At 33.9% G+C, this 57,171-nt stretch carries 62 protein-coding genes and 2 tRNA genes (1 of these 64 only partly in view); 29 read left to right on the forward strand and 35 right to left on the reverse strand.

Features of this window, described 5'->3' with window-relative positions; translation table 11 throughout:
- Positions 1-240 precede the first annotated feature (240 nt).
- The 3 genes from AB671_RS04990 to AB671_RS05000 all read right to left on the reverse strand — a co-directional run bounded on the left by AB671_RS04990 (position 241) and on the right by AB671_RS05000 (position 1,707).
- A tRNA-Val gene (locus tag AB671_RS04990) sits at positions 241-315 on the reverse strand.
- 30 nt (positions 316-345) lie between these two features.
- Positions 346-420 (reverse strand) — tRNA-Val (locus AB671_RS04995).
- A 42-nt stretch (positions 421-462) separates the two neighbouring features.
- Complete coding sequence (locus AB671_RS05000) at positions 463-1,707, reverse strand: bifunctional folylpolyglutamate synthase/dihydrofolate synthase (protein WP_066677178.1); 1,245 nt, start codon at positions 1,705-1,707, stop codon at positions 463-465.
- A gap of 182 nt (positions 1,708-1,889) precedes the next feature.
- Between AB671_RS05000 and AB671_RS05005 the strand changes: the two genes are divergently transcribed.
- Genes AB671_RS05005 through AB671_RS05025 form a run of 5 tightly spaced genes read left to right on the forward strand, consistent with a single transcriptional unit; the run spans position 1,890 to position 6,108 of the window.
- Positions 1,890-3,230, forward strand: coding sequence for a TolC family protein (locus AB671_RS05005; RefSeq protein ID WP_082987235.1), 1,341 nt, complete (start codon positions 1,890-1,892; stop codon positions 3,228-3,230).
- Position 3,231: 1 nt separating this feature from the next.
- Positions 3,232-3,822: a SprT-like domain-containing protein gene (locus AB671_RS05010; protein WP_066677173.1), complete on the forward strand. Its 591-nt coding sequence runs from the start codon at positions 3,232-3,234 to the stop codon at positions 3,820-3,822.
- 2 nt (positions 3,823-3,824) lie between these two features.
- Positions 3,825-4,904 (forward strand): mannose-1-phosphate guanylyltransferase, encoded by a 1,080-nt coding sequence (locus tag AB671_RS05015; RefSeq protein ID WP_228390909.1) that lies wholly within the window; start codon positions 3,825-3,827, stop codon positions 4,902-4,904.
- Positions 4,905-4,937: 33 nt separating this feature from the next.
- The gene (locus tag AB671_RS05020) at positions 4,938-5,606 is read left to right on the forward strand and encodes a hypothetical protein (RefSeq protein WP_066677170.1); all 669 of its coding nucleotides are present in this window, start codon (positions 4,938-4,940) and stop codon (positions 5,604-5,606) included.
- Positions 5,569-6,108 (forward strand): GNAT family N-acetyltransferase, encoded by a 540-nt coding sequence (locus AB671_RS05025; RefSeq protein WP_066677168.1) that lies wholly within the window; start codon positions 5,569-5,571, stop codon positions 6,106-6,108. The genes AB671_RS05020 and AB671_RS05025 overlap by 38 nt, the downstream gene beginning before the upstream one ends.
- Before the next feature lie 80 nt (positions 6,109-6,188).
- Here AB671_RS05025 and bcp read toward each other — a convergent pair whose 3' ends face one another.
- Positions 6,189-6,638: a thioredoxin-dependent thiol peroxidase gene (gene bcp / locus AB671_RS05030; RefSeq protein WP_066677166.1), complete on the reverse strand. Its 450-nt coding sequence runs from the start codon at positions 6,636-6,638 to the stop codon at positions 6,189-6,191.
- A 33-nt stretch (positions 6,639-6,671) separates the two neighbouring features.
- On the opposite strand from bcp, the gene AB671_RS05035 reads away from it, so the two are divergent.
- On the forward strand, positions 6,672-7,301 hold the full coding sequence (locus tag AB671_RS05035) for an endonuclease III domain-containing protein (protein WP_066677165.1): 630 nt from the start codon (positions 6,672-6,674) through the stop codon (positions 7,299-7,301).
- A gap of 91 nt (positions 7,302-7,392) precedes the next feature.
- On the opposite strand, the gene AB671_RS05040 is transcribed toward AB671_RS05035, so the two are convergent.
- From AB671_RS05040 to AB671_RS05050, 3 genes are all read right to left on the reverse strand, one after another.
- Positions 7,393-7,839: a DinB family protein gene (locus tag AB671_RS05040; RefSeq protein WP_066677163.1), complete on the reverse strand. Its 447-nt coding sequence runs from the start codon at positions 7,837-7,839 to the stop codon at positions 7,393-7,395.
- A 51-nt stretch (positions 7,840-7,890) separates the two neighbouring features.
- On the reverse strand, positions 7,891-8,442 hold the full coding sequence (locus AB671_RS05045; protein WP_066677161.1) for a hypothetical protein: 552 nt from the start codon (positions 8,440-8,442) through the stop codon (positions 7,891-7,893).
- 88 nt (positions 8,443-8,530) lie between these two features.
- On the reverse strand, positions 8,531-10,327 hold the full coding sequence (locus tag AB671_RS05050; protein ID WP_066677156.1) for a DUF885 domain-containing protein: 1,797 nt from the start codon (positions 10,325-10,327) through the stop codon (positions 8,531-8,533).
- 236 nt (positions 10,328-10,563) lie between these two features.
- On the opposite strand from AB671_RS05050, the gene AB671_RS05055 reads away from it, so the two are divergent.
- The 4 genes from AB671_RS05055 to AB671_RS05070 all read left to right on the forward strand — a co-directional run bounded on the left by AB671_RS05055 (position 10,564) and on the right by AB671_RS05070 (position 13,272).
- Entirely contained in the window at positions 10,564-11,025 is a 462-nt protein-coding gene (locus AB671_RS05055; RefSeq protein ID WP_066677154.1) for a hypothetical protein, read from the forward strand.
- A 172-nt stretch (positions 11,026-11,197) separates the two neighbouring features.
- Positions 11,198-11,902, forward strand: coding sequence for a MotA/TolQ/ExbB proton channel family protein (locus tag AB671_RS05060; protein ID WP_066677153.1), 705 nt, complete (start codon positions 11,198-11,200; stop codon positions 11,900-11,902).
- 10 nt (positions 11,903-11,912) lie between these two features.
- Positions 11,913-12,308 carry an ExbD/TolR family protein gene (locus tag AB671_RS05065; protein WP_066677152.1) on the forward strand — a complete coding sequence of 132 codons (396 nt, stop codon included), beginning with the start codon at positions 11,913-11,915 and terminating at the stop codon, positions 12,306-12,308.
- A gap of 85 nt (positions 12,309-12,393) precedes the next feature.
- On the forward strand, positions 12,394-13,272 hold the full coding sequence (locus AB671_RS05070) for a ferric siderophore ABC transporter substrate-binding protein (protein WP_066677148.1): 879 nt from the start codon (positions 12,394-12,396) through the stop codon (positions 13,270-13,272).
- Between the two features lie 15 nt (positions 13,273-13,287).
- On the opposite strand, the gene AB671_RS05075 is transcribed toward AB671_RS05070, so the two are convergent.
- From AB671_RS05075 to AB671_RS05120, 11 genes are all read right to left on the reverse strand, one after another.
- On the reverse strand, positions 13,288-13,680 hold the full coding sequence (locus AB671_RS05075) for a hypothetical protein (RefSeq protein WP_066677147.1): 393 nt from the start codon (positions 13,678-13,680) through the stop codon (positions 13,288-13,290).
- A 41-nt stretch (positions 13,681-13,721) separates the two neighbouring features.
- Positions 13,722-14,207, reverse strand: a complete 486-nt coding sequence (locus AB671_RS05080) for a type II toxin-antitoxin system death-on-curing family toxin (protein WP_066677146.1) — start codon at positions 14,205-14,207, stop codon at positions 13,722-13,724.
- Positions 14,207-15,229 carry a DNA-binding protein gene (locus tag AB671_RS22665; RefSeq protein ID WP_194294458.1) on the reverse strand — a complete coding sequence of 341 codons (1,023 nt, stop codon included), beginning with the start codon at positions 15,227-15,229 and terminating at the stop codon, positions 14,207-14,209. Before AB671_RS22665 ends, AB671_RS05080 begins: the two co-directional genes overlap by 1 nt.
- A 126-nt stretch (positions 15,230-15,355) precedes the next feature.
- Positions 15,356-16,759: a nucleoside recognition domain-containing protein gene (locus AB671_RS05085; protein WP_066677145.1), complete on the reverse strand. Its 1,404-nt coding sequence runs from the start codon at positions 16,757-16,759 to the stop codon at positions 15,356-15,358.
- A gap of 178 nt (positions 16,760-16,937) precedes the next feature.
- Positions 16,938-17,450, reverse strand: a complete 513-nt coding sequence (locus tag AB671_RS05090; protein WP_066677143.1) for a DUF6973 domain-containing protein — start codon at positions 17,448-17,450, stop codon at positions 16,938-16,940.
- A gap of 140 nt (positions 17,451-17,590) precedes the next feature.
- Positions 17,591-18,445, reverse strand: coding sequence for an acetyl-CoA carboxylase, carboxyltransferase subunit beta (gene accD / locus AB671_RS05095; protein ID WP_066677141.1), 855 nt, complete (start codon positions 18,443-18,445; stop codon positions 17,591-17,593).
- A gap of 86 nt (positions 18,446-18,531) precedes the next feature.
- On the reverse strand, positions 18,532-19,602 hold the full coding sequence (gene fbaA / locus AB671_RS05100) for a class II fructose-bisphosphate aldolase (protein WP_066677139.1): 1,071 nt from the start codon (positions 19,600-19,602) through the stop codon (positions 18,532-18,534).
- A 69-nt stretch (positions 19,603-19,671) separates the two neighbouring features.
- Entirely contained in the window at positions 19,672-20,538 is an 867-nt protein-coding gene (locus tag AB671_RS05105; RefSeq protein ID WP_066677137.1) for an NAD kinase, read from the reverse strand.
- Between the two features lies 1 nt (position 20,539).
- A complete protein-coding gene (locus AB671_RS05110) occupies positions 20,540-21,190 on the reverse strand; it encodes a CBS domain-containing protein (RefSeq protein WP_066677135.1) in 651 nt (216 codons plus the stop codon).
- 184 nt (positions 21,191-21,374) lie between these two features.
- Positions 21,375-21,905 (reverse strand): RNA methyltransferase, encoded by a 531-nt coding sequence (locus AB671_RS05115; protein ID WP_066677132.1) that lies wholly within the window; start codon positions 21,903-21,905, stop codon positions 21,375-21,377.
- Positions 21,906-21,977: 72 nt separating this feature from the next.
- The gene (locus AB671_RS05120) at positions 21,978-22,859 is read right to left on the reverse strand and encodes a bestrophin family protein (RefSeq protein WP_066677130.1); all 882 of its coding nucleotides are present in this window, start codon (positions 22,857-22,859) and stop codon (positions 21,978-21,980) included.
- 370 nt (positions 22,860-23,229) lie between these two features.
- On the opposite strand from AB671_RS05120, the gene AB671_RS05125 reads away from it, so the two are divergent.
- Positions 23,230-24,111: a cupin-like domain-containing protein gene (locus tag AB671_RS05125; protein WP_066677128.1), complete on the forward strand. Its 882-nt coding sequence runs from the start codon at positions 23,230-23,232 to the stop codon at positions 24,109-24,111.
- 243 nt (positions 24,112-24,354) lie between these two features.
- Positions 24,355-26,943: a DNA mismatch repair protein MutS gene (mutS, locus tag AB671_RS05130; protein WP_066677126.1), complete on the forward strand. Its 2,589-nt coding sequence runs from the start codon at positions 24,355-24,357 to the stop codon at positions 26,941-26,943.
- Positions 26,944-26,965: 22 nt separating this feature from the next.
- Here the strand turns inward: mutS and AB671_RS05135 are convergent, their stop codons facing one another.
- The 3 genes from AB671_RS05135 to AB671_RS05145 all read right to left on the reverse strand — a co-directional run bounded on the left by AB671_RS05135 (position 26,966) and on the right by AB671_RS05145 (position 28,428).
- Positions 26,966-27,406 carry an energy transducer TonB gene (locus AB671_RS05135; RefSeq protein WP_066677121.1) on the reverse strand — a complete coding sequence of 147 codons (441 nt, stop codon included), beginning with the start codon at positions 27,404-27,406 and terminating at the stop codon, positions 26,966-26,968.
- Positions 27,407-27,483: 77 nt separating this feature from the next.
- A complete protein-coding gene (locus tag AB671_RS05140; protein ID WP_066677119.1) occupies positions 27,484-27,945 on the reverse strand; it encodes an energy transducer TonB in 462 nt (153 codons plus the stop codon).
- Positions 27,946-28,008: 63 nt separating this feature from the next.
- Positions 28,009-28,428, reverse strand: a complete 420-nt coding sequence (locus tag AB671_RS05145) for an energy transducer TonB (RefSeq protein WP_066677117.1) — start codon at positions 28,426-28,428, stop codon at positions 28,009-28,011.
- A 106-nt stretch (positions 28,429-28,534) separates the two neighbouring features.
- Here AB671_RS05145 and AB671_RS05150 point away from each other — a divergent pair, with 106 nt between their 5' ends.
- From AB671_RS05150 to AB671_RS05160, 3 genes are all read left to right on the forward strand, one after another.
- Positions 28,535-29,032 (forward strand): TlpA family protein disulfide reductase, encoded by a 498-nt coding sequence (locus AB671_RS05150; protein ID WP_082987236.1) that lies wholly within the window; start codon positions 28,535-28,537, stop codon positions 29,030-29,032.
- Positions 29,033-29,034: 2 nt separating this feature from the next.
- Positions 29,035-29,688: a thioredoxin family protein gene (locus AB671_RS05155; protein WP_066677116.1), complete on the forward strand. Its 654-nt coding sequence runs from the start codon at positions 29,035-29,037 to the stop codon at positions 29,686-29,688.
- 84 nt (positions 29,689-29,772) lie between these two features.
- The gene (locus AB671_RS05160; protein WP_157444132.1) at positions 29,773-30,159 is read left to right on the forward strand and encodes a DUF2809 domain-containing protein; all 387 of its coding nucleotides are present in this window, start codon (positions 29,773-29,775) and stop codon (positions 30,157-30,159) included.
- On the opposite strand, the gene AB671_RS05165 is transcribed toward AB671_RS05160, so the two are convergent.
- From AB671_RS05165 to AB671_RS05185, 5 genes are read right to left on the reverse strand one after another with little or no spacing between them, the layout of a single operon-like run.
- Positions 30,156-30,575: an energy transducer TonB gene (locus tag AB671_RS05165; RefSeq protein ID WP_066677112.1), complete on the reverse strand. Its 420-nt coding sequence runs from the start codon at positions 30,573-30,575 to the stop codon at positions 30,156-30,158. The genes AB671_RS05160 and AB671_RS05165 overlap by 4 nt on opposite strands.
- Positions 30,576-30,581: 6 nt before the next feature.
- Positions 30,582-31,502: a YARHG domain-containing protein gene (locus AB671_RS05170; RefSeq protein ID WP_082987237.1), complete on the reverse strand. Its 921-nt coding sequence runs from the start codon at positions 31,500-31,502 to the stop codon at positions 30,582-30,584.
- Between the two features lie 5 nt (positions 31,503-31,507).
- Positions 31,508-32,143 carry a DUF2306 domain-containing protein gene (locus AB671_RS05175; RefSeq protein ID WP_066677110.1) on the reverse strand — a complete coding sequence of 212 codons (636 nt, stop codon included), beginning with the start codon at positions 32,141-32,143 and terminating at the stop codon, positions 31,508-31,510.
- Positions 32,144-32,145: 2 nt separating this feature from the next.
- Positions 32,146-32,565, reverse strand: a complete 420-nt coding sequence (locus AB671_RS05180; protein ID WP_066677108.1) for a hypothetical protein — start codon at positions 32,563-32,565, stop codon at positions 32,146-32,148.
- A 14-nt stretch (positions 32,566-32,579) separates the two neighbouring features.
- The gene (locus AB671_RS05185; protein WP_066677107.1) at positions 32,580-33,782 is read right to left on the reverse strand and encodes an NAD(P)/FAD-dependent oxidoreductase; all 1,203 of its coding nucleotides are present in this window, start codon (positions 33,780-33,782) and stop codon (positions 32,580-32,582) included.
- A gap of 394 nt (positions 33,783-34,176) precedes the next feature.
- Between AB671_RS05185 and AB671_RS05190 the strand changes: the two genes are divergently transcribed.
- Both AB671_RS05190 and thiL read left to right on the forward strand, forming a co-directional pair.
- The gene (locus AB671_RS05190; protein WP_066677105.1) at positions 34,177-34,668 is read left to right on the forward strand and encodes an acyl-CoA thioesterase; all 492 of its coding nucleotides are present in this window, start codon (positions 34,177-34,179) and stop codon (positions 34,666-34,668) included.
- An 88-nt stretch (positions 34,669-34,756) separates the two neighbouring features.
- Positions 34,757-35,821, forward strand: a complete 1,065-nt coding sequence (thiL, locus tag AB671_RS05195; protein WP_066677103.1) for a thiamine-phosphate kinase — start codon at positions 34,757-34,759, stop codon at positions 35,819-35,821.
- Between the two features lie 79 nt (positions 35,822-35,900).
- Here the strand turns inward: thiL and AB671_RS23040 are convergent, their stop codons facing one another.
- The 3 genes from AB671_RS23040 to pepT all read right to left on the reverse strand — a co-directional run bounded on the left by AB671_RS23040 (position 35,901) and on the right by pepT (position 39,104).
- Positions 35,901-36,389 carry an SGNH hydrolase domain-containing protein gene (locus tag AB671_RS23040; RefSeq protein ID WP_410492653.1) on the reverse strand — a complete coding sequence of 163 codons (489 nt, stop codon included), beginning with the start codon at positions 36,387-36,389 and terminating at the stop codon, positions 35,901-35,903.
- 9 nt (positions 36,390-36,398) lie between these two features.
- Complete coding sequence (locus AB671_RS05205) at positions 36,399-37,718, reverse strand: acyltransferase family protein (protein WP_066677099.1); 1,320 nt, start codon at positions 37,716-37,718, stop codon at positions 36,399-36,401.
- Between the two features lie 138 nt (positions 37,719-37,856).
- Entirely contained in the window at positions 37,857-39,104 is a 1,248-nt protein-coding gene (pepT, locus tag AB671_RS05210; protein WP_066677097.1) for a peptidase T, read from the reverse strand.
- Between the two features lie 186 nt (positions 39,105-39,290).
- On the opposite strand from pepT, the gene AB671_RS05215 reads away from it, so the two are divergent.
- The 3 genes from AB671_RS05215 (at position 39,291) to AB671_RS05225 (ending at position 41,776) form a co-directional block, all read left to right on the forward strand.
- Positions 39,291-40,139, forward strand: coding sequence for a hydroxymethylglutaryl-CoA lyase (locus AB671_RS05215; protein ID WP_066677095.1), 849 nt, complete (start codon positions 39,291-39,293; stop codon positions 40,137-40,139).
- Positions 40,140-40,171: 32 nt separating this feature from the next.
- Positions 40,172-40,573, forward strand: a complete 402-nt coding sequence (locus AB671_RS05220; protein WP_066677094.1) for an OsmC family protein — start codon at positions 40,172-40,174, stop codon at positions 40,571-40,573.
- A gap of 369 nt (positions 40,574-40,942) precedes the next feature.
- The gene (locus AB671_RS05225) at positions 40,943-41,776 is read left to right on the forward strand and encodes a sulfurtransferase (RefSeq protein ID WP_066677093.1); all 834 of its coding nucleotides are present in this window, start codon (positions 40,943-40,945) and stop codon (positions 41,774-41,776) included.
- Between the two features lie 163 nt (positions 41,777-41,939).
- Here the strand turns inward: AB671_RS05225 and AB671_RS05230 are convergent, their stop codons facing one another.
- The 4 genes from AB671_RS05230 to AB671_RS05245 form a co-directional block, all read right to left on the reverse strand.
- The gene (locus AB671_RS05230; RefSeq protein ID WP_066677091.1) at positions 41,940-42,266 is read right to left on the reverse strand and encodes an SUF system Fe-S cluster assembly protein; all 327 of its coding nucleotides are present in this window, start codon (positions 42,264-42,266) and stop codon (positions 41,940-41,942) included.
- 36 nt (positions 42,267-42,302) lie between these two features.
- Positions 42,303-43,004 (reverse strand): 3'-5' exonuclease, encoded by a 702-nt coding sequence (locus AB671_RS05235; protein ID WP_066677089.1) that lies wholly within the window; start codon positions 43,002-43,004, stop codon positions 42,303-42,305.
- Positions 43,005-43,104: 100 nt separating this feature from the next.
- Positions 43,105-43,452, reverse strand: a complete 348-nt coding sequence (locus tag AB671_RS05240) for a tRNA-binding protein (RefSeq protein ID WP_066677087.1) — start codon at positions 43,450-43,452, stop codon at positions 43,105-43,107.
- Between the two features lie 56 nt (positions 43,453-43,508).
- On the reverse strand, positions 43,509-44,288 hold the full coding sequence (locus AB671_RS05245; protein ID WP_066677085.1) for a hypothetical protein: 780 nt from the start codon (positions 44,286-44,288) through the stop codon (positions 43,509-43,511).
- Positions 44,289-44,636: 348 nt separating this feature from the next.
- Between AB671_RS05245 and AB671_RS05250 the strand changes: the two genes are divergently transcribed.
- The 6 genes from AB671_RS05250 (at position 44,637) to AB671_RS05275 (ending at position 51,170) form a co-directional block, all read left to right on the forward strand.
- On the forward strand, positions 44,637-44,954 hold the full coding sequence (locus AB671_RS05250; protein WP_123921017.1) for a hypothetical protein: 318 nt from the start codon (positions 44,637-44,639) through the stop codon (positions 44,952-44,954).
- Between the two features lie 115 nt (positions 44,955-45,069).
- Positions 45,070-45,948: a DUF3347 domain-containing protein gene (locus AB671_RS05255; RefSeq protein WP_066677082.1), complete on the forward strand. Its 879-nt coding sequence runs from the start codon at positions 45,070-45,072 to the stop codon at positions 45,946-45,948.
- 26 nt (positions 45,949-45,974) lie between these two features.
- Entirely contained in the window at positions 45,975-46,616 is a 642-nt protein-coding gene (locus AB671_RS05260) for a DUF3347 domain-containing protein (RefSeq protein ID WP_066677081.1), read from the forward strand.
- Between the two features lies 1 nt (position 46,617).
- Complete coding sequence (locus AB671_RS05265; protein WP_066677079.1) at positions 46,618-47,079, forward strand: heme-binding domain-containing protein; 462 nt, start codon at positions 46,618-46,620, stop codon at positions 47,077-47,079.
- Between the two features lie 109 nt (positions 47,080-47,188).
- On the forward strand, positions 47,189-49,483 hold the full coding sequence (locus AB671_RS05270) for a multicopper oxidase domain-containing protein (protein WP_082987239.1): 2,295 nt from the start codon (positions 47,189-47,191) through the stop codon (positions 49,481-49,483).
- 151 nt (positions 49,484-49,634) lie between these two features.
- Positions 49,635-51,170 carry a YifB family Mg chelatase-like AAA ATPase gene (locus AB671_RS05275; protein ID WP_066677077.1) on the forward strand — a complete coding sequence of 512 codons (1,536 nt, stop codon included), beginning with the start codon at positions 49,635-49,637 and terminating at the stop codon, positions 51,168-51,170.
- Positions 51,171-51,268: 98 nt separating this feature from the next.
- Here AB671_RS05275 and AB671_RS05280 read toward each other — a convergent pair whose 3' ends face one another.
- Entirely contained in the window at positions 51,269-52,489 is a 1,221-nt protein-coding gene (locus AB671_RS05280; RefSeq protein WP_185114080.1) for a spondin domain-containing protein, read from the reverse strand.
- A 242-nt stretch (positions 52,490-52,731) separates the two neighbouring features.
- A complete protein-coding gene (locus AB671_RS05285) occupies positions 52,732-54,930 on the reverse strand; it encodes a S46 family peptidase (protein ID WP_066677075.1) in 2,199 nt (732 codons plus the stop codon).
- A gap of 86 nt (positions 54,931-55,016) precedes the next feature.
- Between AB671_RS05285 and AB671_RS05290 the strand changes: the two genes are divergently transcribed.
- From AB671_RS05290 to AB671_RS05300, 3 genes are all read left to right on the forward strand, one after another.
- A complete protein-coding gene (locus tag AB671_RS05290) occupies positions 55,017-55,451 on the forward strand; it encodes an META domain-containing protein (protein WP_066677073.1) in 435 nt (144 codons plus the stop codon).
- Between the two features lie 131 nt (positions 55,452-55,582).
- Positions 55,583-56,815 carry a GTPase HflX gene (gene hflX, locus AB671_RS05295; RefSeq protein ID WP_066677071.1) on the forward strand — a complete coding sequence of 411 codons (1,233 nt, stop codon included), beginning with the start codon at positions 55,583-55,585 and terminating at the stop codon, positions 56,813-56,815.
- Positions 56,815-57,171 carry the 5' portion of a DUF4919 domain-containing protein gene (locus AB671_RS05300; RefSeq protein WP_066677069.1) on the forward strand. 279 nt of this gene lie beyond the right edge of the window, so 357 of the gene's 636 nt are visible here — the first part of the coding sequence; its start codon is at positions 56,815-56,817; its stop codon lies off the right edge, out of view. Before hflX ends, AB671_RS05300 begins: the two co-directional genes overlap by 1 nt.

Raw genomic sequence — 57,171 nt, forward strand, 5'->3', positions numbered from 1 at the left:
TGCGAAAATAAAAAACTTCAGATTACAACTTAGAGGCGTACGAGATAAGTCTTTTTTTCTATTCAGATTATCCAAACTTTTTGCTTAGCCCCCAGGTTTTGTTGTTGATCCACTTTATCCTTAAAGTCCCATTTTTGAGATTGATTAATTAGCTGAAATTTTTGCCTAGCCCCAACTTTTGAGCATAATCTGCATGAGTCCATAAAATAAAAAACTCTCAGAAAAATCTGAGAGTTTTTGTGGGCCCTGAGGGATTCGAACCCCCGACCCTCTGGGTGTAAACCAGATGCTCTGAACCAACTGAGCTAAGAGCCCTAAATTTTTTAAAAGTTTTAGGAACTTTTGTGGGCGATGAGGGATTCGAACCCCCGACCCTCTGGGTGTAAACCAGATGCTCTGAACCAACTGAGCTAATCGCCCCTTGCAACGTTACCGTTGTTTAGAGTGGTGCAAATATACGACTTATTCACAAATTTCCAAATTTTTTTCTAAAAAATCTCCAACTACAAAGTTGCTTCCGCCAATAAAAATCATTTCTTCATTTGTACATTCTTGTTTTGCAGAAAGATACGCTTCTTGTACAGAATCGAAAATTTTATAAAAAATTTTCGATTCAATCAACAAATCTTCATAATCTTGAGGGTGTCTTCCTCTGTTGATGGATGGTTTTGCAAAATAAAACTTAGAATTTTCAGGAAGTAAGCCCATTACATCATCTATTTTTTTGTCATTTACAAAACCTAAAACAATATGTTTGTGCTTTTCAATAGAATTTAACTGTTCAAAAACCGATTCCAAACCAGCCTGATTGTGCCCTGTATCACAAATAGTCAAAGGATCTTGGGAAAATTCAAACCAACGGCCAATAAATCCTGTATTTTGATGAACGGTTAAAAGTCCGGATTCAATATTTTTATCTGAGATAGGGTAGTTTAGTTTTCTCAATTCTTCAACTAAACCTAAAACAACTTTAATGTTTTTGTTTTGATAGTTTCCCTTCAAATCTGATTTTAGCTCGGTTTTTAATAAAGTGGCATCGATAAATGGAGCGTTTTCTTTAGCTGCTTTGTCTTTAATAATGTTTTTTACCGTTTCATTATCATCTCCGAAAATGATCGGGGTGTTACTTTTTATAATTCCTGCTTTTTCGTAGGCAATTTCTTCGATGGTATCTCCTAAGATATTTTGATGGTCGAGCTGTACATTAGTAATGGCTGTAACCAAAGGTTTGATAATATTGGTTGAATCTAATCTTCCGCCCAAACCAACCTCAATAATCGCAAAGTCTACCTTTTGCTGAGCAAAATATTCAAATGCCATAATTGTCGTAAATTCAAAAAAAGAGGGGAGGATATCTTCAGGGAGTTTTTTTAGTTTTAAAATGAAATTATAGACAAACTCTTTATCGCAATTTTTACCGTTAACTTTAATCCGTTCTGTAAAATCAATAAGATGTGGAGAATTATATAACCCCGTTTTGTAACCCGCTTCCTGAAGAACCGACGAAAGCATGTTGCTGGTGGAACCTTTTCCGTTGGTTCCTCCAATGTGAATGCATTTTATTTTATCTTGCGGGTTGTCAAAAAAAGCGCAGAGTCTTGTGATATTTCCAAGTCCCGGTTTGTATGCTTTTTGTCCATCTAACTGATAGTTTGGCGCCTGAACGAAAAGCCATTCTACAGCTTCCTGATATTGTGCGTTTGTCATGATGCAAAATTCTCAAAACTTTCATTAAAATGAAACAATAATTTTCTAAATCTGTAACTTTTTTACAATCTTTACGTCTAATTTGAATAAAGCCAATTTGAAATCGTTATTTATAAGCTTTTTCACAGAAAAAATCAATTGAAAATAACGACACCATTTGAAAAAAAATTAAATATTTCCTTATGAAAAAAGTTTTGACGGTTGTTTTGGGATTAGCCTTTGCAGGATTAAACGCTCAGCAAAAATGGTCTTTGCGTGAATGTGTAGACTACGCAGTAAAACATAATCTTCAGGTTATTCAGAATGAATATTCAAAACAGATTCAGGATTCTAATCTTAAAATTGCCCAGAAAAATTACCTTCCTTCTGTAAATGCAAGCGTAGGAAATAATGTAAGTTTTGGGCAGGCTTCTTTAGGAACAGGAAGTATTAGAAACGACAGATTCAGCAATTCTGCTAATTTGGGCGCAGATATTTTGGTTTACAACAACGGAAGACTTGAAAAAACAATCAGAAAATCTCAATTTGATGTAGAGGCAAGTCAGTATGATATTGAAACTATTAAAAATGATATTTCACTTCAGATTGCTCAACAATATTTAACGACTTTACTGAACAAGGAAATCGTAAAAATTTCTCAAAGTGCAACAGAAAATGCAAAAAAACAATTTGATAGAGCAAAAATAACTACAGAAGTAGGAACAACAGCTCAAACAATTGTAGCAGAAGCAGAAGCAGCTTGGGCAAGAGAAAAACAAAATTTAAAGACAGCCGAAATCAATGTTGGTAGAAGTTTGTTTGCTTTAGCACAATTACTTCAGTTAAAAGAGTACAAAGATTTTGATGTAGAAGATGTGGAAGTTGAGGATAAATTGACTCCTCAATTGTTTTCTGTAGATGATGTTTTGAATTTGGCTTACGGAAATCAACCGCAAATAAAAGCAGCAGAAAGCAGAATAAAATCTGCAGAAACTCAGACAGAAATTACAAAAACGTCTTTCTGGCCAACTCTTACTGCGAGTGTGGGAATAGGAAGTTTTTATAATAATTTATTGAATACCAATAATGTAGGGAGCCCCACTTTTTATATAAAAGAAGGAAGCTTTTTTCAACAGTACAAAGATAACTTTGGGCAGCAAGGTGGGCTGAGTTTAAATATTCCTATTTTCAATAAAGGAATTACCAAACTTCAGGTAGAGCAATCAAAAATCAACGAAAATATCGCTAAAACAACTTTAGAACAGCAAAAACAGACGGTAAGACAAAGTGTACAGCAAGCTCAGTTTGATGCAGATGCCAATTACGAAATATATCTTTCTGCTGTAGAAGCTGCAAAAAGCACAAAATTGGCAATGGAATTTGCAGATAAAAGTTATACGGCAGGTCGTACAACAATTTATGATTTAAACATTGCCCGAAACAATTATGCGAACTCTCAAGGCTCGGTTGAGCAGGCGAAATTTAATTATCTTTTCAGTCTTAAATTATTGAATTTCTATTCAGGGATTCCGCTAACTTTGTAAGATGTCTATTCAGTCTTTAGAAAAATATTTGCCTCAAAATACACTTTTGTATTTAAGGAAGTGGTTTTCAGATTATTCTATTCACATAAAAGTTACTAGAAACCGAAATTCAAAACTTGGAGATTATCGTAAATTGAGAGACAATTCGCATGAAATTACTATCAATTCTACATTAGCTCCGCAGCTTTTCTTTTTCGTATTAACCCATGAATTGGCACATCTTATTGCTTTCGAAAAATTCGGAAGAAGAATTGCTCCACACGGTAACGAATGGAAACATACTTTCAGGGAAATGCTTTTGGAAAGTGTAGATGTTTACGACGAAGATTTAAAACCAATTATTATTAAATTTTCGCAATCTCCAAAAGCCAATTTTATGGCAAGCCCAGATCTGGTAAAATATTTTCATATTGAAAATCAAGATGATGATGAGGTTTATATAGAAAAGCTTTATAAAGGTGAAAATTTCATCTATCGAAGCGAAAAGTATTTGTTGGAAGGTCTTATTAAAAAAAACTATCTTTGTGTGAATCTGGTTACAGGACGAAAGTATTCTTTCAAACCTTTGGCTAGAGTGAAAAAATGCAGTTAAATATGTTAAAATCAGATAAATACTGTGTGATTATGGCAGGAGGAATCGGTAGTCGATTCTGGCCTCTGAGCACACAGAAATTTCCCAAACAATTTCAGGATATTTTAGGAACTGGCCGCACCATGATTCAGCAGACGTATGACAGAATCAGCAAAGCTATTCCTAAAGAAAATATATTTGTAATCACCAATAAAGAGTATGTAGCGCTTTCTCATCAGCAGTTACCAGAAATACCTGAGGAGAATGTGGTAGGAGAGCCTTTGATGAAAAATACCGCAGCTTGTAATCTTTATATGGCCAATAAAATTGCCGAAATTAATCCAGATGCTACAATGATTGTGCTTCCTGCGGATCATTTAATCTTAAAAGAAGATGTCTTTTTAGAGAAGGTAGAATTGGCATTTAATATTGCGTCGACTCATGATTATTTAGTGACTTTAGGAATTACGCCGACAAGACCAGATACGGGTTACGGATATATTCAGTTTGTTGATAAAAAAGATTCAGACTATTATAAAGTTAAAACATTCACCGAAAAACCGATTCTTGAGATTGCTAAAAGCTTCCTTGAAAGCGGTGATTTCCTTTGGAATGCCGGCATCTTTATCTGGAATGTAAAATCTATTCATAAAGCTTTTGAGACATTCTTGCCGGATATGACTCAACAGTTTACGGCTTGTGAATACAATGCGGAAGCTGAGTTAAGCTGTATAGAACTGATTTATCCTAAAATTCAGAAAATATCGATTGATAACGGGATTTTAGAAAAAGCTAAAAATGTACATGTAATTCCTGCAGATCTAGGCTGGAGCGATCTTGGAACCTGGACTTCAGTTTTCGAAAACAGTGAAAGAGATCAAAACGAAAATGCAGTCAATATCAAAACAGCGCTTACCTACAATTCTACAGGGAATATTATTCATGTGAAAAATAATAAGGCGGTTGTAATAGACGGTTTGAAAGATTTTATCGTTGTAGATACAGATAAGGTATTATTAATTTGCCCAAGAGAACACGACCAGCAGATTAAAGAATACGTTTTAGATTTAAAAAGCCTTAAAAAAGGAGAGAAATTTATGTAAATATTGGTATAGTTTCTGTCCGCATTTCAAACTATGAAAAAAATTATAGCTCCTAGTTTTCTTTTTGTTTTTTTGTTTTTGGGGATTTCTGTTTTTTCTCAGGAAAAGAAAAAGTTCTCAAATATTGACTATGTTTTGGGTAAAATAGTTCCCAGTACAAAAGTTGATTTTTGGGTATTGGTCAATAACAAATATGGTAAAAATAGAGAAGTAAAAGTCTCAGGAACTAAGCAGGATTATCTTCCTCAATTTGTGGGATTTAATTTCAGACCGGGTGAAGAAAGTTTTTATTATATTGTTTGTTCGGTAGGAGGGAAAATAAGTTATTTAACAGATCAAAAGGAGTTAAAAGAGTTTATTGGCAAGGTTGATAACGCTGAAGAGGCTGCTTTATTGGCTGTTTTGGATGGTTATTTGATTGATGAGCAATTTGTAGATATTGCAGCGAATTATTACGACGATAAAACGAATTACTATCTTGATCTTGGAAAGGTCACCTCAAAAGAATGTCCTTATCAGAAAACACATTTTACATTAACGGTCAATAAATCGACAGGCATAGTTTCAAATATTAAAGATAACGGAACTTACATCGAAGTTTATACTAAAAACTGTACAAATAACCCGCGTCTTTTAAAAATAGAAAAGAAAGAAGAACCTAAAAATGAACCCCAAAAGCAACCTTCCAATAAAAGAAAATAACTTCTACGAAACAGAAAGGCTTTTAATTCGACCTGTTGATGTAGATGATGCTGATATTATTTTTCAGCTTTATAATATGCCCAATTTTATAAAGTTTATTGGAAATAAAAACATTAATTCTCTTTCTGATGCCGAGAATTATATTAAATCTAAGTTTTTACCGCAAATTGAAAAACGAGGATTCGGAAATTTTATTCTTGTTTTAAAAGAAGGAAATCAGAAAATCGGAAGTGTGGGAATCTTCGAAAGAGAAGGTTTGGATGTTGCAGATATCGGGTTTTCTGTCCTTGAAAAATATGAAGGTAAAGGTTTGATGTTTGAAGCTGCGCAGAAGGTAAAATCTATCGGAATGCAAGATTTTGGTTTACATAAAATTTCTGCCATTACCTCAAAAGACAACTTTTCTTCTCAAAAATTAATTGAAAGATTAGGTTTAAAATTCCAAAAACATGTAACACTTCCTAATGAAGATGAGGAGTTGATGTATTACGAAACGGAATAATGAAACACAAATTGCACGAATGTTTTCACGAATCAGCATAAGATATTTGTGAAAACATTCGTGAAATTTATATTTAAGACTTATCCTTCCAATATCTGAGTTGCCGCCGTTTTAGAAGTCACTTTTTCAATAACTCTGATGCAAATTCCTTTTTCATCGAAAATAAAAGTGGTTCTTACAATTCCCATATAGGTTTTCCCAAAGGTTTTCTTTTCCTTCCAAACTCCAAATTTCTCAATAATATCACGGCTTTCATCAGCAATAAGGTCGTAAGGAAATGCAAATTTGCTGTGAAAATTTTTCTGCTTTTTTACGGCATCTCCACTTATTCCTAAAAGCTGAAATCCTGCCTCTTCCAACTGCGAATAATTATCACTTAAATTACAAGCTTCTACAGTACAAGTCGGCGTACTCGCTTGCGGATAAAAGAAAACTACTAATTTCTTTCCAAGTAAGTTATTAGAATCAATGATTTCTCCATCCTGATTTGTTCCTTCAAATTGTGGTAATTTATCTCCAACTTTCAGCATAATGATTTATTTTTGTTCAAATTTAATGGTTAAATGACAAAAAAGCAAAGAGCCGCACTCGTTCTGGAAGAATTAGAAAAGTTATATCCCGTTGTCCCTATTTTTTTAGACCATACAGACGTTTATACTTTAATGGTTGCTGTTGCACTTTCTGCGCAAACTACCGATAAAAAGGTTAATGAGGTAACTCCCGAACTTTTCGCAGTAGCAGGAACGCCACAAAGAATGGCAAAACTGGAGGATTTTGAAATTAAAGAACTCATCAAAGAAATCGGACTTTCGAATACAAAAGCTAAGAATCTGAAAAAAATGGCAGAGCAGCTTTTGGAAAAGCACAACGGCATTGTACCTCAAACCTACGAAGAGCTTGAAGAATTGGCAGGAGTGGGCCATAAAACGGCTTCTGTAGTGATGAGTCAAGGCTTTGGATTTCCTGCTTTTCCGGTCGATACGCACATTCATAGATTGATGACGCAATGGAAACTCACTTCCGGAAAAAATGTCGTAGAAACCGAGAAAGATGCCAAAAAATTATGGAAAGAAGAGTTTTGGAATAAACTTCATCTTCAGATTATTTTCTATGGCCGAGAATATTCTCCAGCAAGAGGAAAAGGCGAGAAAGACTTTATTACGAAAATGTTGTTCGAAGAAAAAAATAAGTAATGTGACAGCCGCAAAAATTCCCCTCCAATGGAGGGGTGGCGAAAATTCGAAAGAATTTTTGAAGGGTTGTTTTACAACAAAATTTTAAAAATTATTTCACATCCAATAATCTTCTGTGATAGTTGATTTGTCCCAAATGATAACTCAAATGCCCAAACAAATGAATCAGAAAATATTCTGTTGTCATTGGGTAGCCTAAAGCTTCAATCGGATATTCTTTTTTCAAATCTTCCTCTGATAATTGATTGAGTGAAGAATGTACAACCTCAATCGTTTTTTCAATTTTCTCAATCAATTCCGTTCTTGGAACATTTTTTAATGAAAATTCAAGCTCTCTGTTTCTTACATACCCTGAATTTCCCAATATTGATCCGATAAAATGATTGATATTTCCAACCAAATGAAGTGCTAAATTTCCTGCAGAATTGAGAATATTTTTATCAATTTTCCAGATGTTTTCTTCGTTTTGATAGGCTTCTATTTCTTTTTTTAATTGATTTAAATCTCTTGTGAATAATGATCTTATACTTTCTGTCATAACTTTAAGATTGTAATTTTTGCATCAAAATTAAATATTTTTAGATACGCTTTATTTAATGACTGCTTTAAAATATCCTTTGAAGTCTTTTGTAAACTGTTCTACTTTCGTATTGTAATTTATAAAACCATAAACGGTGTCATTTTTCTGAAAACTATTCTTATTAAGAACTAATTTTTGATAAACAGGTTTCGTCTTCATAAGTTTTATTTCGCCATGTAAGGTTTTAGGATCAATATCTTTAATGAAAAAATGATTATCAAATATTTTGATTAAAACACCATTTCCATAAAGGCCATTATTGTTATTGAGTAAAATCTCCAGGGTATCATTTTTTGAAACAGCGTTGCATTTATATTTATCAGTTTGAAATAAAACTGTGGTCTGAATAATATAAGCCGTTCTTGTTTTACTTTCTAATTTTTCCTTTTTATAAAGTTTCAGTTCAGGATATTTTGATAACAATTTAATAGTGTCATTTTGTGGAAGATTTTTATCAATGACAAATTTTTCAAAAGACTGTTCGGCTTTCTTCTCTTTTTTGCAGCTTAAAATGAATAAGCAGAGTATAAAAACGAATAAAAAATATAAAAGTTCTTTCATAATTTAGCTTAAACAAATCTAAACAAAAAAGCCACGAAAAATTAATTCGTGGCTTCTATATTTTATGAGAATTTTCTTTAGGTTAAACTTACTTCTGCTTCGTTGCCCAAAGCTCCATTTTTCTGTTTAAAACATCCAAAGGAAGACAACCCTGACTCAAAACTTCATCATGAAATTTTGCTAGATTAAATTTATTGTCCAATTCTTTTTGATATTTTTCTCTCAATTCTCTGATCCTTAAAGAACCAATTTTGTAACCTAAAGCTTGTCCGGGCATTGCCATATATCGTTCAACTTCTGCCGTTGCACCGGCTTCATCATAAGCGATATTGTTTAGGAAATAAGTAATAGCATCTTCTCTTGTCATTTTTCCGGTGTGAATTCCGGTATCAACTACCAAACGAACGGCACGAAGCATCTGATCGCTTAGGTATCCCATTTTTTGGTAAGGATCTGTATACAAACCGAATTCCGGACCTAACGTTTCGCAATAATGTGCCCAACCTTCACCATACGCTCCAAACCAGCCAAATCTCATGAATTTTGGAAGTTTTGTATTTTCCTGTTGCAGAGAAACCTGATAATGGTGACCCGGAATGGCTTCGTGTAAAAACAGAGATTCCATTCCTGAGGTAACGTTGAATTTTGAAGGGTCGGGAAGTGGCATGTAGAAAATTCCCGGTCTTTTTCCGTCGGGAGTGCCTTGGATGTATTCTGCACTTGCACTTGCTTCTCTGAATTTTTCAGTTTGTCTAATCTCAAACTTGGTTTTTGGCGTTACGCTAAACATTGTTTTTAGCTTCGGCGTTATTTTAGCTAAAATCCCATTGAAACCATCCAAAACTTCTTTTGAGGTTTTGTAAGGCATTGCTTTCGGGTCTGTTTTTACAGAATTGATAAACTCTTCAAGTGTTCCTTTGAAACCAACTTGCTGCTTTACTTTTTCCATTTCTCCACGCAACATCGCAACTTGTTGTAGACCAATTTTATTGATTTCTTCAGGTGTTTTGTTAGTGGTTGTCCAGCTTTTAGCGTAATATTTGTAGATATTATCTCCTTTAGGTAGGCTATTATATCCGTCTGTTTCTCTTGCTTTTGGCAAATATTCTTTCTCTAAAAACTCACCCATTTTTGTATACGCAGGAATGATGTTTTTTGTAATAGCATCCTTGTAGAGGTTGGTCAGTTTTTCTTTTTGTTCTTTGCTGAAGCTTTTTGGAAAGTTTTTTACAGGACCGTAGAAAATATTCTTTTCAAAATCTGGTGTAATGATCTCTTCAGCTCTCATTTGAGGAATCATTTTTACCACCAGCTTTCTTGGAAGAACTACCTTATTGTTTATTCCTTCTCGGAAATTATCTGCAGCAGCATTCATCCACTCCGGAAATTTTTCCATTCTTTTTAACCAGTCTTCATAGTCTTTTTCTGTGTTGAAAGGCTGGCTTCCCTGTCCGCTTCCATACAAAGGAAAGTTGAGCGGCAAACCTGTAAACTGGCTGAAAGGAATGTATTCAGGATGATAAGTATACGCTTCAATTTTATCTTTTAAAGTATAATCTAAAACATCATAAACCACTTTGTCTTCATCTGAAAGACCTTTGTAATCTACATTTTCAAGCTGTTTTTGGATAGAGTTATAAAAAGCAATTTCACCCAAAATAAAATCTTTATCGATATTGATAGGAAGTTGGTCGTTGTACCTCAAATCTCCTTGTGATGTAGCTTCTAAAGGATAAAGTTTTAAATATTGCTCGTAGTAATTAGAGGCAATAGAATCAATGTTGGTAGGGGTAACTTTCGTTAACGGCGAATCTGATTTTTTGCATGATGAAATGCTTACCGCTAAGCCGAGCCCGACAATGGTTTTAAATAAAATATTTTTCATAGATAATCTTTACCTTTTATTTGTAAGGTGAAACGCAATTGTTGTTACAAAATTTTGTTTCAGCATTATATTGAACTGAATAGATAACAAAAATAGCCAATATTGTAATTAAATTTGTTGTTAAATATAGATTTTAATAAAAATAATTTTCAAAATATTTTTCAGATTCGTACAATTTTTTATCTTTGCCTAAAGCATTTAACAATCATAGTATTACAGCTCTTTTTTAAGAAATAATGAAAGGGATTTTAAAAATTTACCATCCAGACGAGACATTAAAATACAATATAAAAAGCACTTATTGCAAGGCTGTTTATAGTAATCAAAAACACTTTCTGGAAGTACAGGTTATTACCGACGACGGGTTAGACCACGTAGACGACGATTCTCTACAGTATAATTTTCCTCAGCTTTCGCTTGAGGTAATTGAATTTCCGATAGATTCTTCTGAAATCGAAGGAAAAACATTCGAAATCAACGATTCTGATGATGAGGTTTATACCGAAGTCAATTTGTTTGATGATGAAGATGCTTTTCTTTATGATAATGAGCTTTGCTTCGAAAAAAATGAAGAAGATGAGCTTCAGGTAGTTTGGAAAGGAACGATTGACGATTTTTATACGGGTTCTGATACTCCGATTTCTTTCAGACTGAAATGCGAATTCAAACAAGATGAAATAGAGGTAGACGAAGACTAATCGTTACCAAAATATAAACTACAAATTTCTTTTCAAATACTTTTTGGAAAGAAATTTGCTTTTTTAAGACATTATTAGCTTTGGAATGTGTTTTTTAAGCTTATTTTAAGATAAGGATTAATAATATTCCATTATTTTTGTCGTTTAAAAACCATTATAAAATAATCAATTAATGCTGCTAACGGAACTTACTCAGATTTTATTTGCACAGGTCGTTATACCTACTGTACCTGTAGAAAAGCTTGAATTTTCTTTTTGGAATATCCTTTTTCATGGTGGTATCTTCGCTAAAATAGTGATGGTGACAGTTTTGTTATTAGGAGTTTTCTCTGTTTATCTATTTTTTGAAAGATTTTTCTTTATTAAAAGAATGACGTCAAAAACAGATTCTAATTTTATGAATAACATCGAAGACTTCATCCGAGATGGAAAGATAGAGGCTGCAGCTGATTATTGTAAAACACAGAACTCTCCAGAATCCAGAATTTTAGAAAAAGGGATTTCAAGATTGGGAAGACCCGTTTCTGATATTGTAAGTGCGATGGAATCTCAAGCTCAAATTGAGGTTGCCAATATGGAAAAAAACCTGAATCTTTTGGCAGTTGTACCAAGTATTGCACCGATGTTGGGGCTTTTGGGTACGGTAATCGGGATGATTATTGCGTTCTTCGACTTGTCTCATGCGGAGGGGGCTTTCTCTCCGAAAACATTATCTGAAGGTATTTATACCGCTCTTGGTCAAACGGCAGTTGGTTTGGCAGTGGCAATTCCGGCGAACTTTTTCTACAATATTTTGTTGACGAGAATTGATAAATTCGTTCTGAGAACTCAGAATGTTTCGGGAGAATTTTTAGACATTATCAATAAACCTTTATAAATTCTAACAGATGAAAATTCAGAGAAGAAATAAAGCGCATCCGGAATTCAGTTTAGCAGCAATGACAGACGTTATCTTGCTAATGTTGATCTTCTTTATGATTACCTCTTCGGCGGCTAATCAGAGTGCAATTGATGTAAAACTTCCACAAACAGGAAGCGTAGATAACAATATTCCGAATCCGATGACGGTAAGTGTAAAACCAGACGGGTCGTATTTTGTAAATGATATACCTGTAAGCAGAGAATTGGTAGAACAAACAATCGTTGCTGATCTTCAGAGCAAATCGGCAAAATCGTTTACCATAAGAGCAGACGAAAGCACAATGCATAAAGACGTAGTTTTTTTAATGAAGATTGCAGAAAAGCATAAGTTTAATATTGCTATTGCAACGGTAAAAGAATAAATATTCTGTATTGCTACGAATACACGAATAAGAAAATGAGTGCATTCTTGGCAAATAAAAATTATAATTTGAGACCAATAAATCAATGAGAGGTTATACGATAAATAGAGCCGAAGAAAATAAAGATAAGATAAAAAGTGCAGTACTTTCTATTCTTATTTGGTCTGCTATTTTGTTATTCGTTTTCATCTATAAAATGAAACCTACGGAGCGAGAAAAAGAACCTGAGGTGATTACCACAATGCTCGTTAACTTTGGAGATAACCGAAATGGAGCGGGAATCGAAGAACCAGCAAACCAAGAAGGAAGTTTGGCTGCAAAAGCTATTGAAACAGCTCCCGAACCAGTTGAAAATGTCGTTTCTGAGCCTAAAACAATAATTACTCCGGATCCAAAACCGGAATCAAAGAAAACTGAGGTTAAGGAAAAAATAATTACCGGAACAAATACCAAAGTTACTGTTCCGAAAAAAGAAGATTCAAAAACCAATAAAAAATCAACGGCAAGTTCGACGACGAAAAGCACAAAAAGTTCTGCAACAACAGCCAATTCTAAAACAGGAAACGGTGATGGGAAAGGAACTGCTGCCATAGGAAATCTATTTAAGGGTCGTGGAACAAAAGCCGGCAGTCAGGGAACAGGAACGGGAATAGGTAACAATGGCGATCCTTTAGGTGGAGACGGAAATGGCGACAGCAAAGTTGGAATTGACCGAAGATTGATAGGTTATATTCCCGGAACAATGGGAAGAGGAGGAGCGCAACCAAGCCACAGTTGCTCAGCAAGCGGATCGATTACCATTGCATATGTTGTAGATAAAGCCGGAAATATTTCTTCAGCAAGAAAATCAGGCGGAGTTTCAGATCCTTGTGTGGTTTCTACTTCAATTGCATGGGTTAAAAAATATGTGAAAGCTGAAAAAGCCAGCGTGTCATCCACCGGAACTTACAACATCACATTCTAAAAGTACAAAAGCACTTTATTCAAGTGCTTTTTTTACTTCGTTAATTCTATTGATAATGGGAAGTGCAAAAATTCCGCTGGTTTGAAGATAAAGCTCGTAGAATGTTTTAGCCTTATCTAAAAAGTCATTATTGTTCAGAACTTTTCCGTTGTAATAGAAAAGATTTCCGAGCATTTCGTAATAATCTTTGTGGTCTCTTTCCTGTCTTTCTTTTACGATTTCAATCACTTCTTCTTTGGGTTTTGCTGAAAGTTCTTTAAAATCAAATTTAAAAATGTCTTTCATTAAAGAATCAAAATCGAGTTCTTTCTGCATTAAACTTTCTTCAGGTTTGTCTAAGATCAGTTTTTCTAATGCTTGAGATAACTGACGGATGAGTCTTAACGTGAATTCTTTATCTGTAATCATAATCTAGTTGCTTGTTTTTATAAAAAGTATAGTGTATTTGGCTAGAATAAAGAATTATCCTCCATTTCATTATTATTAGTTGTCAAATCTTTTGATAATGAAATGGATATAGCTATCCTTAATTTTAAATCTTCATCGTAGTCATCTTCATAAATTATGGAATATATAATTTCGTTTAACATATCTTTATCTATTACATTATCTGCTACACATACAGCTATGTTTTCCATTTCCTGAATAAATTTTGGAACAATATAATCGAATCCATTTCGCTCTAAAAATAATGCACCAACTGCTATAGAGGTTCTTTTGTTCCCATCTTGAAAAGCATGAAATTTATTTACAGAGAATACAAGGTGTGTTAGCTTATGTTCTAGCTCAGGATAATACAAGTCATTTTGTATTTGAGCAATGACACTTTCTAAAATTTCAATATTTTTTGTGCCTTGAAGTCCTCCTGATAATCGTAATACTTCATCGTGAACAGAGATAATTTCTCCAATTTTTCTAATATATATGAGTGTCATTAGCGATTTTTTAGTCTTTTAAACACATCTTTGTTTTGTTCTAATCTCTTTTCTAATGTCATACTCTGCTCTCCTAAAAAATTATTAAAATCATTTAATGATATTTCTGTAATATAATTTTCTAATTTTTCGTGAAGAGCGTCCCTAAATACAAGATCTCTACTTGCCATTTTGCTTCTGGCATCTTCTATTGATGCTTCCATCATATCTTCTGCTCTTACTGCAAAATCATTAAATAAATGATGCGCTTCGGATAATGTTAATTTCCTTTCCTTTTTTTTAGATTCTCTTTCTAATTCTTTGGCAAATGCATTTTCGTAATCAGAGACTACTCTTAGAATTTCGGTGTAAAAAGTAGAGCGTATACTTTCATTCGCTTTTAACTTTAGAATTTTTTTATATTCGTTAGCATCTTCTTTAAATATACTTTTATAAACTTTATCTGTTAATTGAGCATATTTAAAATCATTTTTTTCAATGAAATGATCTATTGCATCTGTAAATTTTTGACGAAAAATAAACTCATCTAAAGCAGCTGGTATATAAGCTTCCTCTCTTTGGTTGATAAACTTAGTGTGTCCTCCTGCTTTATGATTTAACACATCTATTATAATATCTAAAATTTGGGAGCGTACTTGTTTTGCTCTTTCAGATCCTGTAAGTAGCATTCCCACATTTAATAGTGCTTTGAAAGTAAATACGCCTAATGAAGGTACAGTATTAATGTTATTGTAAAGATTGGAATCTTCTTCTTGAATAAGCTTTTTAAAATCTCTCAGTCTTTCTCCTGTCAATACTTCATAACCACTTTTCGAAAATTCATCTTCATGTGCAACTAACAGTCTTTCTATTGTACGAGAATCTATTTCATAGAAATATTCCAGTTGATTTTTTGTAAACCTAAATTTTGACTCAAATTTTAAGCCTTTGTATCCAATAGCTTTATATAATTCAGGCATCGCAATATTATTATTAAGAATATTGCGTCTCTCTACTACGGAATTTGTAAGGTCTTTTTTCATACTTTAAGATTGTATTTAATGAGGTCGCCGACATGAATGTCGGTGACCTCTATCTTTTTATTACAAATATCTGAAAAACAAATTATTAATTGACGACTAGATAAAGGAGAATTTCAACTAAGTATTCTAAGCAAAAAACAAATACGCCAATCCAATTGCTGTAATTACGCCCACCAAATCAGCCAAAAGCATGGCAACTATAGTGTATCTCGTGTTCTTTACAGCTACTGCTCCAAAATAAACTGCAATAACGTAAAACGTCGTATCTGAGCTTCCCTGAAGAACTGCTGCCAACTTCCCTTGAAAACTATCTGCGCCAAAAGTCGCCATCGTGTCAACCATCATTCCTCTTGCTCCTGAACCGGATAAAGGTTTGATTAAAGCCGTTGGAAGACCATCGACAAATCTGGCGTCTAAATTCGCAATATTGGCAACCCATTTCATTCCATCAATAATGACGTCAAAAACTCCTGAAGTTCTTAATAGGGATATCGCAATCAGCATTCCTACTAAATACGGAATAATCTTTACACAGGTCCAAAAACCTTCTTTTGCGCCTTCAATAAAAGCATCGAAAACATTAATTTTTTTATAAACTGCACCGAGAACAATCGCAATAAAAATGAATAAGATCAAGCCATTACTTAAAATTTTGCTGAAATCATCCAGTTCGTTCTTACTCAATTGAACTAAATAGACAACCAAAAGCGCAATTAATGCTGAAATTCCTCCGACATAGGCAAGAACAACCGGTTTTAATAGATTAATTTTTTGATAAGCTGAAACAATAATCATTGCTGCTAAAGTCGCTGCAAATGTTGCAATCATACACGGAAGAAAAATATCAGTCGGTGTTTTTGAACCCATCGAAGCCCTGATCGCAATAATAGAAACAGGAATCAATGTCATTCCGCCTGCGTGAAGGCAGAGAAACATAATTTGTGAATTACTTGCTGTATCTTTATTCGGGTTTAAAGTCTGTAAACTTTCCATCGCTTTTAGACCAAATGGAGTGGCAGCATTATCTAAGCCTAAAAGATTGGCGCTAAAATTCATCAGCATATGACCGAAAGCTGGATGGTTTTTAGGAATTTCAGGAAATAATTTTGAGAAAAACGGCTGTATTAATCGGCTTAAAAGATTGATTCCGCCAGCTTTTTCTGCGATACTCATGAATCCCATGAAGAGGGTCATAATTCCAATCAATCCAATACATATTTTAACGGCGGTTTCCGAAGTTCCAATGACACCGTCTGCTTCCTGAATTCGATAAACCTGAACATTCTGTTTTAAAGAATCTGTTTTATAATGAATTCTGCTGTTTGCAAAATCAGGTTTTTTCATCAGGCTGTCTCTTACGATAGGAGAAAGTGTAGTGATATTTTGGGTAGCAATCTGTACGGTATCGCCGCCTTTTCCTACAACCATATCATTGAAAATGGTTTTGTAGTGGCTTGACGAAATGTATTTTATACTTGCAATAGTAATGGCAATGATGATGAAAGCCGACCAAATTCTGCTGAGAACCATTTAGATTAAATTAATTGTTTAAACTTAGTTAAAAATACTTTAAACTGCAAAAGTCTAAAAAATCAAGATTGGATTAAAATAAAGTTTGTCATTTCGCAGGAATCTAAACAGAGTTTCAATAGCATTACTGAGATTCCTACGGAATGACAAATTCTGATAATAAGGAAAAAAAAGAGAATTATTTTTCATCCAGATACACCAATTCTCCTTCAAAATTATCATCCAGGCTTTTCAAAATCTTGGCATTGGCGGTTTTCTTTTGTAATTCTTTAATAAAAAAGCTTTTCTCAAAAAACTGACGGTGAATTCCGGGAAGAAGTTCCATGAAATAATCCATTCCTATTTTGTTATTGTGAAGATCCATTTTGGTTTCCAAAGGCTCGTTTGGAAATAATTCTTCGTGCAGATCTGTAATTTTTTTGCAGAAGTCTAATGCTTTTTCGGGAGAAGACACTTTGCTGCAATACATCATAATCAGGCAACACCAAAGTGAATGTCTGAAAGCGTTTCCTTCACCGTTTTTGGATGCCGTTTTAGGATAAAGTTTCTGTGCGATAGAAAAGGCTTTTATGGTGGCATAAAAACTTAAAATCGAAAAAAGAGGGTGTGGTAAAACAGCAGATAAGAGTTTAAATATTTTCTTTAAACTCATTGATGTAATGGTAGTTAAAACGACTTTAAATGTCCTCATAATTTGGCTGTTGGCAGTTAGCTTATTGCTTTTGGCTTTGAGATCAAGCAGTATAGCTTTTAAAAATAAATTATTGCCATTATTTAAATAAAAATCTCTCCCAAATTGAGAGAGATGATATGTTTTTTTTAGTTTAAATCTTAAGCTTTTACGGCTAATAAGTTTACTGTTTTAGAAACCACTTCTTTAATTTCAGTTCTTTTTACAATGAAATCTACGAAACCTTTTTCCTGCAAAAATTCTGAAGTCTGAAAGCCTTCTGGTAAATCTCTACCGATGGTTTCACGGATAACTCTAGGTCCTGCAAATCCGATTAAAGCTCTTGGTTCAGCCATGATGATGTCTGCGGTCATTGCAAAAGATGCGGTAATTCCTCCGAAAGTAGGGTCACAAAGATAAGCGATGTATAAAAGTCCAGCTTCTGAAAGCTGAGCCAACTTAGATTGTACTTTAGCCAACTGCATCAAAGAATACGTTGCTTCCTGCATTCTCGCTCCACCAGACTGGCAAATAATCATGTAAGGAAGTCTTTTTTCAATACAGTAATCAATTGCTCTTCTGATTTTTTCACCCATCACAGAACCCAAAGATCCTCCAATGAAAGCAAAATCCATACAAGAAACTACCATTTCAGTTCCGTTTACGGTTCCTACTGCGTTTCTTATGGAATCAGTCAGTTTTGTCTTTGCTTTTACTTCTTTCAGACGGTCGGTGTAAGACTTGGTATCTTTAAAGCTAAGCATGTCTATACTTTCCACATTAGCATCTAGCTCAGTGAATTTTCCTTCGTCAAAAAGGATGTCAAAAAACTCTGCACTTCCTATTCTTACATGAAAATCGTCTTCAGGAGAAACATAATTGTTTTTCTTGAGTTCATCGTGTTCTACCACTTTTCCTGATGGAGTCTGATGCCAAAGACCTTTTGGTACATCTTTTTTATCATCTGTAGAAGTAGTAATATTTTGTGCTTTTCTTTTAAACCAGTCGAATGCCATAACTATATAATTGATGTATGATAAATGATAAAAGAAGAGGAAAGCGTTTTAAAATCACTTATCGCTCATCTTTTATCAATTATAATTTATTTAAGCGTATTTACGTTATTTAAATCTTCAAAAGCTCTAACCAATCTTTTAGAGAAAGTTTCTTCTCCTTTTCTGATCCACCCTCTTGGATCATAGTATTTTTTGTTAGGCTTTTCTTCTCCTTCAGGATTTCCGATTTGAGTTTTTAGATATTCTACATTTTCTACCATATAATCTCTGATTCCTTCTGTGTAAGCAAACTGAAGATCGGTATCAATATTCATCTTAATTACCCCGTAATCAATAGCTTCTCTGATTTCTTCTAAAGAAGAACCTGAACCACCGTGGAATACAAAATTAATTGGCTTCTCTGCAGTTCCGAATTTTTCCTGAACAAATTTCTGAGAGTTATCTAAGATTTTTGGAGTAAGAACTACGTTTCCTGGCTTGTAAACTCCGTGTACATTTCCGAATGCTGCTGCAATGGTAAAGTTATCAGAAACTGCTTTCAATTTTTCGTAAGTGTAAGCGATGTCTTCAGGTTGTGTGTACAATAAAGAATTGTCTACACTAGAATTGTCTACACCGTCTTCTTCACCTCCTGTAACCCCGATCTCAACTTCTAAAGTCATCTTCATTTTTGCCATTCTTTCGAAATATTTAGCAGAGATTTCTAAGTTCTCTTCTAAAGATTCTTCAGAAAGATCAAGCATGTGAGAAGAGTAAAGAGACTTTCCTGTTTGCTTGAAGAATTCTTCGTTAGCATCCATCAAACCGTCAATCCAAGGCAACAATTTTTTTGCGGCGTGATCTGTATGTAAAATTACTGTTGCTCCATAAGCTTCAGCAAGGGTATGAATATGTTTAGCTCCTGCGATACCACCTAAAATAGCTGATCTCTGAGCGTCATTGCTCAATCCTTTTCCAGCGTTGAAAGATGCCCCACCGTTAGAAAACTGAATGATTACAGGTGAGTTTAATTTTGCTGCAGTTTCCATTACTGCGTTTACGTTGCTAGATCCAACCACGTTTACTGCAGGTAATGCAAATTTGTTTTCTTTAGCATATTGAAAAATATCTGTAACTAACTGACCTGTGGCAACTCCTGCCGGGAAAATTCTACTCATGTTTACTTTATTATAATATTAGGATATTTTTTGAAAATTCTTGTAAAGGTAATCAATTTTAAGAAATTACTAATTTCTTTTATCTCGTCCCCAAAGTAGCTTCTGACGGATGGTTTCGTAAAAGCTTAAATTGTTGGGCTGCACCAATAATAACTGGAAACTTGCCTTTTTAATTATGATTTCTTTATCGGTTTCGATATGAATTAATCTTGAATCTAATGAAAGAGAATATTGCGGAACTCTGCTTTCCACTTTAAATTTAATTTCTACTTTATCATTAACAACCAAAGGTCTTACATTTAAATTGTGTGGAGCAATCGGTGTAATGACAAAATTTTCGTTGTTAGGTGAGATGATCGGCCCGCCACAACTTAATGAATAAGCTGTAGAACCTGTCGGTGTAGAAACAATTACGCCATCGCCCCAAAAAACATTCAGAAATTCATCATTAATATAAGAATCTACCGTTACCATTGATGTGGTCTCTTTTCTGGAAACCGTTACATCATTTAAAGCATACGGAAAAAACTCGTCAGATCTGGGTGAAACAACTTCTATCACAGATCTTCGGCTGGTTTTTACATCACCTTTTAAAATAGAATCGAGTTCTTTGAAGGCTTCTTCTTTGGTGAAACTTGCCAAAAATCCGAGTCTTCCGGTGTTCACTCCTACAACAGGGATCTCTAGATCCTCAATAAAGGTTAAAGAGTTTACAATGGTTCCGTCGCCACCAAAAGTGAAAAAAAGATCAACTTGATGATCAATTAAATCCTGTTTGTTGCCAAAAGTTTCAAAAATTTTAGAAAACTGAAGCGCTTCAGCCATTTCGTCAAACAAAACAGATCTTACACCTCTGCTTTCTAGTTCAGAAATAAATTTGCTTAAATATAAAAAAGTATCAAGATCTTTTTTCTGAGAATATATGGCTGCCTTCATATTATATTTCGATAAATTTTTGTAAAAAACCTAAACGGTCTTTGAAAAGATCTGTTTTCTCATCAGAATAATATTTTTCTACAATTCTGTAATCATAACGGTCAAATGTTGCATCAATTGAAGTTAAATTTTCGTTACTGATCTTGATCGTAATGTGAATTACTTCATCCGACATGAAACTGATAAATCCGCCGTAAAATTTAGAGTTGTTGCTCTCGACGATATTTGCAATTTCTGTCATTGAATATTTTCTTGCCGGAGTTTCTATCGTAAGAATAGCACCGGTTTCCGAAAACAGAGGGTATTTTGAAAAGGTTTGAAAAACATCATCACAACAGATGTATCCCAAATATTTTTCGTTTTTGTTGATCACAGGAATCACATTGGCATTGAATGTATAAAACAATCGAATGCTGTCCATGATATTATTGTCTTCCAAAATCGCAAACCGCTCGATTTGATGTTCCAGATTTTTCAAAGTGCCTTCTTCCTCATAAAGGAAGTCTTTGGCAATAGCTCCGAAAAAGTGGTGAGATTTTTTAATGAAAATATGCGAATATCCAAATGCTTCTAAGGTTTCTCTAGCTGATTCGATAGAGTCAGTCAGATGAAAACACGGAAAATCTTTTGAGATATAGTCCTTGATAAACATGGTGCTAATTTATAAAATTTTAAACGAAACCTTTCTCTAAAAGTTAAGTTATTTTTCAAAAAAGTAAAAAAACGGATTCAAAAATTTGTTCGTAAAGAAAAATAAAGTATCTTTGTCGCCTTTCATTTTTACTTTTTATTAGATTTATTTCAAACTGCACTGTCTTTTGACAGACGCAGTTTTTTTATTTTAGGGCTTTTGCAAACTCCCACATCACGATCCCACCACATACACTTACATTTAAAGAATGCTTTGTTCCGAGCTGCGGAATTTCAATAAAAGAATCAATATTCTGCAAAGCTTCATCGCTGATTCCTTCTACTTCATTACCTAAAATTACCGCATACTTTTTAGTATTGTCAATTTTAAAATCAGTAATCATTGTACTGTTTGTCGTTTGCTCGATACCTACAACTTCAAAACCTTGGCTTTTTAAATCATTGATAGTTGCGTTAATGTCACTTTCATAACTCCAGTCTACACTTTCTGTTGCGCCTAAAGCTGCTTTGTGAATTTCACGATGTGGCGGTTGTGGAGTAATTCCACACAGAATAATTTTCTGAACTAAAAAAGCATCTGCCGTTCTAAAAGTTGCGCCCACATTGTGCATGCTTCTTATATTATCTAAAACGACCACCAAAGGAATTTTCTCAACTTTTTTAAAAGTTTCTACATCAATTCTGTTGAGCTCTTCCAGTTTTAATTTATTTACCAAAATAATTTTTATTTCTTATTACAATTTACGAATTCTTCTTAATGAACGGATTTAAAAACGATTCATTATTTTTTATTTTTTTGCACCCATGATTTGATGCACATTTCTCTCAATATTTTGAGCTATTGTTTCCATCGGAATATCATTTTCATCATTATTGAAAGGATCTTCAATTTCCTCAGCAATTAATTCCAGACTCATCAATACATAATACACAAAAACCGTCAATGGAATCATGAAGTATCCAAGATTGATCACATAAGCAATCGGTAACGCCAAAACATATAAAATGATGAATTTTTTTATAAATGAAGAATATGAATAAGGGATCGGTGTGTTTTTAATTCTTTCACAACCTCCACAAACATCAAGAAAACCTGAAATTTGAGTGTCTAAATACAGCATTTCTACATCAGATATTTTTCCTTCTTTTTTTAATTGATGCAATTTGTGAGTCAAAAGAATCACCAAATCCGTAGGTCCGTGATTTCTTAACGATTTTTCAATTTCAGAATAATCTTCATCTAAAGCCAATCTTGTAGATTCCTGAGAAAGATGTTTTGCTAAAAAATGCGGATAGTATTTTAAATATCTTGCAATCTGATTTGCAGAATCTCTGTCGTCTGAAAGAATCGTATTGATCTTTACGGCGAAATTTCTAGTGTCATTTACCAGTTTTCCCCACAGTTTTCTTCCTTCCCACCATCGGTCATAAGCTGTATTTGTTCTGAAAACCAATAATAAAGATAAAACAAATCCTAATAATGAATGAATCAATCCTACATTGCTCACTTTAGATTTTGCGGTTAAATGCAGATACTCAACTTCCAAATACTGGATTCCGTAAGAGTAAACAGCCATCAAAATCATTGTTGGGAAAAGGATTTTCATGGTGTCGCTTTTGTGTAAGCTGACCAATATTTTCAGGAAATGTTTAGTATTGTAAACTCTCATGGGTTGTATGTCTTCTACAAAGATAAAATATTCGGTTTATTCTTTTTTGCGAAAATTTTAATTTAAGTTCAATTAGATGAGCTTAAATGTTTCTCGCTGATCAAGCCGATGTCGCAGATTTTATTAATACGAAAAAAACTTAGTTGAAAGATTATACTTTTTGCTAAGTAGAACTCCTTTGATTATCTTATAAAAATTTTTTTTCAATAAAATCTTTGCCTTCATTGCGTTTTACAATAATGAGCAACAGATTAAAAATAAGTTTATGCTTAAATCTGTGCAAATCTGAGTAATTTGTGGGAATTAAAATCAAAATTTTTATAAATTTCAAAAAAATACTATTTTTATTTCGCATTAAATTCACAAACTCATGATTCTCGAAAACGTAGATGTTGTAAACGATATAACGAAGGAAGATTTTCAGCAAAATTATTTCAAAAAACAGAAACTGCTCCTCATAAAAAATTATGCGAGCCGTTGGGAAGCTTTCGATAAATGGAATTTTGATTTCATTAAAGAAAAAGCTGGTGAACAGGAAGTTCCGTTGTATAATAACAAACCAGCGGATTCTAAGAAAAGTTCTGATGCGCCTGTCACAAAGATGAAAATGAAAGATTATATTAATACAATAAAATCTAAACCATCCGACCTTCGTATTTTCTTTTATATTATTACCGACCGTCTTCCCGAGCTTCTCAAAAACTTCACGTATCCAGATTTAGGAATTAAATTTTTCAAAAGGCTTCCTACGTTATTTTTTGGCGGAAGTGATGCGCATGTTTTAATGCATTATGACGTTGACTTGGGAGATTTTATGCACTTTCATTTTGAAGGAAAGAAGAGAATTCTTTTGTTTGACCAGAAACAGTCGAAGTTTTTATATAAAGTTCCGCTGTCGGTTCACACGGTTTACGATATTGATTATGAAAATCCGGATTATGAAAAATTTCCTGCTTTGAAATATGCAAAAGGCATTGAAATTTTTATGGAACATGGCGATGCACTTTTCATTCCCGGAGCTTTTTGGCATTTTAACAGGTATTTGGAGCCTGGTTTTTCGATGTCGTTAAGAGCTTTACCTAATAAACCTAAAGTTTTTGCTAATATGATATACCATGTTTTTATCATGAGATATACTGATAAACTAATGCGAAAACTTTTTAAAGCAAATTGGGTGAATTTCAAGCAAAAATGGGCGTATGAAAAAGCGACGGAAGCTTTGGAGAAACATTTGAAAAGTATTAAAATTTGATTTTCCCGCGGATTTCACAAATTCGCACAGATTATTACGTCACAAATGCACGAATTTTTTACACATAAAATTGTTTTAAACATCATCTAAGAAAAATAATCATAAACTAATTCGTGCATTCGTGGCAATTTTTCCTCAATCATCCGTGAAAATCTGCGGAATCTGTGGGAGATCTAAAATCAACATTTCCCTCCTTCTTTTTTATTTCATACTTTTACCAACCCAATTTTAAGAACGATCTCAATGGCAAAGGCGACGAAGAAAGAAACCCCGTTAATGACGCAGTACAATACCATCAAGGCGAGATATCCTGATGCACTTTTACTTTTCAGAGTGGGAGATTTCTACGAAACTTTTGGGCAGGATGCCGTTCGAACATCTCAGATTTTGGGTATTGTTCTTACGAAAAGAGCCAACGGAGAAGGTCATATCGAATTGGCTGGCTTTCCGCACCATTCGGTAGATTCTTATTTGCCAAAATTGGTAAGAGCGGGAATTCGTGTGGCGATTTGCGACCAATTGGAAGATCCAAAAACCGTCAAAGGAATTGTAAAACGTGGCGTAACGGAATTGGTGACACCCGGAGTTACGTTCAACGATCAGGTTCTTAGTTCAAAAAAGAATAATTTTCTGCTTTCGCTTCACAAGGAAAAAGAAAAATACGGAATTGCTTTGGTTGATGTTTCCACCGGAGAGTTTTTGGTGAGTGAAGGGAATTTAGATAAAATCTTACACATCATCAATACATTCGATCCGAGTGAAATTATTTATCAGCGAAGTGTACAGATCCCGGATCAGCTGAAAAACAGGAATGTTTTTAAATTGGAAGATTGGGCGTATCAGTATAATTTTGCCTACGAAAAATTAACAAATCAGTTTAAAACCAATTCGTTAAAAGGTTTTGGAGTAGAGGGGCTTCCCCTGTCAATTACTGCAGCAGGAGCTATTTTCGCTTATCTCGTTGAAGATACGCATCATAAATTATTGGCGCACATCACCAAAATTCAGATTATTCCGCAGGAAGATTATCTGATGATGGACCATTTTACGCTGAGAAATCTCGAGATCGTTTATCCAAGCAACCCGAAAGGAAAATCTCTTTTGGATATTATTGATAAAACTTCCACACCAATGGGCGGAAGATTACTGAGAAGAAGAATTATTCTTCCTTTAAAATCTGTCGAAGAAATTGGAAGGCGACTTTCTCTGATTGATTTTTTAAACGAAAACGATCAATTAAAATATGAAATTTCCCAATTATTGCGTGCTATTTCAGATTTAGACCGATTAATGGGAAAACTGGCAGCAGAAAAAATTTCACCTAAAGAATTGGGTTATCTGCGTCAAAGTTTGATCAATATTCAGAAAATTAAAGGATTACTTCATCCTCATGCTGATATTTTAGCTTGGCTGGAACCATTAAATTCATTAGACGAATTGATCGAATTGCTTGAAAATCATTTGAATGAAGAGCTTCCGGTCAATCTTGCGAAAGGAAATGTCATCAAACAAAATATTTCTGAAGAGCTTGATCATTTGAGAGGTCTGCAAAATAAAGGCCGTGGTTTTCTTGATGAAATGTGTCAGCGTGAAGTAGAACGTACTGGCATTACCAGTCTGAAAATTGATTTTAATAATGTTTTCGGGTATTTTATTGAAGTAAGAAATACACATAAAGATAAAGTTCCAGGTGATTGGATCAGAAAACAAACGCTTGTAAATGCGGAAAGATACATTACTGAAGAACTGAAAGAATACGAAAGCCAGATCTTAGGTGCTGAAGAAAAGATCAGCGTTCTTGAAAATCAACTGTACCGAAAAGTCTGTTCAGACACGATGATCTACATCGACAGAATTCAGGAAAACTCAAACATTATTGCACAACTTGATGTTGCAGTAGGTTTCTCTGAACTGGCAGTTTCTGAAAGTTACACAAAACCTGTTTTGAATGATGGTTTTGGTATCGATTTAAAAGAGGCGAGACATCCTATTATCGAAAATGCACTTCCTTTAGGTGAAAAATATATTCCAAACGACATCTTTTTAGATAAAGATTCTCAACAGATCATTATGGTTACCGGACCCAACATGGCAGGTAAATCGGCAATTTTGCGACAGACTGCAATTGTTTGTTTAATGGCACAGATCGGTAGTTTTGTTCCTGCTAAGCATGCAGAGATTGGGCTTTTAGATAAAATTTTTACCAGAGTAGGGGCGAGCGACAATATTTCGGCTGGTGAATCTACTTTTATGGTGGAGATGAATGAAGCAGCGAATATTCTGAATAATATTTCTGAAAGAAGCTTGATCTTATTAGACGAAATCGGTCGTGGTACATCAACGTACGATGGGGTTTCTATCGCTTGGGCGATCGCGGAATATCTTCATCAACATCCGACTCAGGCTAAAACATTGTTTGCAACGCATTATCACGAGCTGAATGAAATGACCGTGAATTTTGAGCGTGTGAAAAACTTCCATGTTTCTATTCAGGAGAATAAAGGGAATATCATTTTCCTGAGAAAATTAGTTCCTGGCGGAAGTGAGCATAGTTTTGGTATTCACGTGGCAAAGTTAGCAGGGATGCCTGCAAAAGTGGTCAACAGAGCCAATGAGATTCTAAAAACTCTGGAAGCAAGCCGTTCTCAAAGCGGTTCTTCTGAAAGTATTAAAAAAGTAACTGATGAGCATATGCAGCTTTCTTTCTTTCAGTTAGATGATCCTGTTTTAGAAAATATCAGAGAAGAACTTACGAAAATTGACATCAATACTTTAACGCCAATTGAAGCTTTAATGAAGCTGAATTCGATTAAAAAGATGATTGGAAAATAATTTTTGCCTTTTTATCAAATAATTATTTGAAATTTATAGTAATAGGAATTTGAAGTTTAGTTCTTACAAAATTTCCATTATGTTTTGCGGGAATCCATTTACCTTTGATGCGTTTTATGGCTTTTTCTACAGAATGATTAAAGCTTTTGTTTGATCCTATAACCTGAGTTTCTGCAATATTTCCATCCCTTTCTACGGTAAAATTCAGGATTGCTTTAAGAATATTTTCATTCTTTTTGATTTTTACTGAGTCTAATATGATAGCATCCTCAATCTTCTTGGTGAAAGCTTCTGTGCCATTAGGAAAATAGGCTTCATGATTGGGATAATCAGGACATACTGTAGCTACATCAACAATCTCTATTGCTTTCGGCATTGATGGCGTTGCGGAAGGGATTGGAATATTCTGTCCAAAAACAATCCCATTAAAGATCATTATGATAACTAAAGTAAGATTTTTCATCGTTAAATTTCTTCAAAAATAAAAAAATCGATGTCAATTTCTGACACCGATTGAAATTAAAAAAAATAAAATTATCTTTAATTAAACTTTTTACTCACCAAAGGAAAAAAGAATATATAGCGTGTCGCTTCACCGTTCAATTTTGCAGGTTTCCAACGGACAAAGATCTTTCTCAATCCTTGTTCTGCAGCTTCTGCATGTTTTTTGTTTTTTGAAACGGCAGTAATGTTTCGTACATATCCGTTTTTTTCAACAATAAAGTAGAGTCTTGTATCTAATTTTTCGTTTTTCTTAAGGTCTAAAGTTTCAATGTTCTCGAAGTATTTTCTTTTAAAAGCATCCATTCCTCCCGGAAATTCAGGGATGGTATCTGCTTTTGTAACGACCTGTTTAAGGTCTAATCTATTTTTAATAACTTCATAATCTGGCAAACCAGAAACATCAGCAATGGTAGTCTGAACAGTTTTTTTTTCTTCTGTATTTTGTGCAAAAACAAGAGAGGAAAAACCAAGAACCATCAAAAAAAACGCTTTTTTCATTTAAATTTAATAATAGTTTTGAGTATTATCGTCAAAGATAAGTATATTAAATGGGTATCAAAATTAATTGAAGTTTAAGGTAAGCGGGACCTTAAAACGGTACCTTACTTTTTGTCCGTTAATTGTAGCGGGAGACCATTTACCTTTAATTTTAGAAACCGCTCGAATAGCTTCGTTATTAAAACTTTCATTAGTTCCACTTGCCGTAATTCCTGTAAGAGTACCATCTCTTTCAATGACAAACATGAGTTCGCATTTTTCAATGCTCTTGCTTATTACATTTTTAACTTTTAATTTCTTAAGTAGCTTTCGTCTGAACGCGTTAATGCCTTCTGAAAATTCAGCAGGTTTTTCAACATCATTAAAAATTTCAGATCTGTTTTTTTTCAAATCTAATTCCTGCAGCTCGGTGGTTCCTGCAATTTCTTGAGCTTGTGTGAAATAGCCAAATAGTAATGCGGATATTATAATTATTTTTCTCATCGTTTAATTTTAGCAAAAATAAGACTCTCAAACTAAATGGTATTTAATTAACAAAATTTAACAAGTCTGATTTATTGGTTTACAAATTCATTCGTTAATTTTGATTATGAAGAAAATTTTGAGTTTAACTGCACTGATTTTCAGTATGTCTTTTTGTTTTTCACAGGAGCAAATTATTGTAAATGACGTTCCGATGATTAAATATGAAGTGCTTGAAAAGAAAATTCAGGAAGAAAAAGAGGTTCTGCTGGTTCTTAATTTCTGGTCTACCACTTGTGCTCCTTGTGTAAAAGAACTTCCGGATTTTATGGAGGTTAATGAGAAATATAAAGACAATCCTAAATTTAAAATGCTTTTGGTGTCTTTAGACCGTCCGAAAGACAAAGACCGTGTTGTTCAATTTATTAAAAACAAGAAACTTACCGCAGAAGTTATTCTCCTTGATGACATTAAACGAATGAATACCTGGATTCCCCGATTTGAAAAAAACTGGGACGGAAATATTCCGGTAACCATTATTTATAAAAACTCAGAAAAAGTACATTTTAATGACGGGGAAATGACAAAAACTGAACTGGAAAACTTAATCACAAAAAATCTATAAACATGAAAAATATTAAAACATTAGTTGCTGCAGCGATAATAGGCCTAAGCTTACTAAACTTTACAACATTCAATAAAAACAATGAAGAACCAAAGCAAAAAGTAAGTTCTTCAAAAGGCTATGAAGTGGGTGATACAGCTGCCGATTTTAAGCTTAAAAATATCGACGGGAAAATGGTGTCGTTGAGCGATTTTAAAATGGCAAAAGGTTTCATCGTAGTTTTTACCTGTAATCATTGTCCGTACGCAAAAAAATATGAAGACAGAATCGTTGCGCTTGATAAAAAATATAAAGAAGCCGGTTATCCCGTGATTGCGATTAACCCAAATGACCCGAATGTGCAGCCGGAAGACGGTTTTCAACAGATGATTACCAGAGCCAAAGAAAAAGGCTTTACGTTTCCGTATTTAGTGGATGAAGGCCAAAAAGTTTATCCTCAATATGGTGCCACAAAAACGCCACATGTTTTTATTCTTCAGAAAGAAGGTGCAAAAAATATCGTAAAATATATTGGAGCCATCGATAATAATTATGATGACCCGAACGACGTTTCAGAACGATATGTAGAAGATGCAATGGATGCTTTATTGAGCGGAAAACCAGTTGCAAACGCCAAAACAGTAGCGATAGGCTGTACAATAAAAGTGAAAAAATAATTTTATTTTTAAAATTAAATTGAGATATTGGGCAGGCTTTTAGTCTGCTCTTTTTTTATAAAGCCTTAGCCCAAATTAATCATGATGAAATTTAAATTTAGCCCGAAATATTTCCTTTTAACCATCCTTATTTTTCTTGTTGAGGTTTTAATTGCAACTATTTTAAAAGATAATTTCTTTATCAGAGCTTACCTGGGAGATGTGATTGTGGTGATGCTGCTGTATACTTTTGTGAAAAGCTTTGTCATCATCAACCAAACAAAATTAATCATCGGGATTTTTCTTTTTTCGTGTCTGGTTGAGTTTGCTCAATTTTTCCATGTAGCAGCCAAATTAGGCTTCCAACCGGGAAGCCTGATGTATATTGTTATCGGAAATTCTTTCTCGTGGATTGATATTTTGTGTTATGGAGTTGGTTGCGTAATTTTATATATTTTCACAAAATTCAAATCAAAAAATGAAGACCATTAGTCTAAATTGAACTGAAGAGGTTGTCGCATACGCATTTTTACTTTCTTGCCATTTTGTTCGCCGGGAACCCACTTTGTTTTTATTTTGTTGAGTGCATTTAGAAACTCTGTTTTTACGGCTTCATGGTCATAAGATTCCATTCTCAAATTAATCATATTTCCTTCTTTATCAATATCAAAAACGGCAATTGCTCTTGCTTTTGCAATGTTCTGCTTTGCTAATCGGGAAGTGTTGAAATTATTGATAATTTGTTTCATAAATGCAGCGTGCCCTCCTGGAAATTCCGGAATTTTGTCTGAAGATATTTTTCCATAATCAGAGCCTGCTTTTACATCAGGATATTGTATCGAATCTTTTTGAGCATCGATAGAGATTATGCAAAATAAAATCAGTAGAAAAGCTAAATATTTTTTCATGATTATTTATCTTCCAAAAGAATCGTACTTATCTTCAGCATACTTGATGAAACGGTTCAGCAAAGCCACATTGTCTTTTTCCATGGGTGAAAGTTCGCTGTCAACGTTATTAGAAACAGGGATGTACCAATCGGTTTGCTCAAAGAAGTTTCTGTACGTTTGTTTTTTAAAGGAATATCCGTGTCTTGCAAAAACTGCATTCTTGATGATTTCCATATCGAGTTTTCTTAGATTTTTCAAGTCTTTTTCTGTCAGTTTTTGTTTAGATGCATTGATTTTAAAAACGGCATCAGAAGCAATCCTGTTTTTTGAAGCTGTGTAAGTTTCTGTTTTTCCGGTTTCTTCGTCAGTGTATTTTTCTTTAAAATCTTTAGGGTTTTCCCAATCAATCAGGTCTGAATTTTCATCCAACATAAAATTCGGATTGTAAACGAACTCTTTTTTGATAAGTTTTAAGTTTTTTAATGGGGCTTTTACGGCAGATTTATTAAAAGCGGTCCATTTTCCGGTGATGCTGTCGTTTTTTAGCTTAATTTCAAATCTTCCGTCGGTTTTATCATTTCCTGGCTCATCCAAAATAAAAGATTGAGAACCTTCATTGAAAACCCCACGAAATGGGCGCTGAGTTCCATTCACAATACTTTGTCCGTACACAGAATCCTGAGTAATTCGGTTGATTTTTAAGGAAAGCCTTTTATAATCTGTTCCTTCGTAATATTCTTTGGTTTCATTATCATAAAGCTCTCCTTTGCCTGCAAATTCTCCGGTATAAATTCCATAGTATTCTTTATGAACTTCTGGGATTACCACAGAATCTTTTTTTGCAGTTAAACTGTCTTTAGGTTTTTCTTCGGTTGTTGCTTCTTTTTTACAGCTCATTAAGCTGATGGTAAAGAGAGTGATTACAGTAAATTTTAAAATTTTCATATAAATTAAATGTGCTTTTTTGTGATTAAATATTCAATTAATAAAATGTTTGGAATCCAGCCCAACCATGCAATGATTTGGTAAACATCCATCGGATTTGGGTGGAATAAATATACAATAATTACCTTCCACATTCTCAAAGTGATGGCAGAAATTGTAAGTGCGAAACTTCGCCACATCCATTGTTTGTGTTCTTTAAATTTTCTCTGTCGGGCTAATTGATAAGCCTTAAACGTAGTAAACCACCAAAGACAACCTAAAATGACAAAAGAAATTTTTGATAAAGATCCACCATTTGCAAAAATTCCCATGTAAATTCCAGAAGGTGCAGCGAATAGTAGAATCAAAAAAATATAAATTTTCCCAGTGTTTCTGTGAAAGTTTTTCAATAGAAAATCTTTTCTTAAAATGGCTAAAAAACCTGTCAATAAAACAAAAATGCTGGTGTAAACGTGAGTGTAGAAAAAGTAAAGATATTCCGGTCTTTCAACTACTTCCGTTTGCTTAATCATCAAAAAGCTCACGTTGGTGTCTAAAGGAATATACTCTAAAGTGATTTTCAGCATCAACCAAAAGAAATACCCAAATCCTATGATGAGAGGAATTTTTAAAAATATGGTGTTTCTTCTGCTTAAAGACATTGTTAATTATGGAAATTCATTGCAATAGGCAATCTAAACAAATATTTTACTGGCTGTCCGTTGAGCAAGGCGGGTTTCCATTTGGTTTTTGACATGGATTTTATACTACGCTCCATTTCCTTATTCATCGATTTATTTTCGCCTATTATTACAATGTCTGTAATTATTCCTTCCTCTGAAATTACAAATCGAGCTTCGGATTTTGCTAAACCATTCGCATTAATTTTACTGCTATTGAAGGTTTTTGAAAAATTATTTCTAAAAGCATTTATTCCTCCCGGATAGACTGGAAGTTCATCAGCATCTTGATATAAACTGTCTTTTTTTTCAAGTTCAAATGTTTTGTTAAGTGCTGAAGTGTGATTTTGAGAAAAGAAGATCCCAAAGCTTAAAAAGAGAGTAATGATTAATGTTTTTTTCATATTGCTTTTTTGTGTTATAAATTATTCAAATCCTCAGCAATCAACCAAGCTTCACTCCAACATGCTTGAAAATTAAATCCACCGGTTACTGCATCAATATTCAGTACTTCTCCAGCGATGTAAAAGTTAGGTAAAATTTTCGAAGACATATTTTTAAAATTAATTTCCTTTAAATCTACACCTCCAGCGGTTACAAACTCATCTTTAAATGTTGATTTTCCTGTAACTTGAAATTTCTTTTTGCATAAATTTTCCAAGATTGTCTGCATTTCTTTTCCTGAAATCTGTGCAACTTGTTTATTTAAATTGATATTTGAAACTTCCAGAATTCTCTGCCAAAAACGGTTGGTTACTTCAAATATTTTCGATTGTCCGATAGATTTCTTCGGATTTGACTGTTTGAAATTCTGAAATAATTCTTCAGCATCATCGATATTTTTAGAAATAAAATTGACCTCAATCTCAAAATTGTATTTCACTTTTGCCAAATTAATCGCTTCCCAAGCCGAAATTTTCAAAATTGCAGGCCCCGAAAGTCCCCAATGGGTAATCATCATCGGTCCGCTTTCTTCCGTTTTCAGTTTCGGAATCGATGTTTCTGCCATCTCAAAACTTGTTCCTAAAAGGTCTTTCAGCAAGTCATCTTTAATATTAAATGTAAATAAAGAAGGAACCAAATCAATGATTTTATGTCCCAGATTTTCAATCATTTTTAAAGATTTTGGCGAACTTCCCGTTGTATAAATGACGAAATCAGCTTCAAAATCTCCCAAACTGGTTTTTACCAAATACTTTTCATCATTTTTTAGAATTTCTTTGACCGAACTTTTGGTTTTCACTTCAATATTTTTCTGTTTCGTTTCGTTTAAAAAGATGTTGATAATGGTCTGAGAAGAATTGCTTTCCGGGAAAATTCTGTTGTCCTTTTCTATTTTCAACGGAATATTTCGTTTTTCAAACCAATCCATGGTGTCTCCTGGCTGAAATTTGGTAAAAACGCTCAGTAATTCCTTGTTTCCACGAGGATAAAACTGAACCAATTCTCTTGGGTCAAAACAAGCATGGCTTACGTTACAACGCCCACCACCCGAAATTTTTACTTTTTGTAAAACATCTGAATTCTGCTCAAGAATGGTAACTTTATATTTCTTTTCGTCAAGATTTGCTGCACAGAAGAAACCTGCTGCACCGCCTCCGATAATGATAATTTGCTTCATAATTTTTTATTAACCACAAAAGGCACAAAAGTTTAATGCTATTTTGAGTTTGTCAAAAGAACAAAAAAGGAATGTGAAATCATTTTTATTATTTGAAAATTCACAAGCTTTTATGCAACGGATTATTTTTACAAAACTACAATTTTTATAAACCATCTTATTTGAGTAATTTTGAGGATTATAATTTTTGAATTTTTTCTAACCACAAAAGTCGCAAAAGCTTTTTAACACATTAGTTATTTTAAGTTTAATTGATTTTGTAAAAAAGAACACATTAGTTTTTTGAAAATCTAAGATTTTCATCTGTTGTGAACTTTATGTAATCGTATTTTAAGCTTTAAGATTACAATTTATCTTTTGTGGTAAAATAAAGTTCAAATTAAACTTTTAAAAAATGACTTTTTACCATACATTCGAAGTTCGCTGGAGCGACTTAGACGCAAATAAACATTTGGCCAATTCATCTTACGTGCAATATTGTGCACAAACAAGAATGGCTTTTATGAAAAAAGAGAAAATGGGTGTTACCCAAATGAGCCGATGGGGAATTGGCCCTGTGATTATGCATGAGCGTTTTTCTTTTTTCAAGGAAATTTTTGCTGATCAAAAGGTAATTGTAAGCCTTGAAATCGATGGATGTGCAGAAGATGCTGCGATTTATCGTTTTGTTCACAAGTTTTATCTTCCGGATGGTTCGCATTGCGCAACCTCAGAAGCGACCGGTGTTTGGATTGATACGATGCTAAGAAAAATGACTTCTCCACCCGATGATGTGGTAGAAGCAATGAATAAATATAAAACTGCTGAAACGATATTGATGACGAGAGAAGATTTTAAAAAACTTCCTTTCCGTCCGGAAAATATTGACCCAGCAACATTTAACTAATAAATGATAAGAGATAAATGATGTTTGATAGCCTAAGAAATATTCAAAATCATTTATCATTTATCAAACATCACTTATAATAGAATTTATGTTTGAAGATAAAGAACAAGAATTAACACCGATCTCAAAACTTGGAGAATTCGGTTTAATTAAACACTTAACAGAGCATTTTCCATTAGGAAATGAATCTTCGGAGCTTGGCGTAGGAGATGATGCCGCAGTTATCAATCCCGGAAATAAGAGAGTTGTTTTAACGACCGATGTTTTGGCGGAAGGTGTACATTTCAATTTAGGATATGTTCCTTTGAAACATTTAGGTTACAAAGCTGTTGTTGTGAATTTGAGTGATATTGCAGCGATGAATGCTACTCCTACACAAATTTTAGTTTCTCTGGCTGTTTCAAATCGTTTTCCTGTAGAAGCTTTGGAAGAATTATATGCAGGAATTCAGGCAGCTTGCGGAAGATATAAAGTAGACTTAATTGGTGGAGACACAACAAGTTCAAATGCCGGTTTAGTGATGAGCATTACTGCAATCGGAATTGAAAATGAAGAAAATATCGTCAAAAGAAGCGGTGCAAAACCAAATGATTTATTGGTGGTAACCGGAGATTTGGGAGGAGCTTATATGGGACTTCAGATTTTGGAAAGAGAGCATGCTGTTTTCTTAGCTGATCCCAATATGCAGCCTGAAATGGAAGGATTTGACTATATTTTAGAGAGACAGTTAAAGCCTGAAGCAAGAACTGATGTGAAAGGTGTTTTGGAACAATTGGATATCAAACCTACGGCAATGATCGATATTTCGGACGGTTTGGCTTCAGAGATCCTGCATCTTTCTGACCAGTCTAATGTTGGTTTCAGATTGTACGAAGAGAAAATTCCGATGGATAATTTAACGATTACAACTGCTGACGAATTGAATTTAAATCCTGTAATGACGGCGTTAAGCGGCGGTGAAGATTATGAATTATTATTCACGATTGCTTCAGAGGATTTTGATAAGATAAAAAATCACCCGGATTTTACCATTATCGGTCATGCGGTTGAAAAAGAAGAAGGGAACTTTATGGTGGCAAGAGGCTCTAACCAATTGGTTGCTTTAACAGCACAAGGTTGGGATGCTTTTTTAGGAAACCAGTACAACGATTAAAATTTAATTTTAAATATTGTGAAGCCACTGCATTTTGTAGTGGTTTTTTTGTACAAAACAAAGGAATTTAGATCTGATCTTACTTTATTTGTTCAAAAAAATGCATAAAATCTTTCTCTAGGTCTTTCGCCAAAGAAATAGCTCCATAACTATTCAGATGGGATGCATTATAGTACATTAATGTGTCTTTATAGAATGGTGCGCTTTGGAATATTTTGCTTTTTGATAAGTCGTAAAAATAAACATTTGGGTATTTGGAGGCGAGTTTTATTAAAGCAGATTTATTGTTTTCATAAGAGATCAATTTGTATTTTTTATCAGATTTTTTAATAAAATCTCTATTGATTTTCACGGGATCATGGTCTAGAGAAGGAAATGTATTGACGACGATAAGCTTTTGATCTGGTCGTAAAGATTGCGCTAATTTTTCTAAAGATTGATAAATAGACAGAGGCTCAACAAAAGTTACACCATTGATGATGATAATTTTATTTTTGGATATGCTTTCTTTGGTAAGTTTTACGAGATTTTGAGAATCAATGTAAAAATTGAGGCCATTAGGGTCGATCTCTTCCTTTTAAATGCCTTCCAAAGCGGGAAAACCGTCTGAAGTAATGGTAGAGAAAGAAAAATCATTATTCTTTCCGATATTATCTAAAAATGGTTTTATTGTTAAAGCATGGCTGTCTCCAATCAATAATATTTTATTGTTCTTAGATCTTTTATCTCCGAAAACTTCAATGTTTTTTTGGTTATGAGATCTTAAACCAAATGTTGGAGAGGTATATGCTTCGGGGATTTTATTTAAATCAGAAATTTTAGGTAAAAATAAGATAAGCAAAGCAACAGATGTTGAGCTTACGATCAGAAATTTTATAAATACCAAATTACTTTTTTTCTTAAAGTAATTTTCGATAAAATAATACGATAACCATGATAGGATAAACGTAGAGAAACAAATGAAAATAATCTCATAAGAACTCAACAAATAATCATCATTAAAATATCTGATTAAAGCTATAATCGGCCAATGCCATAAATAAAGCGAATAAGACAATTCACCAAAAAAGACAGCAATTTTTTTCGAAAAGAAATTAGAAATAATATTATCATCAATAACCAATAGATTGGCAGCGGCGATAGTAGGTATTAAAGCGGTTGCTCCTGGAAAAAAACTGTTTTCATTGATTAAAAAAGCAGAGAGAATGAGAATTGTAAAACTGCTTATTGCAAAAAGATTGTTATAAATCTTATTGAAATTTAATTTTTCTTTAAATGCAAGAGCATAAAATCCACCAATTAAAAATTCCGGAATTCTGAAAGCTAAAGAAAAGTAGGCGGATGATTTATTATTTTCAAGAAAGATAATTGTGCTGCTGTAAATTGTTGAAACGATAATGATCAACAGAATTATTTTTGAAAGATACTTTTTAGGAGAAAGTATTATAATCAAAGGGAGAATAAAATAAAACTGCATTTCAACGGCCAGAGACCAAGTGTGTAGGAAAGGATTTTCGCTTAATTGTGCTCCAAAATAAGAATCTCCACGAGCAAATAAAAGATTTGAAACAAACAAGATCGATGATCCTCCAGATTTTTGTAAGGTCCAGATATCTCGGTTCAGATAAATAAATGCTCCAAAAAATAAAGTGATGAAAATAAAAATTACATACGCTGGAAATATCCTTTTTAACCTTTTTAGATAAAAATCATAATAGGAAAATGTATTTCTGTTTTTTTGATCAACAATAATAGAAGTCATCAAAAATCCAGAAATCACAAAAAAAATGTCTACACCAATAAAACCGCCCGGTAACCAGGAAGTATTTAAATGAAAAATAAAAACTAAAAAGAAAGCAAGTGCTCTAATTCCCTGAATATCTTTTCTGAATTGCATTGATGTTTTTAAATTATCACAAATATATGAGATAAATATTTATTTTAGTAAAACAGCCTAAAGCAAACAGCTAAATTAAATAAAAAAGAAGCCAGCTCAAACGAACTGGCTTTCAACTTATATTTTTAAAAATAAATTTTACGCTTTCACAATATTTACAATCACCTCAGTTGCCTTCATCATACTTTCCAAAGCAACATACTCATAAGGTCCGTGGAAGTTGATCCCGCCGGCAAAAATATTCGGACAAGGCAATCCCATATAAGATAATTGCGCTCCGTCTGTACCTCCTCTGATCGCTTTTATTTTAGGCTCAATTCCCGCTTCTTTCATTGCTTTTGCAGCAAGATCTACGATGTGCATTTTACCTTCAAACTGCTGCTTCATGTTACGGTATTGTTCTTTAATCTCCACTTCGGCGGTTTTTTCGCCATGTTTTTGATTAAATTCAGCTACTTTTTCTTCCATGAATTTCTTTCTAGCCTCAAATTTCTCTTCGTCATGATCACGAATAATGTATTGAAGCTTACATTCTGAAACATCAGAAGTTACATCCATTAAATGATAAAACCCGTCAAAACCTTTTGTCGTTGAAGGAGTTTCATTTGCTGGTAAAGATTGAATAAATTCTGCTGCCAAAAGACTTGCATTCACCATTTTTCCGAAAGCATAACCAGGGTGTACGCTCAATCCGTGGATTTTTACGACCGCTCCGGCTGCGTTGAAATTTTCATATTCTAATTCACCAACTTCTCCGCCATCCATCGTATACGCAAATTCAGCTCCGAATTTTGCCACATCAAATTTGTGTGCTCCTCTTCCAATTTCTTCATCGGGAGTAAATCCTACTGCAATTCTTCCGTGTTTGATCTCAGGATTCGCCATAAGGTATTCTGCTGCGGTTACGATTTCAGCGCAACCTGCTTTATCATCGGCTCCAAGAAGTGTTGTTCCGTCTGTGGTAATCAAAGTAGAACCGATATATCTTTTTAAACTTTCAAATTTTGATGGCGATAAAGTGAAATTTGTTTCTTTATTTAAAATCAAATCCTGACCTTCATAATTTTCCCAAACCTGAGGTTTTACATTTTCACCATTAAAATCCGGAGACGTATCGTAATGAGAAATAAACCCGATTGTCGGCTGATTGTCGTTTTCTAAATTTGAGGGAACGTAGCCCATAATATAACCGTGCTCGTCAATAGAAACATTTTCCAAGCCTATTATTTTCAATTCTTCAACAATGTAATTGGCGATGTTCCATTGTCTTTCTGTTGAAGGAGTGGTTTCGCTTTCAGCATCACTTGTTGAATATATTTTTACATAGCTGAGAAAACGGTTCAGCAGTTTTTCTCTCCACATCGAGTTGAATTCTATTGTACTCATTTTGATATCATAAATTTTAACAAAGTTAGCAAATTTGAGGCTCAGAATAGGTTATTTGTTGCTGAATGTATTGTATTGAAATTTTAAATCGGAAATAAATTATTGATAATCAATTTAATATTAGCTTTGTTGAAAGCAAGAACTAAATAGTTTAGTTTTATTATATTTGAGAAAATCAAAAGTACAATGTTTCTTACCGAATGCCCTAGAGATGCGATGCAGGGTTGGGATGAGTTTATCCCGACCGATAAAAAAATAGATTACATCAATTCACTGATGGAAGTTGGATTTGATGTGCTTGACTGCCTGAGTTTTGTCTCTCCTAAAGCAATTCCACAAATGGCAGATTCTGCTGAGGTTGCCGAAAATATCGATAAATCTTTGTCTAATACTAAGGTTTCTGCAATTATTGCCAATTATAGAGGTGCTGAAAAAGCTTTGAAGCATCAGTCTGTAGATATTTTGGGTTTTCCGTTTTCTATTTCTGAAACTTTTCAGCATAGAAATACCAATAAAAATCAGGAGGAAGCTTTTGATGATATTGTAAAGATGGTTGAACTCACAAAAAGTGAAGGCAAGGAACTGAATATTTACTTTTCAATGGCATTTGGAAACCCGTATGGTGAAATGTGGAAATGGGAAGATGTGGACTTTTGGGCGAAAAGATTTTCCGAAATCGGAATTAAAAATATTCTGCTTTCCGACACAACTGGAGTAGCAACGCCGGAAACTATTGCTTTATTATTCGAAAAAATTCCGTCAAAATATCCTGAAATAGATTTCGGAGCACATTTTCATAACCGTTACGAAGATTCTTATTCTAAACTAAAAGCAGCTTATGATAAAGGTTGCCGAAGATATGATTCTGCCATCAAAGGAATTGGCGGCTGTCCGATGGCAAAAGATGATTTGGTGGGAAATATGCCAACAGAACAAGTAATCAATTTTATGAGTGTTGAAAAAGCGGAACATAAATTGAATTTATTAAATTTCGAAAGTTCTTATAACAGAGCGAAAGATATTTTTCATTTTTAGAGATACTCTCTCTTTCATTTTAAATTAAAATTATGACATCAAAAATAACATACATAGGAGGGTTAAGGTGTTCAGCAGAACATTTACAATCTGGAACCATCATCGAAAGTGATGCGCCAACAGACAACCACGGAAAAAGCGAGAAGTTTTCTCCAACCGATTTGTGTGCAACTTCTTTGGCAGAATGTGCATTAACAACCATTGCCATTTTAGGAAAAGATAAAAAAATCAATATTGACGGAGCTTATTGTACGCTTCAGAAAATTATGAAAACCGAGCCGAGAAGAATCGGTGAGATTGTTTGTAATTTTGTTTTTTCAAAACAATATTCAGATGAGGAAAAAGCTTTTATTGAGGAAACCGCCCACAATTGCCCGGTTGCCAAAAGCCTTCATCCAGAACTTGTACAGACAATGATTTTCATTTATCAATAACAAAAACCGCAGAGATTTCTGCGGTTTTTATTTTTAACTTAATAGATTTTTGCAGATTTGAAATCTAAATCGAACTAAGTTTGGAATAAGAATTAAGCGAAATCTTTTACCACGCAAAGATTTAATTTTTAAGCTTATTATTTGAAGGAGCAAAGAATGGCGACAATGTCGCTGATGAAGCTTGAATAAAACGAGAGCTTCATAAAATCAATTTATTGATTCATCTTTGCTCCTTAAAAATATGGTTTGCAAAAATGAATCTTTGCGTTAAATGTATAACACTTTTATAGTGAGTTGTTTGTGATTGCTTCTTAACCGTAATTTGCATAAATTAATCTGCGAGAAAAATTTAAATTAAAATAAACATTCATGTTTCCTATAATTTCACCAAAACAATTAAAAGAACTTTCTCCTGAAAACCTTATCATTCTTGATGTGCGAACCGGAAAAGACAGTTATCAAAATTATCTGAATAAACACCTTAAAGAAGCCAGATTCGTTGATCTAGATAAAGATTTAGCTGAAATTGTTGAAGATGCAGCTTTTGGAGGAAGACATCCTCTGCCAACGATTCAAAAATTTAGTGGAACCGTATCTTATTTAGGAATTTCAGAAGATTCTCATGTCATTATTTATGATGATAAAAACGGAGCTAATGCTGCAGCGAGAGCATGGTGGATGTTGAAATCTTTTGGCTTGGAAAACGTACAGGTTTTAGATGGCGGAATTCAGGCGGCTGAAAAAGAAGGTTTGGAGTTTTCAGGTGGAAAAGAAACTTTTGAGAAATCTGAAATCATTAAAGAACATTGGCTTCTTCCTGTTTCAAGCTTGGAAGATATTGAAAATGAATTAACAAACAAATCTGTTACCGTCATTGATGTAAGAGATTCTTATCGTTATAACGGTGAGTCTGAGCCAATCGATTTAGTTGCAGGTCATATTCCTGGAGCAATTAATATTCCTTTTTCTGAAAATTTAGATAAAAACGGAAACTTTTTGAAGCCTGAAGTTTTGAAAGAAAAGTATTTAAAATTATTAGAAAATAAACCTGAAAAACTAATTATTCATTGTGGTTCGGGAGTTACGGCATGTCACACAATTTTGGCGCTTGCTTATGCCGGATTTGAAATTCCAAATTTATATGTGGGTTCGTGGAGTGAATGGAGCAGAAGAGAAGGGAAAGAAATTGCAAAGAAAATTTAAGATTTTTGTCATTAACCACACGGAATCTACGATTTCTTAGAAAAGAAGAATCTCATTCATTTATAGATTCTTCACTCCACGTTGTTACGTTCAGAATGACAGTGTGAACAAAATAAAAAAAGCTGTCAAAAATTGACAGCTTCATTATTTATTTAAAGAAAATTTAAAGCATTCCTAGCTCAAACTTGGCTTCTTCACTCATCATATCTTTGTTCCAGCTTGGCTCAAAAGTAAGTTCAAGTTCAACTTCGTTTACGTTTTCCACTGTTTTTACTTTATCTTTTACTTCCTGTGGTAAAGTTTCCGCAACCGGACAGTTAGGAGTCGTTAAAGTCATAATAATTTTTACATCAGCTTCATCAGAGATCTGTACATCATAGATCAACCCCAATTCATAAATATCCACTGGAATTTCAGGGTCATAAACGGTTTTTAATATTCTTATAATTTCTTCTCCTATATCGGCAATCTGATCGTCTGTAAATTTCATTTTATCGTTTTAACTACCGTTTAAGCGGCATTTTATTTAATCTAAATTGATATTTCTTTTTAATAAATCTTCCTGACGCATCCGTCTGAAAATATTGGCCAAAGTTAAGACATCTTTTTCACAATAGTCAACTATTCGTTGCAAGTCTTTTTCTATGTAGTAGATTGATGAAACCATTGATCCGTCGATGTCGTCTTTCGGGGTAGGAATTCCGAAAACATGCGCTAAAAGTTCTAGCGAAATATAGCTTTTATAATCTCCGAATTTCCAAAGCTCCATTGTATCCAGATGTTGAATTTCCCAAGGTTTCTTTCCAAACATTTGGAATGGGGTCGGAGGCATCATTCCGTTGATGAGAAATCGTCTTGCAATCCAAGGAAAATCAAATTCTTTTCCGTTGTGAGCGCAGAGAATCACATCACGCAGTCTTGGGCTGTTAAAAAGTTCACCAAATTCAGTTAACATTTTTTTTTCATCATCATCTGCGAAGCTTTTGATTCTTAAAGTATCGTTTTTCTCAAGCATTCCAATGGTAATGCAGATAATTTTTCCAAATTCTGCCATAATTCCCGCTCTGTCGTAAAAATCTTCAGCTGAAATCTCATCTTTCCTTTGAAATCTTGTTTTTTTATCCCAAAGATTTTGTTCAGTTTCAGAGAGTTCTTCCCAAGAACCAGCGTTAGGAACTGTTTCAATATCAAGGAATAAAACTTTTTCTAAAGGGATGTTTTGTATCATATATGTGTTTGATTAATTATTTTTAAAAACTAAATTTTATTATCATATTGAAACCTAACAAGTTTCAAAAAACCGTTAGGTTTACATTTTTTTAAGAAATTTACCCCACCTGTAATCCATTTTTTGTTGGAAGAGAGGGGGAAAGCAGGGTTACATCTTTTGCATCCTCACCATAAACTCCTAAAACCAGACATTCACTGAAAAAATTGGCAATCTGCTTTTTGGGAAAATTAACCACAGCTAAAATTTGTTTTCCAATTAAATCTTCTTTGTTGTAAAGCGAGGTGATTTGTGCAGCAGATTTTCTGGTTCCTAAATCTCCAAAATCGATCTCGAGTTGATAAGAAGGGTTTCTTGCTTTTTCAAAATCATTCACGGAAATAATGGTACCGCATCGAATGTCTAATTTCTCAAAATCTGTCCAGGATATTTCAGGTTTTATGTTCATATTGATATTTTTAAATTCTAAATTTTCATGCTAAGTACAGATTTTTTTAACTGCTATTATTTTTTAGGATTGGTTGATATATTCATACTTTCAGAAGTTATAACACCTATAAATAAATTTACATATTTCTTTTTATCACCTTTACTTAAATATTTGTATAAATTTTTGTTTAAAATTAATTTAAAGGTTGCTTTGTAAGGAATGTCTGGATTCAGTCTCCAATAAAACTCATGGTAATCAAATAAATCCTGTCTTTTAAGAAAGGGATTAAAATAAATTTTATATTTGATTGTAGTTTTGGGTGCAATAGTAATCATACTCTTCAAAATATACCAATTGTATATTGAGTGTAAATCACTGCCTAGTTTATTTTTTTCTTTCCATTCCTTTATTTTAATTAATCTCTCAGTTTTTAATTTATCTATTTCTGTTTGATTTGTTTTTGGCAGAATCTCGAGATGATGAGACATATCAAATTCTTTATCAATAAATTTATTTTTCTGATACAAAAAAGGATAAACTCCTAAAACATTAAATAAATCAGGATCGCGAATAAAGTCCTCTCCTTTGTAATATAGCTTAGTATTCTCTGCGTATGGTAGAACGTAACTAAGGGTATCTAAAGGTAATGAAATTGGTTTTTCAGAATTATTAAAAATTGAAATTTCAAAAATGTGACCTCTATATTTAAATTCTATATGATCTACAAAATCATTTTTTGGGACATATGGAGTGAAAGCATCATATTTTAGTTCTTCAACTTGTAAAGAAAGTTGACAGTATAAAGTAATGCTGACAAAAAATAAAATTAAAGATAAAAAAGATTTTATTTTCATAAATTAATTATCATTTTAGCCGTTAACTATAAAATTATCACTCTTAACATTCCTCAAAGATTTTTCTTCATAGTAATAGGTCTTACTCAGAAAAGCCTAAGATTCTTAACAACATTATTAAAATTTAAACTTAAAATCTGCCCAGCATATTTCAGGTTTTATATTGGTCATGATTCAACAAAGTTTTTAGTATAAAAATTATCAGATTCCCGAATATATGACAATTTTAAAGACAAAATTTCATAAAATCATTATTTGTTTGCTATATTCAACTAAAAATGCTAATTTAGCAAGAAGATGTATCGTCATATTTACATATTGATTTTTGCTTGTTTAGGATTTTTATTAATGCCTACTCAAACTTATGCGTGCAGTATGGAAGGTATGAAGAAAGAAAAAACAAATTCTCACCATACATCTGCATCTAAAAATGATGATTGCAAAGACAAATGCAGCCATCAAAATAATAAAAAAAATCATTGTGGTAACGACTGCAACAATATGCTTTGCAAGTGTCCTACAAACTGCAATACCACTTTTTTTCACTCTAACAGCTTCACTTTTATCAAAAGTGTACAACCAATAATTGAAACCTCTTTTTCAAATGAAGAAAGCAGTGTTTCTAAAGGTTTTTATTCCATTTGGCTGATTCCTAAGATAGGATAATTGTACTCTGTACGGCCATAAATATGTGCTTTTGAAAACATACCGTTTTCAATCTTTCTTATCATTTAAAATTAAATCAAAGCAATGAAAAATCGTTGCTGCTAAAAAAAATATTATGAAATCAATATCAAAAATATTGGGATTAATGATGCTATTTGTTTCATTGGTATATTCTGCCCAAATAAAAAATGCAAAAACCGAAACCACTAAAATCTACGGAAACTGCGACATGTGCAAATCAACGATTGAAAAATCGGGAAATGTGAAAAATGTAGCCACCGTAAATTGGGATGAAGATTCTAAAATGGCAACATTGACTTATGATTCGTTAAAAACAAATCAACAAGAGATTTTAAAAAGAATTGCCAATGCTGGTTATGACAGCGAATCTTTTTATGCTCCGGATGATGTGTATGCTAAACTTCCGTCTTGTTGCCAATATAAAAGAAATAAGACAACAACAATGGACGGGCATGGACATGACCATTCTGCAATGAAAGGGTCTATATCAAACGAGCAGGATCACTCTTCAATGTATGATCATTCTTCAATGGGTAAAGAAAGTAAACAATCAGATTCACCGTTGAGTAAAGTTCAGTCTCATTATTTTTCAATAAAAGATGCCCTTATAAAAGCAGATTCAAAAATGGCTTCTGCTCAATCAAAAGAATTGATGAATGCTGTAACAGCAGTAAAAATGGGCGAACTATCTCCATCAGAACATGATGCATGGATGAAAGTGATGAATACTTTAGGAACTGATGCAAAAGCAATTTCTCAAACACAGGACATTAAAAAGCAAAGAGAAACTTTCAAGTCATTATCTAAAAACATGTATGATTTACTGAAAACTTCAAAACATTCGGCACCTATTTATTATCAGTATTGCCCAATGCAGGATGCTAATTGGTTGAGTATGGAAAATACAGTTAAAAACCCGTATTATGGAGCACAAATGCTTACATGCGGAAGTACCGTAGAAACTTTAAAATAAAACACAAACGAAAAAAAATAGAAAAGATGAAAAATATAATAGTAATCGTAATAGTAGGATTTGTTTTTTCCGCATGCAGCAAACCTAAAACAGAACCTGTAGAAAATACAGAATCTCAATCTGAAATAATAAAAGATTCTACGAAAGATAATCCTGAATCTCAAGCTTCTGATTCTGAATCATCTGAAGTCATGGCAAAAACAGACGAAAAGATGGAAGCAGAAAACACAAAGGCTGCCTTTTCTACTAAAGCAATCATTAAAGATTACCTGATGTTGAAAAATTCTTTGGCAAAAGATGATTCTAAAGCGGCTGCTTCTGCAGGAAAGATGTTGTTTGAAACCATGAAGAAAACAGATATAAATCAGCTAGATGCTAAAAAGAAAACTGTTTATAAAGAGATTGCAGAAAGCATGGAAGAAAACGCAGAGCATATTGCTGCAGGTACAGGAAGTATTGAACATCAACGTGAGCATTTTGATATGCTGAGTAAAGATGTAAATGATTTGATTGAAACTTTCGGAAGCGAGCAAAAATTATATAAAGATTTCTGCCCGATGTACAACGATAATAAAGGAGCAATCTGGATAAGCGAGAAAAAAGAAATTGTAAATCCTTATCAGGGAAGTAAGATGCTTACTTGCGGCTCTATACAAAAAGAATGGTAACATGAAAAAGGCTATTAAAAAGATTCTTCTCGTAGGATTTATACTTTTTCTACTGATTCAGATTTATCAGCCTGTCCGAAATATAGGGCAGGCTCCGTCTGACGGATTTGCCAACTTCTACAATGCTCCACAACAGATTCAGAATATATTACAAAATTCTTGTTATGATTGCCATAGTAATAATACCAATTACCCAGCTTATTCTTATATTCAGCCTGCAAGATATTTGATGGAAAAACATATTAAAGAAGGAAAAGAAGAGCTGAATTTTAATGATTGGACAAATTATAGCGTCCGTAAACAACGCAATAAACTAAACGGAATTATAGAACAGATAGAAGATGACAAAATGCCGCTTGATTCTTATACACTTATCCATAAAAATGCAAAACTATCAGACCAACAAAAAGTTGAAATGATAAATTGGTTGAGTGCAATACAAAAACAACAAAATGATAGATAGATTTATTTTTAATAAAATAACAAATAATATGCTTAAAACTAAATATATAGTTCTAGGAGTTTTATTTTCTTTTTTCTTTGTCAATGCACAAGAGGCAAAAGAAATGAAAATGGAAAAGAAGGGAACGGCTACTCATCAGGATCATTCTGCGCACAATGCTCAGAATGAACAAAAGAGGTCTGAAAACAAAAAAGTACTTCCTTTTCCTGAAAAAAAGTTAACAGGTGGTAAAACAGTAACGTATCATCTGTATGTAAAAGATACATTGGTGAATTTCACCGGGAAAGTGAAAAGAGCGATTGCGGTTAATGGCCAGATTCCGATGCCTACGCTCACATTTACGGAAGGCGATACTGCGGAAATCATCGTGCATAACCTTATGGATGAAGAAACTTCTCTGCATTGGCACGGGTTGATGTTGCCCAACAAAGAAGACGGCGTTCCTATGCTTACTCAAATGGGAATTAAACCACATTCAACATACACCTATAAGTTTCCAATTATTCAGCACGGAACGCATTGGTATCATTCTCATTCAGGATTGCAGGAGCAAATTGGAATGTATGGATCAATGATTTTGAAAAAAAGAGATGATGATCCTACTTTTAGAAAAGGAATTGATGATATTCCTGCAATTCCGTTGATTTTAAGTGAATGGACAGATTTGAATCCTAATAACGTGCACAGAATGCTTCACAATGCCAATGATTGGTTTGCAATAAAAAAAAACAGTACACAAAGTTATTGGGAAGCCATAAAAGAAGGGCATTTCGGAACTAAAGTAACCAACGAATGGAAGCGTATGCTTGCCATGGATGTAAGCGATATTTATTATGATAAATTTTTAATTAATGGTACATCTGAACAACAGTTATCTCAATTTAAAGCAGGAGATAGGGTAAGGTTCCGTATTTCTAATGGAGGTGCTTCGTCTTATTTCTGGATTAACTATGCAGGCGGAAAAATTGAGGTTGTGGCAAACGATGGCAATGATGTAGAACCGGTAATGGTCGACCGACTCATTATAGGTGTTTCTGAAACGTATGATATCGTGGTGACAATTCCAGAGAAAAATACTTCTTACGAGCTTTTGGTAACTCCAGAAGATAGAACAAAATCGGTTTCAATTTATGTAGGAGAGGGTATTAAACAGCTTCATGCTCAACTTCCTAAGCTTAAATATTTTGAAGGAATGAAAATGATGAACGATATGATGAAGATGAATGGCGATATGAAAGACATGGGAATGGCAATGAGCCTTCAAAAAATGGATATGAACGCAGTGATGTATCCTGAAATCACACGAGAGAAATCAAAAGATCCTCAAAAAATGGACATGAATAAAGATGCGAAAATGGATCATTCTTCCCACGGTGCAGGAAATACTGATATGGTAACCTTAAATTACAATATGTTGAGGTCTCCTTATGATACCACCTTGCCAAAAACGGACTCTATTAAAAATATTACCTTGACCCTTACCGGAAATATGAACCGTTATGTATGGAGCATGGATAATAAAGTGCTTTCAGAAGTTGATAAAATACAGGTGAAAAAAGGAGAAATATTAAGAATAAAATTGATTAATAATTCTATGATGAGACATCCCATGCACCTTCATGGTTTTGATTTCAGAGTTCTTAACGAAAACGGCTCCCAAGCTCCCTTAAAAAATGTATTGGATATTATGCCCATGGAAACAGATATTATAGAATTTGCAGCCAATACAGAAGGTGATTGGTTTTTCCATTGTCATATCTTATATCATATGATGGCAGGAATGAACAGAGTTTTTGCGGTGGGAGATTATAAAAATCCAGAGCTTCCGGATAAAGAAAAAGCTTATAAAATGCTGCAGAACGAAAGTAACGAGTGGCATCTTATGGCAGAAAATGACTTTGCAACCAATGGTAATGACGGTCAGGCGATGTTACAAAATGCAAGATGGAGCATTGGTACTGAGTGGAGATTAGGATACAATAATATGCACGGTTACGAAACAGAAACCCATGTTGGTAGATATATCGGTAAAATGCAGTGGCTAATGCCTTTTATCGGTTTCGATTGGAGATACAGAGACTCACATGGTTCTGGTGAATTAGAAAAAAATCTTTTCGGACAGAAAAATAAAAAAGACCAAAGAGCAACACTTAGTGCGGGTGTATTGTATACCTTACCAATGCTGATCGACTTTCAGGCAGAGGTTTTCACAGACGGAATTGTAAGGCTGCAATTAAGAAGAGAAGATATTCCTCTTACCCGAAGATTGCGCGGTGCTTTTTCTGTAAATACGGATAAAGAATATATGTTGGGTTTAAAATATATTGTTACCCGAAATGCATCCTTATCGACCCATTATGATAGCGATATGGGCTTTGGAGCAGGGATCACATTGGTTTACTAGGCGGGTTTCCACTAATTTTAAAACAAGTTTTCTTTATATTGATAATTCGGGACAAAATCTTTTGTTCCGAATTATTTTTTTTAAAGTTAAATAAGTGCTGTAAATCATTGACTTATTGAAAATAAATAAGTATTTTTACAAAAAACACACAATGCTGATCAAAATATATGGAAGCTCCATTTTCGGCGTTTCCGCACAAACTATAACTATTGAAGTCAATATTGATACAGGTGGAGTCGGTTATCATTTGGTAGGCCTTCCTGATAATGCTATCAAAGAAAGCAGCTACAGAATTTCTGCGGCACTCAAAAATTGCGGTTACAAAATTCCCGGAAAAAAAGTTACGATCAATATGGCGCCCGCAGATTTGCGAAAAGAAGGTGCTGCGTACGATTTGAGCATCGCTATCGGAATTCTGATTGCATCTGACCAAATCCTTGGTGAAAATGTACAAGATTATATCATTATGGGTGAGCTTTCACTTGATGGAGGTTTGCAACCGATAAAAGGAGTGCTCCCAATTGCCATTCAGGCTCGCGAAGAAGGCTTTAAAGGAATTATTCTACCTAAACAAAATACCAGAGAAGCAGCAATTGTCAACAACCTTGATGTATATGGCGTAGAAAATATCAAAGAGGTCATCGATTTTTTTAATGAAGGAAAACCTCTTGAGAAAGTGGTCTTAGATACAAGAAAAGAATTTCAGGATAAGATCAATAATTTTCCGTTTGATTTCTCTGAAGTGAAAGGCCAGGAAACCGCCAAAAGAGCCATGGAAGTTGCCGCAGCAGGTGGTCACAATATTATTCTTATCGGCCCACCGGGAAGCGGAAAAACGATGCTGGCAAAGAGAGTTCCAAGTATTTTGCCACCCCTTACTTTAAAAGAAGCTTTAGAGACAACCAAAATACATTCTGTAGCCGGAAAAATGGGAACGGAAACTTCTTTGATGACCGTTCGTCCGTTTCGTTCACCTCATCACACGATCTCTGATGTGGCGCTCGTTGGTGGTGGAAGTTATCCGCAACCGGGAGAAATTTCTTTGGCTCATAATGGCGTTTTATTTTTAGACGAAATGCCGGAATTTAAAAGAACGGTTTTGGAAGTGATGCGACAACCATTAGAAGATCGGGAGGTCACAATTTCCAGAGCAAGATTTACGGTTAATTATCCTTCAAGCTTTATGTTGGTGGCTTCTATGAATCCCAGTCCGAGCGGATATTTCCCCGATGACCCTCAAAATACTTCGTCTGTTTTAGAAATGCAACGGTATATGAATAAACTTTCGGGGCCACTTTTAGATAGGATCGATATTCATGTTGAGGTGCAAAAAGTTGAGTTTGAGCAATTGGCAGAAAAAAGAAAAGGCGAAAAAAGTGAAGACATCAGAAAGAGAGTTTTAATTGCTCGAGATATTCAAAATGAACGATATAAAGATTTGTCAATCAGTTATAATGCTCAAATTGGATCACGTGAATTGGAAAAGTTTTGCGAGTTAGATGATGCGTCTTTTGATCTTATTAAAATGGCAATGGAAAAACTGAATCTTTCAGCAAGAGCTTACGATCGGATTCTTAAAGTTGCCAGAACAATTGCTGATCTCGAAGAGTCTGAAAATATTTTGTCTCATCATGTTTCTGAAGCAATACAATACAGAAGTCTCGATCGAGAGTTTTGGAATGTGTAATATAGATTTCAATAAAATAAAAAAGCACCCCTGAATAAAAATTCAGGAATGCCCATTGAAACCATTTGTTGTTTTTATTAAACCCTGATCGAGATTAATTAATTTACAGTCACTTTTAAGACATTTTGTACTGCCGGTATAGGATATTGTGTTCCAACTTTAGAAACAACCATACTTTCGGCTTGAGGCATTCCTCCAAATAAGGCCTGGCGATTTCCTGCTCCTGGATATTGATTAACACCAGTTCCCGAATCAAACAAAGCTGTTTTTGAAGTTAAATCTCCCGTGGTATTTGCATCAATAATTTGCTCATTGGCATAAAACCAGTCATTAGAAAAACCAAACATCGTTACATAGGCTATTTTGTCTCCTGTTGTATAAGAAAAATTGGTCATCACTTTGCTTCCCGGTGCTACAGGAGTGTTTCCTGCGATATAAACTCCTTTTACATTAGACATGGCTTTTAAGTTGTTTTGAAGTTTCATAACATCTCCAAACTGAGAAATTTCTTTTAACCCATTACCAGAATCCAATTGTCCTAATTGATAAATAGGATTTTGATTACCGCTATAAACTACGACCAAAGCTGGAGATAGACCGGTCATTATTCCAGTATTCGCGTTAAGTTTCATCACCATTTTAGTGATATCTCCCATTTGTGCTATATCTGTAATTTCAGGATTTGATAATGCATTAGGTGTGAAAAACGGAGCCGAATTAAGCAATTGCGAACCATTGTAGTTTGAAACTGCCCAAACTCCTGGAGATAAAGGTGTCGCATTAGCTGTTCCTCCAGAAGTGTTTGTTATCATTAAAGTAAATTCAGATTTCATAATGTCATAGCTAAGATTGAGCTTGACCAATTGAGAGGCAGTCACTCCTGGAACCTGAGCGATAGGATTGCTCTGAGCAGTTCCTGTTGTATTGTCTTTTGTTCCGTTGTCCCACAATAAAACTTCTGAAGAAACATCGCCTGTAATAGCGTTTCCATTAGTATCAAATAGCTTTATTCCGGGTTGTTTTGATGCAAAAAACCAATCTTTGGATGCGCCATACATGGTCGCAAACATCAGAGACTGTGCTTTTCCTGCACTGAATTTAACGGAGACAGATTCTCCGGGCATAATGACAGGAGTATTGGTTCCCTGAAAGCTACCACTTTCTACAAAATCTTTTGGAGCGACAATATTTTCAAATGTAATTGTTTTTTCCATAGAGCTTTCCATCATCATATCATCATCGTCATTACAAGATGAAAGTCCGAAAATTGTCATTAGCCCAAGTCCGAGCGTTGCCATTTTTAAAATGTTCTTTTTCATAAAAGTATTTTTTATAGTTATAAATAAGGTATAATTCTAGTCGTGCTTATTTATTAATCCTGACAAAAAAATATCGTTTTATTGAAATTGAATAGTTAAGGCGTTGATTTTTAGTGGTTAAAATTTTAAATATTTTATGGTATTGTGTTTTTATGAAGAACTATTTGTTTTAAATGAATAAAAAAGGCAACAAAAAAACCGTGAAATAAATTCCACGGTTTTCAAAATATTTTTTGAGAAAATTATTTTTTCTTTTTTACAGGAGCTGCAATTTTGATTTTAGATTTACCAGTATCAGCAGGAGTATTTTCGTCTCTTACTAATTTTAGTTCGTCTACAATTCTTCTTGCACCAGCATATTTGTCGATTGTCCAAAGAACAAAACGGATGTCTACACTGATTGTTTTTTGCCATTCGTTTTCAAAAACAATATCTCCACTTAATGCTTCGCTGTTTCCGTCAAACGCGATACCGATAAGGTTACCATCTCCATCAATTACCGGAGAACCAGAGTTTCCACCTGTAATATCATTGTTTGAAAGGAAGTTTACTGGAAGGTAACCTGCTTTGTCTGCATATTGACCGTAATCTTTAGCATTTTGAAGCGCAATTACTCTTTGTGGAAGATCAAATTCTTCGTCACCAGCTTTGTATTTACCTACTAAACCTTCCATTGTAGTGTAATAGTTATCAGTCACTCCAAAGTAGTTTCTGTCGTCTCTTACAGGTAATGTATCGATTTGTCCGTAAGTAAGTCTCATCGTAGAGTTTGCATCCGGATAGAATTTTTTCTCAGGCATTGCTTTCATTAAACCAGCTAAGAAAAGACGGTTGTTTTTAGCAAAACTGTCATCCAATAATACATATTTATCGTTTGATGTTTTTTGGTCTGCAATAATTCCTCTAGCTATTTTCAAAAGAGGATCTGCATCCAATTTTAAACGATCAGGATTCATAATATAGTTCGTCACAGACGTTTTGTTAGCAAATAGAGACGAAAATGCAAGGTTAGATAAGCTTTTAGCATCCAAAGCCATAAGCGTTGGAGAAGCTACATCAGATTTTACTTTTGTTTGGTAAAGATTTACCAAAGAGGTCAACATCTCTCCTTCAAGATTAGTGTTGATGTTATCATATGCATCTTTTACAGCTGTTTCTACTTTAGCTTTCATTGCTAATCTTCCTGCCATATCCTGTTTTGCATAAGCATCTAATGCAGGAGCTAAGCTGTTTGCAAGAGCTATATATTTAGCATTTCTCATCAATAGAGAAGCGTAATTTCTTTCTGTATTTCTGTTTGAAACTTGAGAGTAATAGTTTTGAATTTTTACTAAAACACCATCATACATTTCATTTCCTGGTTGCAATGACCAGTCGTTGAATTTTTTCTCAAGCTCTCTTTTGTCAGTAATTGTACCGTTTTTTTCAACAGCATCAATTGTTCCTTGTCTGTTTTTCCAGTAGTTGGCAACAGAAGCATATTGAGAAGCGTACCCTAATTGAGTGGTCTTATCTTTATCCATATACTTCTTCATAATGTCCATCGCCATTTTAGAAGTCTCTACCCAAGCCGGATAATCTTTAGTGACCATTTGCTCAATTCCGTAAGAAGTTAAGTAACGGTTTGTTCTTCCTGGGTATCCTAAGATCATTGAGAAATCTCCTGGCTTAATTCCTTTTAGAGAAACAGGTAAGAAGTGTTTAGGCTTCAAAGGAACGTTTGTTAATTTGAATTCTGAAGGGTTTCCTGCAGCATCAGCATATACTCTGAATACTGTGAAATCTCCTGTATGTCTTGGCCATTCCCAGTTGTCTGTATCTCCACCAAATTTTCCGATTGATGATGGCGGTGCACCAACTAATCTGATATCTTTATAGTCTTGATAAACGAAATAATAAAATTCGTTTCCGTTGAAGAAATCTCTTACAACAACAGTGTATTTTCCGTTTTCAGAATTTTCTGTCTGAATTGCTTTTGTTTCAGCATCAATTACAGCTTTTCTCTGAGCCGCAGACATTTCGTTGTTTAATTTTGAATTGATTCTCTGTGTAGCATCATCCATTCTTACCAAAAATCTTACGTAAAGATCTTTAGAATTGAATTCTTCTTTTTCGTTTTTTGCCCAGAAACCATTCTTTAGGTAATCTTTTTCAGGAGTAGAAGCCGCAGCAACAGCACCGTAACCACAGTGGTGATTGGTGAAGATCAAACCTTTGTCTGAAACAATTTCTCCTGTACAAAAACCTCCAAAGCTTACGATAGCATCTTTTAAGCTAGAGTTGTTTACAGAATAAATCTCTTCCGGAGTCAAACGAAGACCCTCTTTTTGCATGTCTACACCATTAAGCCTTTTCACAAGCATCAATAGCCACATTCCTTCATCTGCCCTCATTTGAGCAAAGCTTAATAAGAAAGTGAATAGTAAAAATATTCTTTTCATTTTATAAAATAATTTTTGTGGGGCTAAATTACTAATTTTTACGATAATTTGTCAGCAATTGGTATGAAAATGGGAGGGAGGAGGATATGAAAAACATTTTATCATTTCTTTTTGCCTTTTTTATTTTAAATTTAGTTCTAAACTGTTCTGCGGTAAAGGTCAATAATCAGCATTATCAAAGAGAATGGATGATGGTTTCGTTTGATGGGTTTACCAAGGAAGAGCTTATGAAAAACAAGGCAGAAATCAATCTTACAGAACCTCCCAAAGACGGAAAAATAAGAGGAACAGCGATGATGGGTTGTAACAGAATGTTTTTTACTTTAGAATTTAAATCTAAAAGCAAAGTGAAAATTTCCGGATTGGGAAGTACATTAATGGCTTGTCAGGAAATGAATTTGGAAAAAGAATTTTCAAAAGTTTTCGAGAAAATGACTCGGTACGAAATTAACGGGCATTTTCTTACCCTTTATGATGAGAAAGGAAGTCAGATGAAATTTATTGCTGCAGATTGGGATTAATTTCTCTTTTATTCAATAAATATAGGATAATTATATCGATTTCGATGAAATTACCTGTTTTTTGAAAAGTCGACTTGTATTTATAAATTAAAAATATTATCTTGTAAATCTCATAAACTATACAGATTTTAATGCTAGAAAAAAAACAACATAATTACGAAAAGGCAGTTTTGGTGGGCGTTGTCACCCAAAATCAGGATGAAGATAAGTTGCAGGAATATATGGATGAGCTGGAGTTTTTAGCCTACACAGCAGGCGCTACGGTAGACAGACGTTTTACTCAGAAATTAACTCAGCCCGATTCTAAAACTTTTGTAGGAAGCGGAAAAGCACAAGAAATAAAAGAATATGTAAAGGAAAATGGGATTGGAACCATAATTTTTGATGATGAATTATCACCTTCTCAGCTTAAAAATCTTGAAAAAGAAATTGAAGTAAAAATTCTCGATAGAACCAATCTTATCCTTGATATTTTCGCACAGAGAGCACAAACTTCTTACGCAAGAACTCAGGTAGAATTGGCGCAATACCAATATTTGCTGCCTAGATTAAGCAAGATGTGGTCTCACTTAGATAAACAAAAAGGGGGAATCGGAATGCGTGGTCCCGGTGAAACGGAAATTGAAACCGATAGAAGGATCATCCGTGACAGAATATCTTTACTGAAAGATAAACTGAAGATCATCGATAAACAAATGGCAACCCAGCGAAACAATCGTGGAAAAGTCGTTCGTGCTGCTTTGGTAGGATACACCAACGTAGGAAAGTCAACCTTGATGAATGCTATTTCTAAATCGGATGTTTTTGCCGAAAATAAGCTTTTTGCAACGCTGGATACAACAGTAAGAAAAGTGGTCATCGGGAATTTACCTTTCCTTTTGACGGATACAGTAGGTTTCATCCGAAAATTACCGACCCAGCTGGTAGAATCTTTCAAATCTACTTTGGATGAGGTACGTGAAGCGGATCTTCTTATCCATGTGGTTGATATTTCGCACGAAAGTTTTGAAGACCATATCGAGTCTGTTAATCATATTTTAATGGAGATTAATGCGCATCAGAAACCAATGATCATGGTTTTCAACAAGATTGATGATTTTAGCTACGAGAAAAAAGACGAAGACGATCTTACGCCAGGTTCCAGCAAAAACGTTTCTCTTGACGAATGGAAAAAAACATGGATGGCAAAATCTAAACATCCTGCAGTTTTCATTTCGGCTCTCACAAAAGAAAATTTCCCTGAAATGAAACGATTGGTTTATGATGAGGTCATGAAAATTCATATTTCAAGATTCCCGTACAACGATTTTCTTTTCGAATATTTTGATAACGACGAAGACGAAGCCTCAGAAACAAAAGATTAATGAATTATAGGATTTTCTTCTTTTTATTTATTATTCCGTTTTTTGGTTTGAGCCAAAAGACAAAACTCGATTTGAAAAATATCGAAAAAAATCTGAGCAATCCTAACTCTACGTACAATTACGACAGGCTTATTTTTAAATACAAAGGACTTCCAAAGTCTGTCGACAGTATAGAAGCACAGCATTTGTACTACGGGAGAAACTTTAGAAAAGACCTGGTCTCGCAATCAGGAGACGATTTCAAAGTTTTAGCAGAAGCCTTCAAAAACAATAATTTTACAGAATGCATCAAGCTTGGTAAAGCGCTTTACGCTAAAGATCCTACCAATCTTGATGTGATTCTTATTTTACTTCGT

Origin of the sequence: Chryseobacterium sp. BGARF1 (assembly GCF_001677955.1) — a bacterium.
Taxonomy (GTDB): Bacteria; Bacteroidota; Bacteroidia; order Flavobacteriales; family Weeksellaceae; genus Chryseobacterium.

Coding starts and splice junctions, on each gene's coding strand:
- AB671_RS05010 (WP_066677173.1), top strand. CDS start 3,232: ATGTCTATTCAGTCTTTAGAAAAATATTTGCCTCAAAATACACTTTTG.
- AB671_RS05065 (WP_066677152.1), top strand. CDS start 11,913: ATGAAAATTCAGAGAAGAAATAAAGCGCATCCGGAATTCAGTTTAGCA.
- fbaA (WP_066677139.1), bottom strand. CDS start 19,602: ATGAGTAGAATTTTCCCGGCAGGAGTTGCCACAGGTCAGTTAGTTACA.
- AB671_RS05240 (WP_066677087.1), bottom strand. CDS start 43,452: ATGAACATAAAACCTGAAATATCCTGGACAGATTTTGAGAAATTAGAC.
- AB671_RS05160 (WP_157444132.1), top strand. CDS start 29,773: ATGAAATTTAAATTTAGCCCGAAATATTTCCTTTTAACCATCCTTATT.
- AB671_RS05050 (WP_066677156.1), bottom strand. CDS start 10,327: ATGAAAAATATTTTATTTAAAACCATTGTCGGGCTCGGCTTAGCGGTA.
- AB671_RS05015 (WP_228390909.1), top strand. CDS start 3,825: ATGTTAAAATCAGATAAATACTGTGTGATTATGGCAGGAGGAATCGGT.
- AB671_RS05270 (WP_082987239.1), top strand. CDS start 47,189: ATGGAAAAGAAGGGAACGGCTACTCATCAGGATCATTCTGCGCACAAT.
- AB671_RS05225 (WP_066677093.1), top strand. CDS start 40,943: ATGTTTCCTATAATTTCACCAAAACAATTAAAAGAACTTTCTCCTGAA.
- AB671_RS05035 (WP_066677165.1), top strand. CDS start 6,672: ATGACAAAAAAGCAAAGAGCCGCACTCGTTCTGGAAGAATTAGAAAAG.
- AB671_RS05280 (WP_185114080.1), bottom strand. CDS start 52,489: ATGAAAAAGAACATTTTAAAAATGGCAACGCTCGGACTTGGGCTAATG.
- AB671_RS05250 (WP_123921017.1), top strand. CDS start 44,637: ATGCCTACTCAAACTTATGCGTGCAGTATGGAAGGTATGAAGAAAGAA.
- AB671_RS05090 (WP_066677143.1), bottom strand. CDS start 17,450: ATGAGGACATTTAAAGTCGTTTTAACTACCATTACATCAATGAGTTTA.
- AB671_RS05170 (WP_082987237.1), bottom strand. CDS start 31,502: ATGAAAATTTTAAAATTTACTGTAATCACTCTCTTTACCATCAGCTTA.
- AB671_RS05175 (WP_066677110.1), bottom strand. CDS start 32,143: ATGTCTTTAAGCAGAAGAAACACCATATTTTTAAAAATTCCTCTCATC.
- AB671_RS05025 (WP_066677168.1), top strand. CDS start 5,569: ATGAACCCCAAAAGCAACCTTCCAATAAAAGAAAATAACTTCTACGAA.
- AB671_RS05040 (WP_066677163.1), bottom strand. CDS start 7,839: ATGACAGAAAGTATAAGATCATTATTCACAAGAGATTTAAATCAATTA.
- accD (WP_066677141.1), bottom strand. CDS start 18,445: ATGGCATTCGACTGGTTTAAAAGAAAAGCACAAAATATTACTACTTCT.
- AB671_RS05265 (WP_066677079.1), top strand. CDS start 46,618: ATGAAAAAGGCTATTAAAAAGATTCTTCTCGTAGGATTTATACTTTTT.
- AB671_RS05060 (WP_066677153.1), top strand. CDS start 11,198: ATGCTGCTAACGGAACTTACTCAGATTTTATTTGCACAGGTCGTTATA.
- AB671_RS05235 (WP_066677089.1), bottom strand. CDS start 43,004: ATGATACAAAACATCCCTTTAGAAAAAGTTTTATTCCTTGATATTGAA.
- AB671_RS05000 (WP_066677178.1), bottom strand. CDS start 1,707: ATGACAAACGCACAATATCAGGAAGCTGTAGAATGGCTTTTCGTTCAG.
- AB671_RS05085 (WP_066677145.1), bottom strand. CDS start 16,759: ATGGTTCTCAGCAGAATTTGGTCGGCTTTCATCATCATTGCCATTACT.
- AB671_RS05005 (WP_082987235.1), top strand. CDS start 1,890: ATGAAAAAAGTTTTGACGGTTGTTTTGGGATTAGCCTTTGCAGGATTA.
- AB671_RS05185 (WP_066677107.1), bottom strand. CDS start 33,782: ATGAAGCAAATTATCATTATCGGAGGCGGTGCAGCAGGTTTCTTCTGT.
- AB671_RS05205 (WP_066677099.1), bottom strand. CDS start 37,718: ATGCAATTCAGAAAAGATATTCAGGGAATTAGAGCACTTGCTTTCTTT.
- AB671_RS05105 (WP_066677137.1), bottom strand. CDS start 20,538: ATGAAGGCAGCCATATATTCTCAGAAAAAAGATCTTGATACTTTTTTA.
- AB671_RS05275 (WP_066677077.1), top strand. CDS start 49,635: ATGCTGATCAAAATATATGGAAGCTCCATTTTCGGCGTTTCCGCACAA.
- AB671_RS05230 (WP_066677091.1), bottom strand. CDS start 42,266: ATGAAATTTACAGACGATCAGATTGCCGATATAGGAGAAGAAATTATA.
- AB671_RS05290 (WP_066677073.1), top strand. CDS start 55,017: ATGAAAAACATTTTATCATTTCTTTTTGCCTTTTTTATTTTAAATTTA.
- AB671_RS05020 (WP_066677170.1), top strand. CDS start 4,938: ATGAAAAAAATTATAGCTCCTAGTTTTCTTTTTGTTTTTTTGTTTTTG.
- AB671_RS05055 (WP_066677154.1), top strand. CDS start 10,564: ATGAAAGGGATTTTAAAAATTTACCATCCAGACGAGACATTAAAATAC.
- hflX (WP_066677071.1), top strand. CDS start 55,583: ATGCTAGAAAAAAAACAACATAATTACGAAAAGGCAGTTTTGGTGGGC.
- thiL (WP_066677103.1), top strand. CDS start 34,757: ATGTTTGAAGATAAAGAACAAGAATTAACACCGATCTCAAAACTTGGA.
- pepT (WP_066677097.1), bottom strand. CDS start 39,104: ATGAGTACAATAGAATTCAACTCGATGTGGAGAGAAAAACTGCTGAAC.
- AB671_RS05255 (WP_066677082.1), top strand. CDS start 45,070: ATGAAATCAATATCAAAAATATTGGGATTAATGATGCTATTTGTTTCA.
- AB671_RS05245 (WP_066677085.1), bottom strand. CDS start 44,288: ATGAAAATAAAATCTTTTTTATCTTTAATTTTATTTTTTGTCAGCATT.
- AB671_RS05155 (WP_066677116.1), top strand. CDS start 29,035: ATGAAAAATATTAAAACATTAGTTGCTGCAGCGATAATAGGCCTAAGC.
- AB671_RS22665 (WP_194294458.1), bottom strand. CDS start 15,229: ATGAAAAAAGACCTTACAAATTCCGTAGTAGAGAGACGCAATATTCTT.
- AB671_RS05140 (WP_066677119.1), bottom strand. CDS start 27,945: ATGAAAAAAGCGTTTTTTTTGATGGTTCTTGGTTTTTCCTCTCTTGTT.
- AB671_RS05285 (WP_066677075.1), bottom strand. CDS start 54,930: ATGAAAAGAATATTTTTACTATTCACTTTCTTATTAAGCTTTGCTCAA.
- AB671_RS05180 (WP_066677108.1), bottom strand. CDS start 32,565: ATGAAAAAAACATTAATCATTACTCTCTTTTTAAGCTTTGGGATCTTC.
- AB671_RS05145 (WP_066677117.1), bottom strand. CDS start 28,428: ATGAGAAAAATAATTATAATATCCGCATTACTATTTGGCTATTTCACA.
- AB671_RS05190 (WP_066677105.1), top strand. CDS start 34,177: ATGACTTTTTACCATACATTCGAAGTTCGCTGGAGCGACTTAGACGCA.
- AB671_RS05220 (WP_066677094.1), top strand. CDS start 40,172: ATGACATCAAAAATAACATACATAGGAGGGTTAAGGTGTTCAGCAGAA.
- AB671_RS05045 (WP_066677161.1), bottom strand. CDS start 8,442: ATGAAAGAACTTTTATATTTTTTATTCGTTTTTATACTCTGCTTATTC.
- AB671_RS05125 (WP_066677128.1), top strand. CDS start 23,230: ATGATTCTCGAAAACGTAGATGTTGTAAACGATATAACGAAGGAAGAT.
- AB671_RS05215 (WP_066677095.1), top strand. CDS start 39,291: ATGTTTCTTACCGAATGCCCTAGAGATGCGATGCAGGGTTGGGATGAG.
- AB671_RS05150 (WP_082987236.1), top strand. CDS start 28,535: ATGAAGAAAATTTTGAGTTTAACTGCACTGATTTTCAGTATGTCTTTT.
- AB671_RS05260 (WP_066677081.1), top strand. CDS start 45,975: ATGAAAAATATAATAGTAATCGTAATAGTAGGATTTGTTTTTTCCGCA.
- AB671_RS05120 (WP_066677130.1), bottom strand. CDS start 22,859: ATGAGAGTTTACAATACTAAACATTTCCTGAAAATATTGGTCAGCTTA.
- AB671_RS05075 (WP_066677147.1), bottom strand. CDS start 13,680: ATGATTACAGATAAAGAATTCACGTTAAGACTCATCCGTCAGTTATCT.
- AB671_RS05070 (WP_066677148.1), top strand. CDS start 12,394: ATGAGAGGTTATACGATAAATAGAGCCGAAGAAAATAAAGATAAGATA.
- AB671_RS05110 (WP_066677135.1), bottom strand. CDS start 21,190: ATGTTTATCAAGGACTATATCTCAAAAGATTTTCCGTGTTTTCATCTG.
- AB671_RS05165 (WP_066677112.1), bottom strand. CDS start 30,575: ATGAAAAAATATTTAGCTTTTCTACTGATTTTATTTTGCATAATCTCT.
- AB671_RS05080 (WP_066677146.1), bottom strand. CDS start 14,207: ATGACACTCATATATATTAGAAAAATTGGAGAAATTATCTCTGTTCAC.
- AB671_RS05135 (WP_066677121.1), bottom strand. CDS start 27,406: ATGAAAAATCTTACTTTAGTTATCATAATGATCTTTAATGGGATTGTT.
- bcp (WP_066677166.1), bottom strand. CDS start 6,638: ATGCTGAAAGTTGGAGATAAATTACCACAATTTGAAGGAACAAATCAG.
- mutS (WP_066677126.1), top strand. CDS start 24,355: ATGGCAAAGGCGACGAAGAAAGAAACCCCGTTAATGACGCAGTACAAT.